Origin of the sequence: Ruminococcus flavefaciens 007c (genome assembly GCF_000571935.1) — a bacterium.
Classification (GTDB): Bacteria; Bacillota; Clostridia; order Oscillospirales; family Ruminococcaceae; genus Ruminococcus; species Ruminococcus flavefaciens_F.
The window spans coordinates 173014-230684 of record NZ_ATAX01000008.1 but is presented as its reverse complement, the minus strand read 5'-3'; the positions used below and the strand labels follow the sequence as shown (position 1 = coordinate 230684).

At 46.5% G+C, this 57671-nt stretch carries 39 protein-coding genes and 2 pseudogenes (1 of these 41 running past the window's edge); 30 read left to right on the top strand and 11 right to left on the bottom strand.

Annotated features, from left to right (window positions below; all coding sequences use genetic code 11):
* Window positions 1-35: 35 nt before the first annotated feature.
* Entirely contained in the window at window positions 36-2021 is a 1986-nt protein-coding gene (gene metG, locus RF007C_RS02745; protein ID WP_037297023.1) for a methionine--tRNA ligase, read from the bottom strand.
* A gap of 271 nt (window positions 2022-2292) precedes the next feature.
* Here metG and RF007C_RS02740 point away from each other — a divergent pair, with 271 nt between their 5' ends.
* Window positions 2293-3513 (top strand): leucine-rich repeat protein, encoded by a 1221-nt coding sequence (locus RF007C_RS02740; RefSeq protein WP_037297022.1) that lies wholly within the window; start codon window positions 2293-2295, stop codon window positions 3511-3513.
* A 79-nt stretch (window positions 3514-3592) separates the two neighbouring features.
* Here the strand turns inward: RF007C_RS02740 and RF007C_RS02735 are convergent, their stop codons facing one another.
* Window positions 3593-5116, bottom strand: coding sequence for a zinc ribbon domain-containing protein (locus RF007C_RS02735; RefSeq protein WP_037297020.1), 1524 nt, complete (start codon window positions 5114-5116; stop codon window positions 3593-3595).
* Between the two features lie 241 nt (window positions 5117-5357).
* Complete coding sequence (locus RF007C_RS02730) at window positions 5358-6266, bottom strand: patatin-like phospholipase family protein (RefSeq protein WP_037297018.1); 909 nt, start codon at window positions 6264-6266, stop codon at window positions 5358-5360.
* 170 nt (window positions 6267-6436) lie between these two features.
* Here RF007C_RS02730 and RF007C_RS02725 point away from each other — a divergent pair, with 170 nt between their 5' ends.
* From RF007C_RS02725 to RF007C_RS16245, 14 genes are all read left to right on the top strand, one after another.
* Window positions 6437-7099, top strand: coding sequence for a response regulator transcription factor (locus RF007C_RS02725; RefSeq protein ID WP_037297015.1), 663 nt, complete (start codon window positions 6437-6439; stop codon window positions 7097-7099).
* Window positions 7096-8115 (top strand): sensor histidine kinase, encoded by a 1020-nt coding sequence (locus RF007C_RS02720; RefSeq protein ID WP_037297012.1) that lies wholly within the window; start codon window positions 7096-7098, stop codon window positions 8113-8115. The genes RF007C_RS02725 and RF007C_RS02720 overlap by 4 nt, the downstream gene beginning before the upstream one ends.
* 184 nt (window positions 8116-8299) lie before the next feature.
* Window positions 8300-8521 carry a hypothetical protein gene (locus RF007C_RS02715; RefSeq protein WP_152537134.1) on the top strand — a complete coding sequence of 74 codons (222 nt, stop codon included), beginning with the start codon at window positions 8300-8302 and terminating at the stop codon, window positions 8519-8521.
* A 12-nt stretch (window positions 8522-8533) separates the two neighbouring features.
* Window positions 8534-9298 carry an ABC transporter ATP-binding protein gene (locus RF007C_RS02710; protein ID WP_019679174.1) on the top strand — a complete coding sequence of 255 codons (765 nt, stop codon included), beginning with the start codon at window positions 8534-8536 and terminating at the stop codon, window positions 9296-9298.
* Window positions 9288-11342 (top strand): FtsX-like permease family protein, encoded by a 2055-nt coding sequence (locus RF007C_RS02705; RefSeq protein ID WP_037297007.1) that lies wholly within the window; start codon window positions 9288-9290, stop codon window positions 11340-11342. The genes RF007C_RS02710 and RF007C_RS02705 overlap by 11 nt, the downstream gene beginning before the upstream one ends.
* A gap of 141 nt (window positions 11343-11483) precedes the next feature.
* Window positions 11484-12707: a hypothetical protein gene (locus RF007C_RS02700; RefSeq protein ID WP_037297004.1), complete on the top strand. Its 1224-nt coding sequence runs from the start codon at window positions 11484-11486 to the stop codon at window positions 12705-12707.
* 241 nt (window positions 12708-12948) lie between these two features.
* Window positions 12949-14637, top strand: a complete 1689-nt coding sequence (locus RF007C_RS02695; RefSeq protein ID WP_037297001.1) for a SulP family inorganic anion transporter — start codon at window positions 12949-12951, stop codon at window positions 14635-14637.
* Between the two features lie 507 nt (window positions 14638-15144).
* Complete coding sequence (locus RF007C_RS02690; protein WP_037296999.1) at window positions 15145-18000, top strand: carbohydrate-binding protein; 2856 nt, start codon at window positions 15145-15147, stop codon at window positions 17998-18000.
* Between the two features lie 397 nt (window positions 18001-18397).
* Window positions 18398-20644, top strand: a complete 2247-nt coding sequence (locus RF007C_RS02685) for a glycoside hydrolase family 11 protein (protein ID WP_037296996.1) — start codon at window positions 18398-18400, stop codon at window positions 20642-20644.
* 252 nt (window positions 20645-20896) lie between these two features.
* Window positions 20897-23245 (top strand): ferrous iron transport protein B, encoded by a 2349-nt coding sequence (feoB, locus tag RF007C_RS02680; protein WP_037296993.1) that lies wholly within the window; start codon window positions 20897-20899, stop codon window positions 23243-23245.
* The gene (locus tag RF007C_RS17175; RefSeq protein WP_152537133.1) at window positions 23245-23376 is read left to right on the top strand and encodes a FeoB-associated Cys-rich membrane protein; all 132 of its coding nucleotides are present in this window, start codon (window positions 23245-23247) and stop codon (window positions 23374-23376) included. The genes feoB and RF007C_RS17175 overlap by 1 nt, the downstream gene beginning before the upstream one ends.
* 99 nt (window positions 23377-23475) lie before the next feature.
* Entirely contained in the window at window positions 23476-25197 is a 1722-nt protein-coding gene (locus RF007C_RS02675) for a leucine-rich repeat protein (protein WP_037296989.1), read from the top strand.
* Window positions 25198-25336: 139 nt separating this feature from the next.
* Window positions 25337-28213, top strand: a complete 2877-nt coding sequence (locus RF007C_RS02670; protein WP_037296986.1) for a leucine-rich repeat protein — start codon at window positions 25337-25339, stop codon at window positions 28211-28213.
* A 188-nt stretch (window positions 28214-28401) separates the two neighbouring features.
* On the top strand, window positions 28402-30351 hold the full coding sequence (locus RF007C_RS16245; protein WP_051456485.1) for a serpin family protein: 1950 nt from the start codon (window positions 28402-28404) through the stop codon (window positions 30349-30351).
* Between the two features lie 58 nt (window positions 30352-30409).
* Here RF007C_RS16245 and RF007C_RS02660 read toward each other — a convergent pair whose 3' ends face one another.
* Window positions 30410-31963, bottom strand: a complete 1554-nt coding sequence (locus RF007C_RS02660; RefSeq protein ID WP_037296983.1) for an ABC-F family ATP-binding cassette domain-containing protein — start codon at window positions 31961-31963, stop codon at window positions 30410-30412.
* Window positions 31964-32288: 325 nt separating this feature from the next.
* On the opposite strand from RF007C_RS02660, the gene RF007C_RS02655 reads away from it, so the two are divergent.
* Window positions 32289-34922 (top strand): CotH kinase family protein, encoded by a 2634-nt coding sequence (locus tag RF007C_RS02655; RefSeq protein WP_037296979.1) that lies wholly within the window; start codon window positions 32289-32291, stop codon window positions 34920-34922.
* Window positions 34923-34984: 62 nt separating this feature from the next.
* Here RF007C_RS02655 and RF007C_RS02650 read toward each other — a convergent pair whose 3' ends face one another.
* Window positions 34985-36091, bottom strand: a complete 1107-nt coding sequence (locus tag RF007C_RS02650; RefSeq protein WP_037296977.1) for a hypothetical protein — start codon at window positions 36089-36091, stop codon at window positions 34985-34987.
* Between the two features lie 398 nt (window positions 36092-36489).
* Here RF007C_RS02650 and RF007C_RS02645 point away from each other — a divergent pair, with 398 nt between their 5' ends.
* Genes RF007C_RS02645 through RF007C_RS02635 form a run of 3 tightly spaced genes read left to right on the top strand, consistent with a single transcriptional unit; the run spans window position 36490 to window position 38342 of the window.
* The gene (locus tag RF007C_RS02645; RefSeq protein WP_019679188.1) at window positions 36490-36861 is read left to right on the top strand and encodes a GntR family transcriptional regulator; all 372 of its coding nucleotides are present in this window, start codon (window positions 36490-36492) and stop codon (window positions 36859-36861) included.
* A 13-nt stretch (window positions 36862-36874) separates the two neighbouring features.
* Window positions 36875-37705 (top strand): ABC transporter ATP-binding protein, encoded by an 831-nt coding sequence (locus RF007C_RS02640; RefSeq protein ID WP_037296974.1) that lies wholly within the window; start codon window positions 36875-36877, stop codon window positions 37703-37705.
* A 1-nt stretch (window position 37706) separates the two neighbouring features.
* On the top strand, window positions 37707-38342 hold the full coding sequence (locus tag RF007C_RS02635; protein WP_037296972.1) for an ABC-2 transporter permease: 636 nt from the start codon (window positions 37707-37709) through the stop codon (window positions 38340-38342).
* A gap of 674 nt (window positions 38343-39016) precedes the next feature.
* Here the strand turns inward: RF007C_RS02635 and bglS are convergent.
* Together bglS and RF007C_RS17940 are read right to left on the bottom strand one after the other, a co-directional pair.
* Window positions 39017-39667 (bottom strand): annotated as a pseudogene (gene bglS, locus RF007C_RS17945) (beta-glucanase); the annotation flags it as partial.
* Window positions 39668-40468: 801 nt separating this feature from the next.
* Window positions 40469-41740 (bottom strand): annotated as a pseudogene (locus RF007C_RS17940) (glycoside hydrolase family 9 protein); the annotation flags it as partial.
* Window positions 41741-42322: 582 nt separating this feature from the next.
* Between RF007C_RS17940 and RF007C_RS02625 the strand changes: the two are divergent.
* Window positions 42323-43051, top strand: coding sequence for an N-acetylmuramoyl-L-alanine amidase (locus RF007C_RS02625; protein ID WP_037296969.1), 729 nt, complete (start codon window positions 42323-42325; stop codon window positions 43049-43051).
* A 178-nt stretch (window positions 43052-43229) separates the two neighbouring features.
* On the opposite strand, the gene RF007C_RS02620 is transcribed toward RF007C_RS02625, so the two are convergent.
* Complete coding sequence (locus RF007C_RS02620; RefSeq protein ID WP_019679192.1) at window positions 43230-43490, bottom strand: TIGR03905 family TSCPD domain-containing protein; 261 nt, start codon at window positions 43488-43490, stop codon at window positions 43230-43232.
* A 213-nt stretch (window positions 43491-43703) separates the two neighbouring features.
* Between RF007C_RS02620 and RF007C_RS02615 the strand changes: the two genes are divergently transcribed.
* Window positions 43704-44654, top strand: coding sequence for a glycoside hydrolase family 25 protein (locus RF007C_RS02615; protein WP_037296967.1), 951 nt, complete (start codon window positions 43704-43706; stop codon window positions 44652-44654).
* Window positions 44655-44709: 55 nt separating this feature from the next.
* On the opposite strand, the gene RF007C_RS02610 is transcribed toward RF007C_RS02615, so the two are convergent.
* A complete protein-coding gene (locus tag RF007C_RS02610) occupies window positions 44710-44955 on the bottom strand; it encodes an IreB family regulatory phosphoprotein (protein ID WP_019679194.1) in 246 nt (81 codons plus the stop codon).
* A 202-nt stretch (window positions 44956-45157) separates the two neighbouring features.
* The gene (locus tag RF007C_RS02605; RefSeq protein ID WP_037296965.1) at window positions 45158-45697 is read right to left on the bottom strand and encodes a 4'-phosphopantetheinyl transferase family protein; all 540 of its coding nucleotides are present in this window, start codon (window positions 45695-45697) and stop codon (window positions 45158-45160) included.
* Window positions 45698-45844: 147 nt separating this feature from the next.
* On the opposite strand from RF007C_RS02605, the gene RF007C_RS02600 reads away from it, so the two are divergent.
* From RF007C_RS02600 to RF007C_RS02555, 9 genes are all read left to right on the top strand, one after another.
* Window positions 45845-46354, top strand: a complete 510-nt coding sequence (locus RF007C_RS02600) for a hypothetical protein (protein WP_019679196.1) — start codon at window positions 45845-45847, stop codon at window positions 46352-46354.
* A gap of 406 nt (window positions 46355-46760) precedes the next feature.
* Window positions 46761-47714 carry a PstS family phosphate ABC transporter substrate-binding protein gene (locus tag RF007C_RS02590; protein ID WP_019679198.1) on the top strand — a complete coding sequence of 318 codons (954 nt, stop codon included), beginning with the start codon at window positions 46761-46763 and terminating at the stop codon, window positions 47712-47714.
* A 201-nt stretch (window positions 47715-47915) separates the two neighbouring features.
* Complete coding sequence (secA, locus tag RF007C_RS02585) at window positions 47916-50678, top strand: preprotein translocase subunit SecA (protein WP_037296963.1); 2763 nt, start codon at window positions 47916-47918, stop codon at window positions 50676-50678.
* Window positions 50679-50780: 102 nt separating this feature from the next.
* Entirely contained in the window at window positions 50781-51767 is a 987-nt protein-coding gene (locus tag RF007C_RS02580) for a hypothetical protein (protein WP_037296961.1), read from the top strand.
* Window positions 51768-51862: 95 nt separating this feature from the next.
* Complete coding sequence (locus tag RF007C_RS02575) at window positions 51863-53116, top strand: XAC2610-related protein (protein ID WP_037296959.1); 1254 nt, start codon at window positions 51863-51865, stop codon at window positions 53114-53116.
* Between the two features lie 19 nt (window positions 53117-53135).
* The gene (locus RF007C_RS02570) at window positions 53136-54338 is read left to right on the top strand and encodes a hypothetical protein (protein WP_037296957.1); all 1203 of its coding nucleotides are present in this window, start codon (window positions 53136-53138) and stop codon (window positions 54336-54338) included.
* Between the two features lie 16 nt (window positions 54339-54354).
* Window positions 54355-55122 carry a class I SAM-dependent DNA methyltransferase gene (locus RF007C_RS02565; RefSeq protein ID WP_037296955.1) on the top strand — a complete coding sequence of 256 codons (768 nt, stop codon included), beginning with the start codon at window positions 54355-54357 and terminating at the stop codon, window positions 55120-55122.
* A 13-nt stretch (window positions 55123-55135) separates the two neighbouring features.
* Entirely contained in the window at window positions 55136-56008 is an 873-nt protein-coding gene (hslO, locus tag RF007C_RS02560) for an Hsp33 family molecular chaperone HslO (RefSeq protein ID WP_019679204.1), read from the top strand.
* Between the two features lie 9 nt (window positions 56009-56017).
* Window positions 56018-56665: an HAD family hydrolase gene (locus RF007C_RS02555; protein WP_037296954.1), complete on the top strand. Its 648-nt coding sequence runs from the start codon at window positions 56018-56020 to the stop codon at window positions 56663-56665.
* 143 nt (window positions 56666-56808) lie between these two features.
* Here RF007C_RS02555 and RF007C_RS02550 read toward each other — a convergent pair whose 3' ends face one another.
* A protein-coding gene (locus tag RF007C_RS02550) for a dockerin type I repeat-containing protein (RefSeq protein ID WP_037296951.1) crosses the window boundary here: on the bottom strand, window positions 56809-57671 show its 3' portion. It continues 403 nt past the right edge of the window; only the last 863 of its 1266 coding nucleotides appear in the window; its start codon lies off the right edge, out of view — the gene reads right to left on this strand; the stop codon is at window positions 56809-56811.

Genomic DNA, 57671 nt, shown 5'->3' with positions numbered 1-57671 from the left:
ACGGTCGGTCCTGCGGAGATATTTTTTATACGTTCTTATCTTATCTTTGAGCCTACGGGGATACTGTCATCAACAAATATCACCTTTACTCCGTCGGGAGTATCTGCTGCGCATATCATTCCGTTGCTGTCAACGCCTCTGAGCTTTACGGGCTTGAGGTTGGCTATGAGCTGGAGCTTCTTTCCTATGAGATCCTCGGGCTCGTAATACTGAGCGATACCCGATACTACCTGACGTCCGCCCATGCCGTCATCAAGCTGCAGGCACAGGAGCTTGTCGGACTTCTTTACCTTTTCACAGGCGATGACCTTTGCTACTCTGATCTCCACCTTGGCGAAATCGTCAATGATTATCTCGGGAGCAAGTGTTATCGGCTCGGCAGTTGCCTCGCCCTTTTCTTCTGAGGAGAGCTTTGCCTTTGCTTCTGCCATATTCTTTGTGAGGATGGCGTTGAGCTCATCTATCTCCTTATCAACGTCTATTCTCGGGAAGAGTATCTCGCCCTTGTGTACTGTCACGTTTTCGGGAAGCACTCCGAACTTGTCCAGCTTGTCATACTCAACGTCAGCTGCGGAAGCGCCTATCTGCTCCCATACCTTAGGGAGAATAGTAGGCATGAAGGGTGCAAGGAGAGCTGAGGTGATACGTATAGCTTCAAGGAGGTTATAGAGCACGGAAGCAAGTCTGGGCTTCATAGCTTCGTCCTTGCCCAGCTTCCATGGCTCTGTTTCGTCGATATACTTATTTGCGCGTGAAACGCCTTCAAATATGGTCTCGAGAGCCTGCTTTATCTTTGTCTCGTCCACAAAGCCGTCAACTGCGGGGCGGAGTCCGAGTATAACAGACTTAAATTCCTCGTCTATGTCTGCGCTCTCACGCTCTGAGGGGAGAGTGCCGCCGAAGTACTTGTCAGCCATTGCAACGGTACGTGAAACGAGGTTTCCGAAGCCGTTGGCCAGGTCGGAGTTTATACGGTTGATCATTATCTCGTTGGAGAAGAGGCTGTCTGCGCCCAGAGCCATCTCGCGGAGGATATGGTATCTTATGGAGTCGCAGCCGTAGCGCTCGCCAAGTATGAAGGGATCAACTACATTTCCCAGAGACTTGGACATCTTTACGTTCTCGCCGCCCTTGCTCTGCATAGTTATATAACCGTGTACCGCAAGATGCTTGGGCAGGGGAAGATCCAGAGCCATGAGCATTGCCGGCCATATGATAGCGTGGAAACGCATGATGTCCTTTGCTACCATGTGAACGTCTGCGGGCCAGTACTTCTCAAAGTCGCTGTGTGCGGAGTTCTCGTAGCCCAGTGCGGTGATATAGTTGGAAAGAGCATCTATCCATACATATACGACGTGCTTTTCGTCGAAGGTAACGGGAACGCCCCAGGTGAAAGATGTTCTGGATACACAGAGGTCTTCAAGGCCGGGCTTGATGAAGTTGTTTACCAGCTCTACTGCTCTTGTCTTGGGACGGAGATAGTCTGTCTCGAGAAGAAGCTTTTCGATACGCTCTGCAAAGGGAGACATCTTGAAGAAGTAAGCCTCCTCCTTTGCGAACTTGACAGGTCTGTGACATTCGGGACAGCAGCCGTTCTCGTCAAGCTGTGAATCGGTCCAGAAGCTCTCGCAGGGAGTGCAGTACTTTCCCGAATATTCGCCCTTGTAGATGTAGCCCTTGTCGTAGAGTGCCTTGAATATCTTCTGAACGGCTTCAACGTGGTAGTCGTCTGTGGTACGGATATATCTGTCGTAGGAGATATTCATGTATTTCCATAAATTCTTGAATTTATCAACGATAACGTCAACGTACTCCTTGGGAGTAACGCCCTGCTCGGCAGCCTTTTGCTCTATTTTAAGACCGTGCTCGTCGGTACCTGTGAGGAACATTACGTCATAGCCCTGCATTCGCTTGTAACGGGCAATGGAATCGCAGGCAACTGTGGTATAGCAGTGACCTATGTGGGGATCGCCCGAAGGATAGTAAATCGGCGTTGTGATGTAAAAGGGTTTCTTTGACATAAAAATCGCTCCAATCTGAGTGTAAAAATTCCTGTTTCCGAATGAAAGAAATAGGTAACTATTATTATAACACTTTTTTTCGGATTTGTCGAGTGGCAAAGCCGATTTTTTATATAAAATATGTTAAAACAAAAAAATATATGATCCGCTGCAACGTTTTTTCATTGGCTGCGTATGTGTCAGTGAAGGCGGAAAGCCTTGAAATGATAAACTGTTTGGTAAAAATCTGAAAACAGGAGGATGTTGAATCAAAGAAAATGGAGGAAATATAATGAAGAAAATGAGGGTATTTACCGCGATACTTGCAGCAGCAGTTTCGGCAGGCACCTGCGCGGGAGCTGTTCATGTCAGCGGCACTGCGGCAGATACGGGATCTACGGAATCTTTTTTTGCCGATCCCGAGCAGCTCACAGAGGGTGACTTTACCTATGTGCGACACGACAGGTTCTGGTATGTTCTGAAGTACAACGGCACTGAAAAGAATGTGGTAATCCCCGAAAGAGTCAACGGTGAAAGTGTCCGCGGAGCAGAAAGTTGCGCCTTTGAAGGCAATGAGTTCATCGAATCCGTTACCTTTCCGAAGGAGTTCGACTGTGTCAGCGGATTCAGAGACTGTGTAAATCTCAGGGAGCTGAACTTTCCGAAATATGACGTTCCTGATCGTATGATAATCCGCAATGATGCTTTTCAGGGCTGTACCTCTCTTGAGAGAGTAGATCTGCCCTACGGCACCTACAATGTGGAAGACTATGCTTTCATGGACTGTACTGCTCTGAAGGAAGTAAACTTCCCCGAGCACAGCGTCAAATTCAGCAAGCTTTCCTTCAAGGGTACGGAATGGCTGAAGTCCCTTGAGAGTAACGGAGGCCCCTTTGTATCTTACAAGGATACGCTGCTGTATTCCAACTACTTTTCACAGTGGATAATGGTGCTTCCAAATGATGTCAGCTCTGTGGGCAATGCCGCTTTCAGGGCACAGAGCCGTATACACGATGTGCTTGTTCCAGGGAACATAAAGCGCATAGGTCTTGAAGCCTTCAACAGCTGCTCCGATCTGGAAAGGGTGGTCATAGTAAATCCGAAATGCGAGATTTACGGAGGCTCTATAACCAACGGTAGTCCTGAGGTAGACGAAAACAATGACAGGGTGATTTACAGCTTTGTCTATACAGGTACAATATGCGGCTACAAGGGCTCCACAGCCGAGAAGCTGGCAGAGAACACGGGCTGCAATTTCGAGGTGCTCAATCCCCTGGGAGACTCCAACGGCGACGGCAGGATAGATTCCGTCGATGCCTCACAGATCATGGATCTGTACTCCAGGATCTCTACAATGAGCGCAATTGCAGACGCTAAGGATATTGCGGAGCAGGACGTAAACGGCGACGGCAGGATAGATTCCGTCGACGCTTCCACAGTACTTTCCTATTATACTTATCTCGCTGCAAACGGAGAAATGTCCCTTAAGGAATTCATTGCGGCAGAGAAATAATGCACGGCAGAAAAATAACAGAAAAGCCTGAAAGCGGTATTTACAGCTTTCAGGCTTTGTTATTCATATCGGGCTTACATTACTGTATAGCCTGTGCAGCTGCCGCAGCAGCCTTTTTTTCCTTCTTCTTCAGTCTCTTCTTGGTCTTTCTGAAAATAAATCCGAAAATGAGCTCGACGCCTCCGATCATAAGGAGGAGGAGAGAAAGGGGAAGAAGCAGGTGCTCTGTAAGATAGAAGCATACATTATTTGTGAATGTGAATGCCACCGCAGAGCCTACGATGAGTACCAGTCCCGCAAGGAATACTATAAATCCCACAACGGTGAAGGTGGTACCGAAAAATCCCGTAACGTATCTTGCACGTTTTTTCAGGACAGCTGCTGTCCATACAAGGAAGAGCAGGAAAAATGCAGCAAGTACTCCTATGGTTATGTATGAGAAAGCGTAGCTGAGCTTGTCCATATCAAAGCCTGCTTTTCTGCTCCACTCCTTAACGCTCATGGTGTCCGAGAAATTGTCCTTGTCCAGGTTCTTCTGCATGAGGTCGTAGTCGTTATCCGTGAACTCATAATCAAAGTTCTTTGCAGCTGCTTCCTTATTGCCCTTGATGAAGTCGTTTACGAAGTCCTCGGAGCTTACGGAGGGATCCTTGCCCTCGCCGTCTATGATATAATCCAGGTACTTCTCGGCTGCTCCGCCTGCATATTCGCGGAAATCCGTGTCAAGGAGGTAGTTCTTGAAGCTTGCCTCATCGGCTGTGCCTCTGGTGGCTGTTCTGAAGCCCATGGAGTCATAGAGAGTCTTTGACATCTCCTTGCCGTCGAACTCGGCAGTAAGGGTTGCGTCTGCATTGAGCTTTTCAAACCTTTTTCTGATAATGCTGCCGTTTGCTCCGATCTTGACTGCGAGTATCAGACTGAACAGAAGCAGGAACAGCATGGTAAATATTGTTACCAGTGAAGCTCCGAAGATGCGTCCGCCGCCTACCTTTGCACGTGCCTTGGGCTTGCTTTCGTTCTGAACGGGCATAGGTGCAGGGGCTGCGGGCTCCTGCTGAGGAGGCACCATAGTCTGCTGAGTCTGTACAGGCGGTTTCTGATAGGGAACAGCTCCCGTATCGGGCTGAGGAGCCTCGTTTGAAGGGAACTGGTTTGCGTGTGCATTATATGAGCTGAACGGCTCGTTCTGAACGGGTATCTTCATGGTGCTGCTGTTGTCGTTGAAGCTGTCCGGAGCGCCGTTCACGGGGACCTCTGGCACCTGTTCCTCATTAAGCGGCTCATAAGGCTTGTCAAAGCTTGTTTCCGCAGGGGGGATAGGGGAAGGTTCGGGTATGACAACAGGTTCAGGGATAGTGATAGTATCCTCAGCGCCGCTGCTGAGTATCTCTGCAGGCTCGTCGCCGAGCATATCAGCCTGTTCCTGAGTAAGGCTCAGTGCCTCTTCGTTATCGGCAATGACCTCTTCAAGGTGAGGCAGTATGGAAGTGGGCTCGTCGTCAACAAATATGTCAGCCGTCTCAGTATGCTCCAGCGGAGCTCCGCATTCGGTGCAGAACAGAGCGTCATCTGTCATTTCGCTTCCGCATTTATTGCATTTCATAGTATCCCTCCTGTATTTGATTATTCTGGGAGTAATTTCTGTACTGATCAATGTCTGCTCCCTGAACGCAGTTCAGGGCAATAACCGCTGTTAAGCGGTTGTTGAGTACACACTAATTATAAGTCATACAGTAAAATATGTCAAGTAAATAATTTATTACATTAGATTACATAACGGTGATATATGCTGATATAACGCGAAGGCGTGGAGATCAGCGCAGACGGTGCTCTGCAAGAATTTGTTATTTCAGGTACTGACGGAGCTTCCCGAGGCTTCTTTTGGCATCTTTGTATCCCATATGGTAGAGATGTCCCAGCTTTTCCATATCGCCCTCAAGACGGCTGATGTCTATGGCTTCGGAAGGGGTTATAAGGAATATCCTTCCCTCCGCAGCAAGCTTCTCCAGCTCGTCGCACTGTCTGTTATAATCGGCGTTGCTGTTTATAAGAGAAGCGGCAAATCCGGGATAATTGCGGTAGACTATATTCTCCGCACGGAGCTGTCTGCTGCTGACCTTCTTGCGGAAGCCTTCATAGCGTGTCTTGACTACGATTATCTTTTCAAAGCCCTTGTCAATGGCGAACTGATAGGGGATCTTGCAGCTGCATCCGCCGTCAAGGCAGGGTACTCCGTTTATCATGACGGGCTTTGATACAAAGGGCATGGAAGCCGAGGCGCGGACTGCACGGAGAGGCGGTATACCCGAATTCTTTTCAATATACATGGTTTTTCCCGTAGTGAGATCTGTAACGACTATGTAGAACTGCCTTGAGCTGTCCATGAACCTGTTTTTGTCAAGAGGCGGCACGTTTTTCATGTCGCCGAATACAAAATCAAAGCCTATTATGCCCTTGTTCTTCCGCAGAGCCTTTGCGCCCACATATCGGCTGTCGTGGCGGTAGCGGAGGTTTATCTTTGCCGAGCGGCCTATCTGTCCCGAAACGTAGTTCACTCCGTTGAGAGCGCCTGCGGAAACTCCCACAGTGCAGCGCATATTTATACCTGCTTCCATGAGAGCGTCAAGAACTCCCGAGGTGTATACTCCTCGGAAGGCACCTCCCTCCAGTACCATGCAGCCTTCTGTGACAATGTCCGAAGCCCTTCCCGAGGGGAGACTTCTTATTCCCGAATATACCTGTATTTTTTTCATTATTAGCTCCTGTTGTACAATGATGTATTAATTTCAATAATGACCATAGGTCATTATATATATTATATAGTATACCGCATGAAAAATCAAGCAGATGTTGTATTATCCGACCTTTTATGTTATAATCATAGGTGCATTTACGTGCGGACATATCTTTCAAGAGGTGAATTATGAGTAAAATATATATAGTGGAGGACGACAGATCTATCCGTGATGAGCTTGCGGAGCTCCTGCACAATTCGGGATATGAAGCGGATTGCCTTACGGATTTTTCGGACTCAAAGGCAAAAATACTCGCAGCAAAGCCCGATCTTATCCTTATGGATATAAATATCCCCGACCTTAACGGAGAACAGCTGCTGAAGGAGATCCGCAAGGAGACCGATACCCCCGTTATCATGGTCACCAGCCGCACCTCCGAGACAGATGAGGTGCTGTCAATGAGCTACGGAGCTGACGACTATATCACAAAGCCTTACAATCCCACAATACTCCTGCTGAGAATATCGGCTGTGCTGAAGCGTTCGGCGGTGACAGCATCTGTGCAGACCTATAACGGCCTGCAGGTGAACGACGCTAAGGGAAGTCTTTCCGACGGCAGCCGCGAAATGGTTCTCACGAAGAATGAGATGATAATATTCCGTTTCATGCTTGACAGAAAGGGTTCCATTGTTACCCGTGACGAGCTTATGACGGCGCTGTGGGACAATGACGAATTCGTCAACGACAATGCCCTGACGGTGAATATAAGCCGCCTGCGTTCAAAGCTTGCGGAGCTGGGCTGTGAGGACGCGATCGAGACCAGAAAAAAACAGGGGTATATACTGAAATGAAGATCACAGATTATTTAAAGGACAGACTGTGGTTCTTCCTTATCGCAGCACTTTCCCTTGGACTTATGCTGCTTTTCCTGTTTGCTTACAGAGTGAGCGGTCAGCTTATAATATTCATGAACAGCATATTCCTGCTGTTCATAATTATTGAGGAGACAGTGGGATTTTTAAGGAAGAGGGAGTTCTACACCGAACTGAAGCATAATCTTGAAGGCCTTGACAAGAAGTACCTCATCCACGAAATGATCGAAAGACCGGATTTCTACGACGGACAGGTAACCTATGACGCTCTCTGCGATGCAAATAAGTCCATGTGCGAGAATGTGGCTGAGTACAAACGCAGCTCTGCCGATTTCCGCGATTTCATAGAGCTGTGGGTGCATGAGGTAAAGCTTCCGGTGGCGAGTTTGCAGCTCATGGCGCATAACCACAGCGACGAGCTGGGAGAGAAATTCAATGAGCAGCTGAAACGTATCGACGGATACACCGATCAGGTGCTTTACTATGCCCGCTCCGAGAATGCGGAGAAGGACTATATAATAAAGGAGACCTCACTGAAGCGTGCCGTGAGCAATGTTGCGCTGAAGAACCGCGAGTCGCTCCAGCTCTGCGGAGCCTGCATCGAGACGGAGGGGCTTGACATCACAGTTCTGACTGACGGAAAGTGGCTGGAATTCATACTCGGCCAGTTCATGGCGAACAGTATAAAATATATCTCCGCAGACCGCGAACCAGTCATAAAGATCTCCGCAGAGGAGCTTCCCGACAGGATACTGCTGCATTTTCGTGATAACGGTATAGGTATCCCCGAGAGTGATCTGGCAAGAGTGTTCGACAAGAGCTTTACAGGTGAAAACGGGCGTTCCTATGCCAAGTCAACCGGAATGGGACTATATATAGTAAAGAGCCTCTGCGACAGGCTGGGACACATTGTGACCGCTGCTTCGGAGCAGGGAAGCTTTACGGAATTCACTTTAGCCTTTGCAAAGAACGAATACTATAAGCTGGATAGATAATACTTTTTAAGGGCGGATAATATCCGCCCGTATTTCAGTGCAGGCAATGATAATGTGACGTACATTACAAAATTGTAATGTTGCGTAATGTTCAAAGCACGACCTGTAATACAGACAGGTGTATAATAAGATCATGGAAACGGGAAAGAATCCCGGAAAAATCTTCCCGAAAGGAAATGATCTTATGAAAAAGCTTACTTCAAAAATCGTCAGGATACTTTTTATTGTCAGCAGCATCTGCATATTCCCCGTCAGCGGTGTTATGCTGTACGAGATATTCAGCGGAGTTTCAGGCGCACATCAGCGCAATAATACGGTAGATGTTGTTTTCTGGAGCACCCTGGCAGTATATTACCTTTGTGCATGGTATATGAGCAGTAAAAAGAAAGCAAAAATTGCAGAATAAGGAGATACAGATATGTCATTACTTAAATTACAGAATGTTGAGAAATATTACGGAAACAAATCCAGTCTTACCAAGGCTGTTGACGACATCTCCTTCTCAGTGGAAAAGGGAGAGTTCACCGCTATCATGGGCGCTTCCGGAAGCGGCAAGACCACTCTGCTGAACTGTATCTCCACCATCGACCGCGTAACAGCAGGTCATATCTTCCTCGAGGATACGGATATAACTACTCTCAAGGGCAAGGAGCTGAATAAGTTCCGCAGAGATAAGCTGGGCTTTATCTTCCAGGACTTCAACCTCATGGATACCCTTACCGCGTATGAGAATATCGCTCTGGCATTGTCCATACAGAAGCACTCAGCAAGAGACATTGATAAGTCTGTAAAGACAGTTGCAGAACAGCTGGGCATAACAGATGTGCTCAATAAGTACCCTTACCAGATGTCAGGCGGTCAGAAGCAGAGAGTAGCTTCCGCAAGAGCTATAATAACAGCTCCAAGGTTGATACTGGCCGACGAGCCCACAGGAGCTCTGGATTCCAAGTCCGCAAAGCTCCTTCTCGAGCGTCTGAGCTACCTCAATCACGAGCATGATGCCACAATAATGATGGTAACTCATGATTCGTTCACTGCAAGCTACGCAACAAGAGTCCTTTTCATCAAGGACGGCAAGCTTTTCAATGAGATAAACCGCGGAGGCGACAGCCGCAAGCAGTTCTTTGACAAGATAATAGATGTGGTTACACTTCTCGGAGGTGACGTCAGCGATGCTCTTTAAAATATCACTCAGCAATATCCGCAAGAGCGTAAAGGACTATGCTGTATACTTCTTTACCCTCATCATCGGTGTTGCAATATTCTATGTATTCAATGCCATCGAGACACAGACGGCATTCCTCAATGTTTCCGAGGATCAGCGAGAGATAATCAAGTTCCTTACCACTGCGATCTCGGCAGTAAGTGTGTTTGTGGCGATAGTTCTTGGTCTCCTTATCGTATATGCCAGCCGTTTCCTTATGAAACGGCGAAACAAGGAGTTTGCCCTTTATATGATGCTGGGCATGAGCAAGTGGAAGATCTCCGCTATACTGGTTTGCGAAACGGTTATCATCGGTATAAGCTCCCTTTTTGTTGGACTTCTTATCGGTATCGGACTTTCACAGGTAATGAGTGCAGTTGTTGCAAACCTCTTTAAAGCTGATATGAATGATTACAAATTTACAGTGTCTGCATCGGCTATACTTAAGACCATCATCTACTTCAGCATCATGTACGTTGTTGTCATCCTCAGAAGCGGCGTTGTCATCGGAAAATGCAGGCTCATCACTCTTATGCAGTCGGGCAGACGCTCCGAGAAGATCACCATGAAGAATCCCTGGCTCTGCGTTATAGTATTCCTTATCTCCGTAGCAGTTCTCGGTTACGCGTACTATACTGTGGGTTGGAACCAGATGGATCTTGGCACGAAAAAGCTCCTTATCGCAATAATCATGGGAGCTGTTTCAACCTTCTTCATATTCTGGTCTGCTGCCGGAATGCTCCTGAGAGTCATCATGTCAGTCAAGGGCTTATATCACCGCGGCCTCAACAGCTTCACCTTCCGTCAGCTCAGCAGCAAGGTCAATACCACAGTTGCTTCAATGACGGTTATCTGCCTTATGCTTTTCCTGACCATATGTACTCTTTCTTCGGCTTTTGCTATCAGGAATTCAATGAACAAACAGGTGGAGGACTTCTTCCCCGTGGATTTCTACGGCGAGGCAGAAAGACAGGACAGTGACGATCAGCCCATGTATACGGACATAGACGACTATTACCGTGAGCAGGGCCTCAGCCTTGAAGATGATTTAAAGGAATATCACAAGTTCCATATCTATACTGATCCCGAATTCACTTTATTTACCTTCATCGGCGATAAAATGGACCAGCTTAAGGAGGACTATGCATCCATCGGTCACATGGAGGACTACCGCAATGAGATTATAAAGCTCAGCGATTACAATTCCCTTATGAAACTTTACGGTTATAAGACCCTGGAACTGAATGACGATGAGTATGCCATATGCGCGACATTCTCGGGCTTTGTGTCGATATATGATATGCTTCTTGAGTCTAAGCCTGCAATAAATGTATTCGGCAATGAGCTGATGCCTCATTCCGAGAAGACCATTTACAGCTTTGTACGTCCCTCGATGCAGCCCATGAACGGAGGAGTATTCATCATTCCCGACAGTGTTGCTGATGAGAGCGGCGCTGGCACAAATATAGTTGTGGGCAATTATAACGGCTCAGACAAGGAGATCATCGCAGCAACAGAGACCAGGGTGCGCGATGGCTGGAAAAAGGTCATTGGTGACCATGTAAATGATGGCACTGATTCAGGCACGAGAACTTACATGGAAACAAAGATAGAGGCTGCCAACGATGCAATAGGCCTTGGTGCACTGGTAACATTCCTCGGACTTTATATCGGCTTTATATTCCTTGTTTCCTGCGGTGCTATCCTTGCCTTGAAGGAACTCTCGGAGAGTTCGGACAGTGCTCCGAGATACACTATGCTCCGCAAACTGGGAGTTGAGGAAAAGGAGATCACAAAGTCTGTTTTCCTTCAGACAGGAATATTTTTCCTGCTTCCGCTGCTCCTTGCCTGCCTCCATTCATACTTCGGCTTGAAGATGGGCAGATTCATGCTTGAAATGATAGTCAGCGGAAGTCTGGTGAAGCCCATATTCTTTACCGCAGGAGTTGTGGTACTGATATACGGCGGCTACTTCCTCCTTACATTCCTCGGAAGTAAAGCGATAACAAGAGAACAGAAGTAACTTTTTCATGATATAGTTGATGCGGCTCTCCGTCAGGGGAGCCGTTTCTTATTTAATCCTTATCATTTCCTTAAATCTCTCATTTTCAATTGACAACTTTACGAAGAATGTGATAAAATTGAATAAAAAGGGGGCGGAAGTATGAAAAAAAGCCAGAAACCAACAGATAATATCCCCGAAAAGATACACAAGCGGCTGCATATCATATATTTTATCCTGAAATGTGTGCTGGCTGCAACAATTTTTCTTATGTTCTGGGGTGCTGCGGTAATAGCTTTTGAAAAGATAATGGGCTATGATATACCCAAATCGGGTACAGAGGAGTCTCCGTTCCTGTTCCACCAGTACTGCGGCACGTTCTTCGTGGAGTTCGACCGTGCAAATTCCTTTGCCTCAAATGCTGATTATTCGGCATATTTAGAGAAAATGAACGCTCCTGAGGTTAAAACCGCGGCTGAAAAGGTAAAGGGATATCTGGAATTTATACCTTCTGCTGTTTTGATCGCAGCTTTGATACTGGCTCTGAGAAGCGGCGATAAAAAGCGTATTTTCTGCGGCAGGGCGTGGCGATATTTCCTCGTGGGCGGTATTTTGTATGCTTTCGGAAATATCTATATATATCTTAATACCAATATCATAAAAGGTATCTCAAGATTTGACGGCATGACAAGTGTTTTCACCCAGCGGCGGCAGTATTTCCAGATATACGATATTCTTGGACTGCCGTTTATTATGATAAGCGGAGCATTTGTGCTCCTTATGTACGAAAAACAGCTCCAGAACAAGGATACAGCCGGCGTTTCAAAGACACTTAAAGCGATCTCGGCGGTAATTATCGCAGGCTCGGCAGGCTTTGTACTGTGGAGGCTGGGCGTTCGCACCTATGAGCTTATCCGCGTGATGTCGGGAGACGAATACAGCGTATGGCTGCCTTTTACGATTATGGAAAGTCCCGAAAAATATATGTGCAGGCTGCCCTTTGAGGACGCGGTCTCACCTGCGGCTTACCGCAATGTAGTTCTTTTCCGCTACCTGAGAGATCTTCCTGTATTTGCAATGTCAGCTGCGGCGTTATGGGCGTTCGTAAGAGTGCTCCTCAACAATGCAAAGGGCGAGCTGAATACTCCACGCAACAGAAAGCTTTTAAGAAATGCAATGCTGCTGCTCATAGTAGCTTCGCTGATACTGAATATCTCGGGACTCTATGAGACAGGTCTTTTTGACAGGAGCTTCAACGGCATATTTGGCAATACCACTTATACTATGGCTTACCGAGCAAAAACTGATCCTGCCCTCTTTGCACTGCTGCTGTGGTTCTTCGGTACGTACTTACAGGCTATTCCCGAAAAAGAGCAGAATGACTGAATGATGATATAATACGAACGCGAGCAGCCGTAAAGGGATATTTACCCTTTGCGGCTGCTTGTTTTGCATCATAACAGGCTAAAATTGCTGTATGATTTCTCCATAGCTGACAGGAATATATATAAACCGACAAAAATTTCCTGTCTGTGAAAAATCTCTTGAAAACCGCTATTTTTAGTAGTATAATAGAAACGTTGCGTTTGCTTTTTAGAGATTTTTAAGAGAAAAAGAGGTTAGTGAAATGGCTGAAAAAACAGTGAAACCAACAGAGGAAAAGCTCAAACCGAAGCTTTTCTCTGTAATGAAGACCTATTCGAAGGAGCAGTTCGTCAAGGACGTTATAGCGGGAATCATCGTTGCTATCATAGCACTTCCCCTGTCTATTGCCCTTGCTCTTGCTTCGGGAGTCGGCCCTGAACAGGGACTTTACACCGCTATCATAGCCGGATTTATCGTGTCCTTCATGGGCGGAAGCCGCGTACAGATTGCAGGCCCTACAGCTGCTTTTGCAACTACCGTTGCAGGCATAGTTGCTGCTGAGGGTATGGACGGACTTGCCATATCCGCTATAATGGCAGGAATCATACTCATCGTCATGGGCTTCTGCCGCTTCGGAGTACTTATCAAGTATATCCCCGGTACTATAACCACGGGATTTACCTTCGGTATTGCCGTGACTATCCTGCTGGGACAGGTCAAGGACTTTCTGGGGCTTACTTTCAAAAACAAGCCCATTGAGACTATCGACAAGGTGAAGGAGATTGTGAACTGCATAGACACCATAAACTGGATGGCTCTCCTTATCGGTGTCGTATCGCTGGCAATACTCATCTTCTGGCCCAAAAAACTGGAAAAGATACCTGCCTCGCTCATTGCCGTCATAGTATGTTCTGCAATAGTCAAGTTAAGCGGTATCAAGGTCAATACTATCGGAGACCTCTATCATATATCAAATGCACTTCCAAAGCCTGCAATGCCTGAGGTGACCTTCGCAAGAGTAAGAGCACTTGTGCCCAATGCCTTCACAATAGCTGTGCTGGCAGCAGTTGAATCGCTGCTCTCCTGCGTTGTTGCAGACGGTATGGTAGGTTCAAAACACCGTTCCAATATGGAACTGGTGGCTCAGGGCGCTGCAAATATCGGCTCTGCATTCTTCGGCGGCATCCCCGCTACTGGAGCTATCGCACGTACCGCAGCTAACGTAAAGAACGGCGGACGTACTCCTATATCGGGAATGGTACACTCTGTAGTACTGGTAATAATACTTGTGGTGCTCATGCCCTATGCTTCGCTTATCCCTATGCCTACTATCGCGGCTATACTCTTCGTTGTTGCTTATAATATGAGCGGTTGGAGAAATATCAGAAATACAGTAAAGACTGCTCCAAAGAGCGATATTGCCGTACTTTTCGTGACACTCATCCTCACTGTGGTATTCGATCTGGTAGTTGCTATCGGTGTTGGTATGGTAATGGCTGCTCTCCTCTTCATGAAGCGCATGGCAGATGTTACAGAGGCTCATGCCTGGGTAGATGTGGACGATGAGGACACCGATCCCGATAATATCCTTCTCAAGAAGATCCCTCAGAATACAAGAGTTTTCGAGATAAACGGCCCTATGTTCTTCGCTGCTTCGGATAAGTACAAATACGTTCTGAGCGACAAGAACATCGACGTTCTCTGCATAAGAATGAGAAACGTGCCTGCTATAGACTCTACGGGAGTAGAGGCTCTTATGCGTATAGTAAAGCGCTGCGACAGACATAATGTCAGTGTGGTATTCTCACACGTTAACGAGCAGCCTATGAAGGCTATGACCAAGGCTGGCTTTGTTGAGAAGGTCGGCAGGGAGAATTTCTGCGACCATATCGACACGGCTCTGCTCAGGGCAGAAGCTATCGAAAATGAAATTGCTGCAAAAAGAGCATGAGATAAGGCGGATAATATCCGCCTTATCTTCATTTTATCCACTTAATCTGCAAATAATGAGTTGATATTGACCATTTGGACGTGTTATAATCATATCAGAGAATGGTCCTCTGAGTTCTATTCTCGTGAGAGCATTTCATGATGCTTTCTCCTGGAAGCCTGCGAGGCTTAAATAAATCATCCTCATTGTCCGATGCCGAAGTTTCAGTGTTCTTTGGTATCGGAATTTTTTTATTTTCCGTACCTGCATAAAGTATAAAATTAATTAATTGCAGTTAATTAAATGATAAAATCGTGCAGCGATCGCGGCAAAGTTGTTATTTTACTAAAAATGTCATTATTATTGTATTATACAGAGGCTTTACAATGCTATAATTAACACAAATAAAGATAAAATGGTGATTATATACAAAGCAAGCGTATGAAACGGGGGCATTAAAATTTAATTATTAAATCTCATGCTTAAAGAAAAATAAAATGAGATCTAATATAGAAGGAGGAATTTAATATGATCATCAGACGAAGAGGAACAGCTGCTCTCGTCGGCGCTGTTTCGGCATTTTCAGTCCTGAATACCTGCGGCTTCGCAGGGACTGTAAATGCCGAAGGCAGCGTTCAGGCAGTATTCTATGTTTCTCCCGGCGGCAGCGACAGCGGTGACGGCTCCGAAGCCTCGCCCTTTGCTACCCTGGAAAAGGCCCGCGACGAGATAAGGAAGATCAACGGCAGCATGACAGGCGATATTATTGTCTATCTGCGCGGCGGTGATTACCGTATCACCGAGCCTGTGGAGTTCGATACCAGAGACTCGGGCTCGGAGGGCTTTACCATAAGGTATGAGGCCTATAAGGGAGAAACTCCTGTACTTAACGGAGCACAGAAGGTCACAGGCTGGAAAAAGTTCAGCGACAAGCTCTGGGCTGCCCCGCTCGACAGAAATGTAAAGCTGCGCAACCTTTATGTCAACGACCGCCGTGCAAATATGGGCAGCGTGCAGGTGCAGGCAAAGGGCGGCTACGGGGATTATTACATAACAGCAGGTCAGGCGGACTGGGCATGGGATTCGGGAAAAAAGAGCGACGGTATAGTTTACGATGCGGGTTCGATGCCGCGTATCACATCGAATTTTGACGACCTTGAGGTCGTTAACGGCACCACATGGAATGAGAATATCGTGTGCTCCCGTGATATAAAGTACGACGGGAACAGCATGATACTCTTTATGCAGCAGCCTTACGGCGCTATTGCACAGACACCCGGCTGGGGAGCAGGCTTCACAACAAACGGCACTCATACCATATATAATGCCTTCTCGTTTGTGGACAGCGAGGGTGAGTTCTTCTTTGACAAGACCGAGAAGATGCTGTATTACTATCCCAGAATGGGAGAGGATATGACCTCGGCGGACGTTGAAGCTCCTGTGGCTGATAGTCTTATAAAGATAGCAGGAAGTTCAACCTCTGACCGCGTAAAGAATATAAGCTTCAGCGGTATAACCTTTGCCAATACCGACTATCAGCTCACAGAGGTGGACGGCTCTCACGGAAAGACTACCTGTCAGGCCGCCCAGAGCTATACCGCTTTTGCGGATTCAAACTGGCATTCCAAGAAGTATGAGATGGTCGACACCCTTCCCGCTGCTGTGCATATCACAAGCAGTGACAATATAAAACTAACGGGCAATACCGTAAAGCATACAGGCGCTGACGGTATCTCCATGACCAATGACGTTATCAATTCAGAGGTGAGCGGCAACTTCATCACTGATATTACTTCCAGCGGTATCACCGTCGGACATCCCCAGCATATCTACATAGGCGACGGTGACGGCAGCAACCGTGAGAAGTTCCCCAGAGGCGTTGAGGGGATATGCAAAAACGACCTCATAACACATAACCTTCTCTACGATATAAGCGTTGTTCACGGCTTCGGAGGCTGTGCGGCCATTACGGCTTATTTCGTGGATTCTGTGAAAATACTCAGCAATACCATCGAAAAGACTGCATACAACGGCATACATCTGGGCTGGGGCTGGTGCAACTTCAAGGACAGCACTACCTGCCGCGATAATCAGATATGCTATAACAGGGTGATAAACTCCCTGAACCGTCTCCACGACAGCGGCGGTATCTATACTATCGGTCAGATGCCCGGGACTGTTATCAACCAGAACTATATTCAGGGTATACCCGCAGGCGGTCCCGGCTGGCCTACCTACGGCCTGCACAATGACGAGGGAACCACCTATATCGAGGAGAATGACAATGTCCTCGAGATAAGTCCCGATGTCACATATACCATAAACTGTGAGGAATACGGCGACAAGCACCACCTCACTATCAAGCGAACCTATGCCACAGTCAACAAAATGGGCAAGAACCCGCCATACAGCGATATCGATGCCCCTATCGTCGTTTCCGACAATGTATGGCCCTTCGCCCAGTACAAGATCTGTCTTGACTCGGGTATCTCTGACGACTACCGGGCAATGATGCCTTTATGGCTGAAATCTGCGGCGGATCAGGCTTTCCCTGCAAGCTGTGCAACTGCCTGCGGCAGCAAGCTCCCCATAAGAAAGGTAGACGGCACGGTGTGGATAGCTCCCGACGGTACGGATACGTTCAGGACGGGAGCCGATATGACCAAAGCAAAGGGCAGCGCAGGTACTATAAAAACTCCCGCAGAGGAAGGCGAGTACAGGATATATGTCCTTGATGAAAACGGCAAGGTGCTCAGCAAGTCGGGACATATCCTCAGACTCAGCGGAACGGGAAGCTCAGAGGGCGGCGACGTCATCGAGGCGGAGAGCTGCTACTACAAGTCGGGCATAGACACCGAGAGCTGCTCGGAGGGCGGCAGCGATGTTGCCTATATCGAAAACGGCGACTATATCGGCTTCAAGGGCATTGATCTGACCAATGTCAGCGGAATAGATTTCCGTATCGGTTCAAACGGCGCTGCTGCGGCTCTTGAAGTCAGACTTGACAGCCCCGACGGAAATCTCATAGGTAAAATGGATGTCAAGAGCACAGGCGGCTGGCAGAAATGGAACACACAGAGCTGCACCATTGAATCCACCGAGGGTAATCATGATATCTATTTCGTATTCACCGGAGGAGATGGCTATCTCTGCAACATGAAATGGTGGAGACCCGTAAAGCCTGCCGAGGAGTATATCCTCGGTGACCTCAACGGCGATGAGACAGTTGACATATACGATATGATAAAGATGCGCAGAGCTGCTGTGGAGGGCGATGCAGAGCGCTTCGGTGCAGCTGATATCAACGGCGATGACAGAATCGACGAGGAAGATCTTAAACTGCTGAAGCAGTACCTTTCAGGGGAATTAAAGTCATTTGAATAACATAAACAAAAGGATATCGAAGATGTGGACCGTCCGTGCAGGACGGTCCGTTTTTTAGTTGCGGAATACCGCAATAAACAGCTGAAAAGCAATATCTGTAAAGCACTGAAAAATGTGTGATTGTTGCATTTTAATATTAAAAAATATTAAAACCGTGATCGGTGCTGCCCTATAGTTGCGCCCTCGGCGATATAAACAACGACAAGAAGATAGATATTGCCCTGTCAGATGAGGAAAATAATGCAAAGCAGGCGATTGCCTTGAAAATAATCGTAAATATTTCGGATTTTTTGTAAAAAAGCAATAAAAGACTTGATTTTTTTCTCTTAAAGATATATAATCCTCGTACCAGACAGTTTATCAAAAATTATAAATGACATAAAAGGAGGAGAATATTTTGAATCAGAAGATCAGGCACTTTATTGCGGCAATTACAGCCTGCACTGTTACAGCAGCTGCTCTTGCAGCTTTTCCTGTACAGGCTGTGGGAGATGAAAATGTACCTGCTGCTGCGGTCACCACCGCCGATGACGATAGCTTCATCGAACATCTGGAGGGAACAGGCGGCGGAGATGAATACGCTGTTTTTAAACCCGATGATGCAGGCAGTATATCATTTGATATTAACAAGCTCAACAAGAACTTCAGCTGCTCCTGGAGTGGGATCAAGCTTGTGGATTTCTGCGCCGGAAAATCAGACCACATTTTAATGACAGATAAGAAGCTGTACCTTATGGATTACAGGGCAGAGATAAAATGCAAGGACTCATTTTGTTTCGGTGCGACTTTCAACGGCTATGAAAGAGGTGCAAAAGAGCTCACAGAGGTACGTGTACTGGAAGCCTATTCCGATGTGACCGGTATCTCAGAGGATAATAAGGTCTTTGATATCAACGTTAACGGAGCGGTTTACAATGTATACAGGTCACGGGAGGTCTATGACGAAATAACTGTGAATGTTATAATTGCAGCCCGTGCCGAAAACCTTAGATCTGATCGTCCTGTAAGCGGAAGAATAGACATCAGAGGCGTTATGGACGGACTTCAGAAAAACGGCGTTGATTTCATCAGCTTAATGTCGCCGCGTTATCTGCTTCGTGCAGAGGAAGGTGAGGGCTCCGCGGAGCTTTTCAGCAACAACATCATAACGGTTGACTATCCCAAGGAGATGGATGTGCCGAATGACTACAATAGTACGATCATTGAGAAAAAGGTATACCGCGACGGTCTTACCTATGCCTTCTGGCAGGACGACTCCTGTTCCAACGGCAGTATGAAGGTGGAAAGAAACGGTGATGCCAAGTGCACCATTGACAACGATAAAGATAATGCGTCCTGCCTGTTCACAAAGGGATTCTTTGGCGAGGTAGGTATACCATTGAAGGATATCACGAAGCTGAAAGCTGATTACCACACTGTCTTCGGAAGCAAGAGCAGCTACATCGGTGGTATTTACGGTTGGATGACAGATCCGTATATTGAGTTCTATATCATTGAGGTAAGCAACGGGAAAGAGGATTTTCTGAATAATGCGGAGTTTGTCGACACCGCAGAGATCGACAACATAACATTCGATATTTACAAGAGGAAGCTTCCAGTCGTCGGCGGTCTGACACAGTATTTCAGCGTCAGCAGAGTGGAATTTGAACATGACTATGGCTATGGCGTTTACAGTAATGTGGATCTGCTGAAGCATATTGAAGCCTGGGAAAAGGCCGGCCTCAAGCCAGGAAAAAATGTGCGTGATGTCAGTGCTTTTGTGGAGACAAAAGGCAAGGGCAAGGGAGATTTCAGCATAACGGATGTCAATATCAGCATGGAGCGCTCCGGCGACAGCTTCACCGTGCTCGGAGCTGATACTCCTTCCGTGACGATAGACGGCTATAAGTATTACAGGGCAGGAGACGACGGAGTGCTTACGGTCGAAAAAGACGGTATTTACCATGCCAAGTGCTTCAACGACAGAAATGAGGACCTGTTTTCCTTCGGAAAGGGCCGTGAAATCGACTCTGATGAGGTCTCATCCGATAAGAACATCACTGTTGTCCTGGATTACAACGCAGATGTAAGCACTGACGGTACGTACCGCATAAATGCGGAGGGTGTTCTGAAAGGCGAAAACGATGAGCCGTATATAAAGTATTTCATCTGTGACGCTTCAAATGACCCATTTGTTCCTCTTGATGCGGAGAAGCTCGGGAGAGCAGATATAGACGGTGAGGAGTACGATCTTTATGTAAGGCATACACGTTTTTCATTTCGCTACGGCGGCAGGTGCATAGACGAGTATTACAGCGTTAAGAAGGCGCTGACAGGAAATCATATCAATGTCAGCGGAAGTATTGATCTTGCAAAGCATATTAAAGCCTGGCGTGCGGCAGGACTTGTGGCAGGCGACATTGTAGATGCGTATATCAATACTGACATCTGCGGTGCAGGTGATGGAAATGTATACTTTAACCGTGCTGAAGTTAAAGTCAGAATGGACGAATCATCGGAGGAATTTGACGAAAATGATGTTGAGCTTCTGAAAAAATTCCTTCTCGGTGAGAAATGTGATGTGGAAGGCAAGGATTTCGACATCAACGGCGACGGCGTATGGGACAGCTTTGATCTCATCGCACTGAGAAGAATAGTAAAATAAGTTTATACTTGCTAATAACTGTATGACAAAGCGGCGTTTGCGTTGATCGCAAGCGCCGCTTTTTCGCCGTATAGCTGTTGATTGACTATATATGATATAAAGTTATACCACGGTAACAATATTGTTCTGATTATTTTTGTTCAAAAGGTAGAAGTTATTCCTTTTGCTGCCGATGTTGTTGCAACTGACCTGTTTATGTGATAGAATTAACTTGAAAATGAGATAAGTATATTCAGAATAAAGGTGAAAGAAATGTCAACTTTAAAAGAAGCTAAGATAGGTCAGACCGTTAAGGTAGTAAGTCTTGGCGGAAACGGAGCCCTTCGTCAGCACTTCCTTGATATGGGCATTATCCCGGGGACGGAGATAACCTTGGTGAAATACGCGCCTATGGGTGATCCTGTGGAGCTTAGGCTCCACGGCTATGAGCTCACCCTGCGCCTTGCGGACGCCGAGCAGATAGAGACAGAGCCTGTTGCAGAAAAGGAGAGCCTTTCCGCAAAAAAGCCCGAGAAAAAGAAAATAGCTCACCCCGGACTGGGCGAGGGAGGCAAATTCCATGTCAAGGGCGACGGTACTCCGCTGCCTGAAGGCACTACCATGAAATTTGCTCTTGTCGGCAACCAGAACTGTGGGAAAACAACGCTTTTCAACAGGCTGACTGGTTCAAAGCAGCACGTGGGAAACTTTCCCGGAGTTACCGTGGACAGGAAGGACGGTGCCATAAAGGGACATGATGATACCGTTATCACGGATCTTCCTGGTATATACTCCATGTCCCCGTATACCAGCGAGGAGATAGTATCGAGGAATTTCGTGCTGGATGAAAAGCCCCATGCTATAATCAATATCGTTGATGTTACAAATATAGAGCGCAATCTTTATCTTACGATGCAGCTCATAGAAATGAATGTCCCCATGGTAGTTGCTCTGAATATGATGGATGAGCTTTCTGCCAACGGCGGAGGCATAGACGTAAACCGTATGGAGCATCTGCTCGGAGTGCCTGTCGTACCAATCTCTGCTGCGAAAAATGAGGGTATCGAGGAGCTCATAGAACACGCCCTCCATGTGGCAAAGTATCAGGAATGTCCCGTAGAGACTGATTTCTGCGGCAAATCACGAAACGGCGGAGCAGTTCACCGCTGCATACACGGTATATGCCACCTTATTGAGGATCACGCCGAGAAATCGGGACTTCCCATACGTTTTGCAGCCTGCAAGGTCATAGAAAACGATCATCTCATTATTTCCCAGCTTGATCTGGATAAAAACGAGGAGGAAATGATAGACCATATCGTAATGCAGCTGGAAAAGGAAAGGGGACTGGACAGGAGCGCGGCTATTGCGGATATGCGTTTTTCCTTTATACAGAGGCTCTGCGATGAGGCTGTCACCAAGCCTCACGAGAGTAAGGAGCATATAAGAAGCCGCAGGATAGACAGTGTTCTCACCGGAAAATACACTGCGATACCTGCCTTTATATGTATCATGGGACTGGTGTTCTGGCTGACCTTCAATGTTATCGGTGCATGGATGCAGGGGCTCATGGAGAGCGGTATCGGTAAGCTTACCGGGATAACGGACAGGGCTCTTGTAAATGCTCATGTGAACGATACCATACACAGCCTTATCATAGACGGTATCTTTGCGGGAGTGGGAAGCGTTCTCAGCTTCCTGCCGATAATCGTCACCCTGTTCTTCTTCCTTTCCATGCTTGAGGACAGCGGATATATCGCCCGCGTTGCCTTCTTTATGGATAAGCTCTTGCGTAAGATAGGTCTTTCGGGAAGAAGTATAGTTCCCATGCTCATAGGCTTCGGATGCTCCGTGCCTGCGGTAATGGCCACAAGGACTCTTCCCAGTGAGAGAGACAGAAAAATGACCATACTCCTTACTCCGTTCATGAGCTGTACCGCAAAGCTTCCCATATACGCCTTCTTTGTGAATGCTTTCTTTCCGAAAAGAGGCGGACTGATAATGATAGGACTTTATCTCCTCGGCATAGTCATGGGTATTCTTGCTGCCTGTCTTTACAAGGGCGTCCTTTTCAGAGGAGAAGCAGTGCCTTTTGTTATGGAGCTTCCCAATTATCGTCTTCCCGGCGCCAGAAATGTGGGACAGCTGCTCTGGGAAAAGGCAAAGGACTTCCTTCAGAGAGCTTTTACAGTAATACTCATTGCTACCATATGCGTATGGTTTTTGCAGAATTTCGACCTTAAACTCAATATTGTGGAAAATGCCGAGGACAGTATACTTGCCAAGGCGGCGGGGCTGGCGGCTCCTCTTATGAAGCCCGCAGGACTGGGGGACTGGCGGATAGTGGTTTCTCTGGTAAGCGGCTTCATGGCCAAGGAAAGCGTAGTTTCCACACTTGAGATTCTTTACGGCGGCGGAGTCAAGGCTTCCATGACATCACTGACAGCAGCTTCTCTGCTGGTATTCTCTCTGCTGTATACTCCCTGCGTGGCGGCAGTTGCCTCCATAAAAAGAGAGCTCGGAAAAAAATGGGCTTTGGCGGTAGTGTTATGGCAGTGCGGCATTGCATGGGCTGCTGCCGTTGCAGTAAGGCTTATAGGCATGATGATAGGAGCAGCATGATGAATATTATCGATATCGTACTTATTGCGGTCATTGCTGCTGCATTTACCGCAGCTGTGACTGTATGTATACGCAATAAAATAAAGGGAAAGGGCTGCTGCGGCTGCTCTTACAGAAACGGGAGATCCTGAGGGACTCCCGTTTTTGCTTGCAATTATCTAAAAAATGTGCTATAATAAGTATAAAATATTAATAAAGCTCCCGGTATAGGGAATAAATGGAGGTTTATCATGAAAATCAGAAAATACATTGCATCTTTTCTTGCCGTTTCTTTGCTGGCAGGAGCTTTACAGCCCGTCGGAGTATCCGATACAGTTATCGCAGCAGCTGCCGATGACGGTGCTGCCGTAACCTTTACTCAGGGTGAGAACGACATATTCAAGTACAATATCTATGCAGATCATATCGAGCTTGACGGTATAAAGAGCGGTTCCGAGCCTGTTGTTATCCCTGCCGAGATAGAGGGACTTCCCGTAACGGACTGGAATTACAATACAAAGCTCAGTCTTTCTTCTTCCAGAAAATTCTCCATTGCAGATGACAATAAGAACTTCGCTGTTATCAACGACTGCCTGATATGCACCCATTCCATGACGGATATAGGCTATATCGGAGAATACAGACTGGACGAGGACACTCTGACTATACCCGACGGTGTAAAGATAATCGCCAATTCAGCCCATGCACGTGACGGCTGGCTGAAGCATATCAATATCCCCGAATCTGTTGAGGTGATCGCTATCAGTGCATTTCAGGGAAGCCTGATAGAGGAGCTGTATATCCCGAAAAATGTCCGTGAGATAGGCTCCTGCGCACTGAATGCTCCGTATTGTACAAGTCTGGATGTTGCAGAGGATAACCCTTGGTTTGATATGGTAAACGGCGCTGTAATGAACGAGGAGCATACAAAGCTCGTACACGTGGCCTGCTATACCGAAAGCGATAACTATGTTATCCCTGAGGGGGTAACAAGTATAGACAGAGACGCCTTTATCAACTGCAAGAAGATAACGGCTATAACTGTTCCGTCAACATATACTGACGATTACAGGTTCATCGAATGGCTCTATTACCTCAGGGATATATATGTAAGCAAGGATAATCCGGAGTATACCGACGTTGACGGCGTAATGTTCTCAAAGGATCTGAAGACTTTGCTGAAATATCCCGAGAGGAAAAATGAGGACGGTGCATATGTGGTCCCTGATGGTACGGAAAAGATAGGTCCGCTGGCATTTTATTTCAACCACCTTAATGATCTTACCTTTCCTGCTACACTGAAGGATATGGAGCTGTATTCCCTTTACACGGTATATCATTACAGCGGAACTATGACCTTCCTCAATCCCAAAACACCTCTTTCACGATGCCTTACATATTTTACTACGGGCTACAATCACGATACGGGAGAGACTATCTATTATGTTACTGTAAGAGGATATAAGGGATCTACTGCAGAGAGATTTGCAGAAAGCAGCAAAGCTAAATTCGAGGTTATCGACGATCAGCCGCCTGTGACAACTTCCACTACGACCACATCAAAGACAACAACCACCACATCGACTACTTCCAAGTCTACAACTTCCACTACAACTACATCGAAGACAACCACCACTACATCGACTACTTCCAAGCCTACAACTTCCACTACAACTACATCAAAGACAACAACCACCACATCGACTACTTCCAAGTCTACAACTTCCACTACAACTACATCAAAGACAACCACCACATCGACTACTTCAACGGTGACTGCCGCGGTCAAAGGCGACTCAAACGGTGACGGTGAGGTAAATACAGCTGACATCGTATGCATGAGCGGCTTCCTTCTCGGAAAGAAAACAGGCAGCGTGAGCATAGAGAATTCCGATCTTAACGGCGATAATATCATTGATGTTTTCGATCTCTGTGTCCTCAGAAGAATGGTCATAACAATGCTTTCAAAGTAAAGTCAAAAAGTCCTGCGTATGCGGGACTTTTTCTATTGAAATTACAGACATTATGTGATAAAATATAATTACAGACAGACCGTATGGCATGAAATTGCTCTGCGGTCATTCAGAATGGGTTTTATAGGAGGATTTAAAAATGAAAAAAATGATCTCTTTTCTCGCTGCTTTTTCTATGATACTGACGTCTGCGGCTGCATCAGCTCCCGCGTCTGTCATGGCTGTAAGCAGCAGTGCTGCTGTTTCTTCCGGTACAAAAGTTGGAGCATACGCACAGGTCGATAATATGTCGTTTACAATACAGAACGGCAAGGCTGAGCTTACAAGCTTCAGCGGTGTGAACGATGAGGAAGTTACTATTCCCGATACCGTTAAGGACTGCCCTGTGACAAGTATAGAGAGTTCGGCTTTTCTTGGCTGCAAGAAGCTCAGAAAGATCGTCCTCGGCAAGTATATGGCAGAGTGTGAGGGCTTCTCAATGGATTGCGAAAATCTGGAGGAGATCGTTGTTCCCGAGGATAATGAGTCACTTGTCATGGAGGACGGAATACTCTATACAAATGACATGAAAAAGGTCATAGCCTGCCCTGCAAAGACAGAAAAGGAAGATATAGTCATCCCTGATGAAGTAGAGTCCGTTGGTATGGCTGCTTTTACTCATTGTGCCTCAATAAAGAGTGTGACTATCCCCGACAGCGTAAAGGAGATATGGTCATACGCCTTCATGTTCTGTGAAGGCCTGAAAAGCGCAAAGCTTCCCAAGGATCTGGAATATGTCCGCGCAAATACGTTCACGGGGTGTTCTTCACTGGAAAAGGCCGAGCTTCCCGAAGGTCTGAAGTACATAGAACTGGGAGCATTCAGCTACTGTCCCGTTCTGAAGGATATAAATATTCCTTCTGCTGTTGAGGCGATCGGAGTTGAAGCCTTTTATCAGTCGGGCTGTACTGTCAGTGAAGACGGTATCCTCTATGTTGGTGACTGGGCTGTGGACGTTGATCTTAATGTTGAGGCAAAGAACTCCCCGAACAAGGGCAAGCGTTTTTATTCGGATATTAAAGATGCCAATATCAGAGTCGGTACCGTGGGAACTGCATGGGGACTGCTCAGGGATACGCCTGACCTCAGGAGCGTCGTTGTGCCGGACACTGTAAAGTATATAGGCGAAGGTATGGTGACAGGTATTGGTATATACGTTGAAAGAGTTGATTTCTGGTGCCATACTATTCCTGAAAGATCCCTTATATGCAGCGGCATAAAAGAAGTATATATACATGATCCCGACTGTGTGATCGAGGATTCCGCCTCTTCTTTCCCAGCATACTGGAGAAACATCGAAGAAGAGATGACTGTGGGACGTCTGAAGGACATTTTTGAAGAAAATGTTTCAAGCTCCGGTTCAGCGGCAAGCAGTGTACATAAGGCGATCAACACCGAGCTCATAGAGATTGACGAGGATTCTGAAGATCCCGAAAAGGAGCTTTTGGAAAGGCTGGGACAGAACGCAGATGAGTACTATGCGAAACAAAAGGTCTATAATGCTCCCATAAAGCAGGACGGCGTAGCAAGATACGATACGGTTATCCATGGATTCAGAGGCTCAGCGGCAGAGGATTATGCAATTAAGTACAGGAGATGCTTCTCGGCTTTTGTGCCTGCTTCAGCTGCTGTAGGCCCCGAGATCTTTGAGGGAAACGGCATCCAGTACAGGATATACGGCGGCGCGGCCGCAGAGGCTGTTCTTACGGACGGCGGAAAGCTCAAGTCTGATATTACTATCCCCGAGGAGATAAAGGGCGTTCCCGTAACGGGCTTCCGTGACTATACAGATGCGGATACATTTGCAAAGTTTACGGTACATCTGCCTAAAACGGTAAAGACTGTTGAAGACAGTTACTCCGCCAGCGAGAATAATATCATGTATTTCGATGTCAGCGAGGATAATCCCTATATCTGTTCTGTGGACGGCATCGTATACAGCAAGGATATGAAAAAGCTTGTGAAGATACCGTGCTTTTATAACTCCGGGGAGATCGTTATCCCCGATAGTGTAAGGATCATTGACAGATATGCAGGCTGGGCTCTTAAAAATGTCGAGAAGATCGTTATCCCAGAGGGAACAGAGATAATAAAGGACTCTGCCTTTGCCTGCTCACAGAAGCTTGCAAGCGTTAAGCTTCCGGAAACTCTGGATACTATCGGAAACGGCGTTTTCGGTATGTGCAGTCTCCTTACTGATATTTCCATACCCGACAGTGTTGAGCAGATCGGCAATAACGCATTCGATATGGTGCCTGCCGCAGAGCATGAAAAAGGCGGCATCTACATCGGAAAATGGCTGGTTCAGACGGAGGCAAGCGGCGAAAGGCTTGTTATCAGAGAAGATACCGAGGGTATCGCAACGGTAGATCTCTATTCAGACACGGTTTTCCCGAAGAGCGTTAAGAAGGTCGGCTGGGAGATGGCAAATGGAAAATATAACAAAATGGAAAGAGCTGACGTGTACTCCTCCGTCATTGACTTCGATGAATTCAAGAACGCTAAATTCATGAAGGATATTTACATCTATGACCGCAACTGTCAGATATGTTCAGGCGAGAATACCATACCTGCAAAATATGTGTCAGTGCTTTCCAGAGATCCGGCTGATGTACAGGCATATCGTGCATCAGTGACCATTACGGAACTGACAAGGACGGTTTCAGAGCGTTACGGATACTATGACGAGGACGAACTTGATGATGTTGTTATCCACGGATATGCAGGCTCTACTGCCGAGGCATATGCCAAGATGTACGGCAGGAAGTTTGAGGTCATAGACGCTGATTCCGCATACAAGAACGGCGATATCAACGGAGACGCTGTATTGAATGTAGGCGATCTGGTCATCCTTAACAGGTATCTCCACGGAACATATCAGTTCACGGAGAAGCAGTTCAAGTCGGCCGATCTCAACGGCGACGGAAGTGTTGATGTATTCGATGTTATCATTTACCGCAGGAAGCTTGTTGAATAAGGCTTTTCAGAGTATATGAGACCATAAATACTGTAAAAAGGCTGTATGACCGAGTCATACAGCCTTTTTTGCGGCCACGCCGGGAGTTTTTTTATCGTAAATTGATAGTTTTTATTGACAAACGTGAAATAAAGAACTATACTTATAATATAAAGTTCGTATAACTGCAACATGAGAGGAGTGTTATCATGCTTAACAAAAAAATACTGAAACGTGCCGCGGCAGGCATTATGAGCGCTGCGCTGGTCTGGAGCTATGCAGGCTGTATAAAGCCGTTTACCTCATCGCTTACCGCCGCAGGAGAAAAGACGGATGAATACAACCATGTCAGCTTCAATGCGGAAACAGGAATGTATGAATATGAGTTCAAAGATGCATACATTTACAATGTGAACGCTTATAAGACCATTTATTTGACATGTGTTTACATCGATCTTATACCTTACGAAGGAAACAGCTGGTTCAGTTACGATAATATGAAGACGATAGAAATCGAGCTGGAGAATTCAGCCGGAGATCCGGAGTATGAGCAATACAGAGAGCAGACCTATGAGCTGGCGAAAAAGATAAAGAATGAATCAAGGATAGACATTAAATTTGCAGCTCCCGAATTGTATGAAGATATGATGGAATACAGAGGATACTACGGAAGCAGCAGTGATAATACTTATAATGTCAGCAGGATACTGTCGGTAAAGGATCCCTTTGAGCATATCTACGGCGATATAAATGACGACGGTGTTATCGACTCATTCGATGTGGTAACGTATAAGCAATATATCGCAGGAACTCTTTCGTATAAGCTCAGCGAATCTGAGTTCCTCAATGCGGATATAGATCTTGATACCGAGATAACAGCCGATGATCTCCGCCAGGTAGTGGATTTTACTCTGGGCAAAGCCAAGGAATTCAACGGCACCTCAAATATAGGAAGTATACGACTTGACAACACCGTGGATGTGCTGGCTTCGGAAGGCGTTGAGACAGATAAGGCCTTTGCCTCGGCAGAGATGGATTTCGGCGTTGAGGTAATGAAAAAATGCTTTGATCCCGAAAAGCCGGGAGAGGAAAATCTGCTCATATCTCCTCTTTCCATATCGGCAGCTCTGTCAATGACTGCCAACGGCGCAGACGGCGAGACACGCAAGGAAATGGAAAAGGTCCTTGGCGGCAGTTTGACTATAGATGATCTGAACGAGTATATGGCCTATTATATCAGCAATCTTCCCGATAATGAAAAGGAAAAGGTCTATCTTTCCGATTCCATATGGTTTAGGGACGATCCCACATTCAAGGTATATGACGAGTTCCTCGAAAAGAATAAGAAGTTCTACAATTCCGAGATATACAAGAGTTCCTTCGATGACAGCATAGTCAAGGACGTTAACAGCTGGGTAAACAAGAACACAAGAGGTATGATACCTACACTTATAACCAAAGCCAACGTTCCTGATAATGCTATGATGATGCTTATCAATACCCTCTATTTTGAGGCGGATTGGTCAAGGCCCTATCTCATTACCAGGGAAGGCGAATTTACTGATCTTAAAGGTGAAAAGCATCCTATCAGTAAAATGAACAGTCAGGAGTATCAGTACTTTGATCTTGGCAACGCCGATGCCTTCAAGAAGCCTTATAAGGGTGGAGAATACAGCTTTGTCGGCATACTTCCCCATGAGGATATTTCCATTCAGGATTATATTGCAGGCCTTGACGGAAAGACTCTTGAAGAGGGACTCAGGGAGTATGAGGATCCTGACACCGTGGATCTGTATGTAATGATCCCGAAGTTCAAGTATAATTACAGCAAGTCGCTGAAGGAGATACTTCCTGCCATGGGCATGGAAAAGGCCTTCTCGATAGCTGAAGCTGACTTCTCGAAGATAAACGATCTTTCGGTTCCCGGAGCACTTCCGCTCTATATAGATGATGTTTTACACAAGACAAAGATCGAGGTGACCGAAAAGGGCACAAAGGCAGCAGCTGCAACGGCTGTTGTCATGGGTGCGGGAGCAGCGGCTCCTATCGAAAAGAAGGAGGTATACATTGAGCTTGAAAGACCTTTCGTATATATGATCGTTGACAGGAACAATGTACCTCTGTTCATTGGCGCAGCCACACAGATCGAAGATAAATAAGCAGGGAATATAAAAAACAGCCCGGAAGCAGTGATGAAAATGCTTCCGGGCGTTTGCGTTATATTATTTTTGTGGACCATTCTTCTATATTCCAGATATTATCGGCAATATCCATGTAGAACTCAGGTTCATGGCTGACGATGAGGACGGTTCCCTTGTAGTCCTTAATGGCCTTTTTAAGGGACTCCTTCGCGTCAACATCGAGGTGGTTGGTAGGCTCGTCAAGCACCAGCAGATTGACCTCCTTCAGCATTATCCTGCATATTCTCACCTTTGCGTTCTCGCCGCCCGAGAGCACTCTCATCTGGGAGGTGATATGCTCCGTGGTGAGACCGCACTGAGCAAGGGCAGCACGTACCTCAGCATTGGTCATGGAGGGATATTCCTCCCATATCACATCAAGGGCAGTCTTTGAGGTGCTTTCCTCCTCCTGCTCGAAATAGCCGTATTCCACGAACTGGTCGTGCTCAACATAGCCCGATATGGGCGGTATTATCTTCAGGAGCGTCTTCAGCAGAGTGGATTTTCCTATGCCGTTTACTCCGCGTATGGCTATTTTCTGACCGTTTTCCACCTTGACTGAGATGGGCTTTGTGAGGGGCTCGTCATAGCCCAGAACTACATTCTTGCAGTCTATGACGACACGTCCGGGAGTACGTGCCTTTCTGAATGAGAAGGTGGGCTTTGGCTTTTCGCGCATAAGAGTTATCTTGTCCATTTTGTCCAGCTTCTTCTGGCGGGACTTTGCCATGTTCGTAGTAGCTACTCTTGCCTTGTTGCGTGCTATGAAGTCCTCCAGGTCGGCTATCTCCTTCTGCTGCTTTTCGTAAGCCTGTTCCAGCTGCTTCTTTTTCAGCTCATACATTCTTGTGAAGTTGTCGTAATCACCGGTATATCTGGTCATAACGGCATTTTCAACGTGGTATACCACGTTTATGACACTGTTCATAAAGGGCACGTCATGGGACACCAGTATGAAAGCATTTTCGTAGTTCTGAAGGAAATTTGTCAGCCACCTGATATGGTTCTCGTCAAGGAAGTTGGTAGGCTCGTCCAGTATGAGTATCATGGGATTTTCAAGGAGTACCTTTGCAAGGAGCACCTTTGCACGCTGTCCGCCCGAAAGCTCTGCAACGTCTCTGTCAAGGCCTATCTCGTTGAGTCCGAGACCGTTGGCGTATTCGGATATCTTGGCATCGATGGTGTAATATCCGCTGTAATCGAGAATGCTCTGTATTTCGCCGACTTCCTCCATGAGAGAGTTCATCTCATCCTCTGAGCAGTCCGACATCTTCTCATAAAGGGTAAGCATCTCGGCTTCGAGCTCGGAGAGATGGTCGAAGGCCTCGCGCAGCACATCACGTATGGTCTTTCCCTTGGAAAGAGTGCTGTACTGATCGAGATAGCCTGTGGTTATGTGTCTGCACCATTCTATTTTACCCTCATCGGGCTGAAGCTTGCCCGTGATGATATTCAGGAAGGTGGATTTCCCTTCGCCGTTGGCTCCCACTAGTCCCACGTGCTCGCCCTTCAGAAGGCGGAAGGAAGCGTCGTTAAGTATCTGTCTCGCACCAAAGCCGTGCGTAACGTGTTCAACATTGAGTATGCTCATTTTTTATCCTCCGGTTTTTACTGTCGTGCTTTATATTATACCATAAACACAGGAGCGGTGTAAAGTACGAATAATAAAAAAGCTCTCCGCGGGAACGAAGGAGTGTTTTTTCGGGAAAGCTCATGTTTTTCAGGGCAGATTTGCTGAAATTCAAAAATATTATCTGCGGGGAGACATCGGGTAATCAACGCATCAGCGTTATTTTACAGCTCTGACAGAAATATGACGAAAAATCCGGTAATGAAGTTACTAAAAAAAATGTTGAAATCTTGCGAATAATGCGCTATAATAAGATTTGTTATTAAAAACAGAGAGAGGGGTTTTTATGAACTTGATCAAAAAAGCGGCCGGTATTACAGCAGCAATACTTACAGTGACTTCACTGCACTGCGGTGCGCCCTTTGCTGTGGCTGAAGAGGGGACGGACGGACTTTATATAAGCGAAGTCTGCACCCAGAACAAAAACAGCTTCAAAGACAGCCTCGGCAGTTCTCCCGACTGGATAGAGCTTTATAACGGCGGCAGCCATGATATCGATCTGACAGGCTTCGGCCTTTCGGACAAGGCTGATAAGCCTTTGAAGTACGTGTTCCCGTCAGATACTGTTATAAAGAAAGGCGAATATCTTGTGATAGTTGCCGATAAGAACGCCGAAGGACAGACAGAGCTCAACACAGGCTTCGGTCTCAGCAAATCCGGTGAGACTCTTATCCTTTCAACGCCTGAGGGAGAAGAGCTTCAGAAGCTTGAGATACCCGCCCTTGAGGAGGACGAGACGTTCGGCCTCACATCGGACGGCAGTTTTGCGGTAATGATGCCCACGCCTGCTTTCGATAATCACATTGCGCCTGCCGAGCCTGTATTCTCGCTGGAATCGGGCTTTTACAGCGTTGACGACGTAAAGGAGCTCACAATAACCTCGGAGGATACGGTATACTACACTCTTGACGGTTCCGATCCCACGACCTCAGATACTGCCGAGATCTACAGCGGGGCTATACCGATGTATGACAGAAGTTCAGACGAAAATGTTTACAGCAAGTATCAGTACGGAGAGGACAGCCCGTACTCTGTTACACTCAGCCCGAAGTATGAAGCAAACCCTGAAAAATTTGACAAGGCGACGATCGTCAGGGCAGCGGCAAGATCGGAAGACGGTACGTTCAGCCAAGTTTCCTCAAAGACATATTTTGTAATGGACGCCGAAAAGCTTTCATACTATTCAAGGATACCCGTGGTATCCCTGGTTACGGATCCCGACAACCTGTTCGGCAAGGAGAAGGGAATATATGTTGCAGGTCAGCAGTATGTTGACTGGAAGAACACTCCTGATGAGGAGGAAAATGCAGTATCCTCGCAGGAGATCGCCAATTTCCTGGGAACGGGAAAGGATTGGGAGCGCGAGGCTGATATTATGTTCTTTGAAGGCGGAAACCTTGGCTTCAATCAGAAAATGGGCATACGTATAAGAGGAGCTTCCTCCAGATACAGCAAGGCAAAGAACTTCAATCTGTATGCAAGGAGCGAATACGGCAGCTCAAAGCTGGACTATAAGCTCATATACGACAATTATTCCGCTTTTGACGGCAGTTCCATAAAACGTTACGACTCATTCGGCCTCAGAGCTGTTTCATGGGTGGACAGACTGAGAGAGCGCGTGGTGAATTCCTCGCTGCGCGATCTGCCTGCACTTGCCACCTATAACAGCGACAGATGTATGCTGTTCATTGACGGTGAGCTCTGGGGAATGTATGAGATAACAGAAAAAGCTTCGGATTACTACATACAGTCAAATTACGGCGTCCCTTCCGAAAATGTTACACTGATCAAAAACGGTGAGCTTGAGGAAGGTCCCGATGATGAACCTCTGAATCTTCAGAGACTGGGTGACTTCTGCCGTGATAATGACCTTTCTGTTCCCGAAAACTATGAATATGTCACTTCCAGGGTGGACATCGAAAGTATTATTGACTGCTACTGTACAGGTCTGTATGTAGGCACATGGGACTGGCCCAACTACAATTACTTCATGTGGAGATACAACGGCGAGGCGATTGAAGGAAATCCGTACAGTGACGGCAAATGGAGATTCGGTGCATTTGATTTTGACTACTCTCTGGGACTTACATATCAGGACTTCGGCGGAGTTGAGTCATATCAGCACGACAGCTTCAGAAAAATGGACGGCGTTAAGGACTCGATACCGACGATCATATTTGCCAAGCTTCTGGATAACCCCGAATTCAAGCAGGAGTTTGCGGATAAATTCTATTCATACGCCTATTCCGTATTCGAGTCGTCAAAGATGGTTGAAGAGCTTGATGACGAGGAAAACAGGTACATGGACTATATGACCATGTCTGCATGGCGCTGGAACGACGGAAAGCCTGTTTCAGACATTGATACCTTCATGGCGGAGCAGAGAAAGTATTATCACGATGAAATGGAATCCATGCGCACATACTTCAAAGAACGTGCAAAGTATGCTGTGGAGAATATGCAGAATTATCTCGGCATATCAAAGGAAGCTGCCACTGTTACCGTAACAGAGCAGGGAAGCGGAGCCCTTGTTGTTGACTCGGAGGATGCTGATTTTTCCGGCAATGTATGGACGGGTTCATTTGAGAACGGCAAGAAAGTAACTATCACAGCCAAGCCTGATAAGTGGTATACATTTGAAGGCTGGTCGGGAGATGTCAATTCCGATTCGGCGACTATAACCGTTACAGCCGATAAAGCAGTATCGCTAGTATGCAACTTCAAAATGGCAGAGTATCAGCTGGGAGATTTCAATATGGACGGAACGGTGAACGTAGCCGATCTGGTCCTGATGAGCAAATATCTCCGCGGCGGAGAAGAAATAAGCAGGATGCAGTTCATACTTGCTGATATGAATGAAGATCAGTCTGCTGATATATTCGATCTTGTCTGCCTGCGCAGAGCGATATTGAACGATTAATAATAATCCGCCCGAAGATTTATCTTCGGGCGGTTATTTTTATGCCATGAAAAAGGCGATCATTATTCAGAGCTCTGATCTATTAACAGCTTTATGACATTCCACTCATCTATATAGCATAATTTTATTCTTTCCGGGTGTATGTCTTCTTTGATGAAATTTCTGACTATTTTACCTTCGTTAAAGCCATTGACAGCGTCGTTGTATGCGTCTTTGCTATCGAATTTAAGCTCCAGCTGGTCTGCGTTGATGTTCTTTTTTATGAGCTTTGCGATGGCATCGGCATCAAATCCGCTCAGGTAAGAGCCCCGGACTACATAATAGTATTTGCTGAAATCATCGCATTTCGGGGCAAATCTGTTATTGCCCCTGCTGATGTCATGATCTTCGGAGAAATGCTCGGCATCGCACATAAAGTAAAGATGTGTGTAATTATAGGGTACATCCGTCTCAAAGATCGGATCGTCCCGTAAGAGATCCAGCCAGTAATACTTGCCGTCAAGCCTGATATAATTCCAGTAATAGCCTTCATTTGAAAATATCCCGCACTCATAGCCCATTCTGTCCATAATGTACTTGAAAGCCTGGGCATAGCCGTTGCTCTGCGTTTTGCCTCTTACAAGGCAGCCGTATATGGTATCGGTGAATTTATCCGAGTCTCCGTTCTGGTACCAGGTGTTCTTTACTATTTCGTCGTGTACGAACAGTATCTTTTCCCAGTCGGAAGAACCGTCGGGGATACTGTTTATTATCCTGTCGGCTTCCTCGGATACCTTTGCGCACATTTCACCTACGCTTCCGTCATTCATGGTAAAATCGCGGCAGTGATAATTTATGCCTATAACGTCATGTTCGGGACTTGAGCTTACGGCGTGGACAGCAGCCCAGAAAAGCTCGGGATGTTCTGATATTACCATATTTGACATACTGAACGCATTATCGGTGCTTGCATAGCCGTAAAGCCTTATCTCGCCGCTGTAGCTGCCGTCGGTGAGATGCTTGTATATCGCCTGATACATTGCTTCCTCGTCGCTTACATATTCGGCTTTCGTATGTGCATATTCTATTTTGTTTTCACTTGTGGGGGTATAGTTGTAATCGTCATACTCACAGCTGCATAATAAGAAAGTGAATGTAAGTATGAGGAAGAGCCTTTTTATTATTTTCATTTTCTCTCTCCTTGGTTTTAAGACATAAACCGCATGAAATAGCCTGATTTGTCATATATATTCTGCCATATAACAGCTGTTTTGTCAAGAAAAAATTGTTATTTGCACAGCGTCAGGCGGCAGGATTATGTGAACGTCAATACTGAAAAACCATTTCGAGGCATTGAGCCACGATTTTTTATTATGAATAAAGCTGATATAACAGTTCTTATGTATAATTATCTTCCGAAAAGTACAGTTTGTTGTAAAAAGTGTACATATCGACGGCGGTGCGATATGCTGCAATTGTATATGTATACGAATCGCTGCACGCGATATTGACAAATCTGTGCTAACTGTGTATACTGTGTATATACAGTAAAGACGAGATGAACAGATCTGTTTTACGAGGTGATGTCTTGAATATTTTTATCGATAACAAAAACGGTTCTCCTATATACGACCAGATCTATAATCAGATCAAAAGCAGTATCATAAACGGAGAGCTGAAAGAAAACGACGCTCTTCCGTCAATACGCAATCTTGCTAAAGACCTGAGGATAAGCGTTATAACTACCAAACGTGCATACGATGAGCTTGAACGGGAGGGGTTCATATACACCCTTCCGGCTAAAGGCTGTTTTGTTGCTCCAAAAAATACAGAGCTCCTGCGTGAGGAAAATCTGAAAAGGATCGAAGAGCTTCTGACAGAAGTTCAGCGGCGGGCTGCTGCCTGCAATCTTTCCGCAGACGATATAATCGAAATGTACAAATACCTTGACCAGAACTAAAGGAGATAATTTTATGAATGCATTGAATATCAATAACCTGACAAAAAAATACAGCGGTTTTACCCTTGAGAATATATCCTTTTCACTTCCGCAGGGCTGCATACTCGGCCTTATTGGTGAAAACGGAGCAGGAAAAAGCACAACTATCCGTTCTATCCTGGGTTCGATAAAATATGACGGTGATATAGAGATCCTCGGACAGCACATCTCCGCAGAGCTTAAAGAACGCATCGGAGTTGTTCTTGATGAAGTGGGATTCCCCGACAAACTCAATGCAAATGATATAAACAGGATAATGAAGAATATGTTCAGCAACTGGGACGAAAATCGCTTCAATGAATATCTTGGGAAGTTTGGACTTCCGAAAAACAAGGCTTTTGCCGATTTCTCAAAGGGAATGAAAATGAAGCTGGGAATAGCAGTTGCACTTTCACACAATGCCGAGCTGCTTATACTCGATGAACCCACAAGCGGACTTGATCCACTTGCAAGAGATGAGATAATCGACATTCTGAACGATTTTACCCGTGACGAGACACACTCTATCCTGATATCCTCGCATATTGTAAGCGATCTTGAAAAGCTCTGCGATTACATTGCTTTCCTCCACAAGGGCAGGCTTATGCTCTGTGAGGAAAAAGATACTCTGCTGGAGCAGTACGTATTTATAAATATTACCGAAGAACAGCTTGCTGAACTGGACGAAAACGCCGTCAAGGGCAAGCGCTCAAACAAATGGAGCACAGAGGCTATCGTGGACAGAAATATGATACCTCAGACCTTCATAACAAAACCCGTTTCGATAGAGGATCTGTTCGTATTTATGGCTAAGGAGGAAGACTAAAATGATCAAAGGTCTTATTGCAAAGGAAATTCTTGTATTGGTAAAGAACAACAAAATCCAGTTTTTATGTCTGCTCATGTTTATGGTGCTGGGAGTATTTATGGGTAGTCCCGCATATATCATGTTCATACCTTTCCTTTTTCCCATGATCTTAAAGCAGGGGCTGACAGTTGATGAAAACAGCAAGTGGGACAAGTATTCGGCTTGCTTCCCCGTTGACAGAAAGACGATCGTTTCTTCAAAGTACATCGTTATGCTTTTCGGCTCGTTATTGGCATCAGTAATGGCGTTGGTATCATTTATCCTTATAAATCTCGTAAACAAGGATAAAGCCATGAGCGTAAATGATATTCTGGTATATCTTGCTGCATCGACTTCCGTTTCCCTTATTATTCCATCACTTATGTATCCCTTTGATTTCAAATACGGTACAGCTAAGGGCAGACTTATATATTTTATTATAACAGGTATTGCTGTTGCGGGATTGTCTTCAGCATTTGTGGGAGCAGATGTGATCTCCGTTATATCCAGATTTACACAGCCTTTGATAATTGCTTCCGTATTCACGGCAGCTATGGTCGTATTCATCGTTTCCTGGCTCATTTCCGCAAGGATCTATGAAGCAAGAGAAATATGACCGTGAAGAGAGCACGGCATCAGCAGGTTTTGAAAATACAGATGTTGACGGACTTCCTCTGAGATCAGTATTCAAAAAGAAAAAGCAGTATGAGAATATCATACTGCTTTTTTCATATCTAACGACTTATCAGGAAATATATCCGATCAGTTTCAGCCGTTCCACCAGTTATTGTTGTTATTCCAGCTGTTCCAGTTGTTGTTTTGGTTCTGGTTATTATTCCAGTTGTTCCAGTCATTGTTCTGGTTCTGATTGTTATTCCAGTTGTTCCAGTCATTGTTCTGGTTCTGGTTGTTATTCCAGTTGTTCCAGTCATTGTTCTGGTTCTGGTTGTTATTCCAGTTATTCCAGTCATTGTTCTGGTTCTGGTTGTTATTCCAGTTATTCCAGTCGTTGTTCTGGTTCTGGTTGTTATTCCAGTTGTTCCAGTCGTTGTTCTGGTTCTGGTTGTTGTTCCACTGGTTCCAGTCGTTGTTCTGGTTCTGGTTGTTGTTCCACTGGTTCCAGTCGTTGTTCTGGTTCTGGTTGTTATTCCAGTTGTTCCAGTCGTTGTTCTGGTTCTGGTTGTTGTTCCACTGGTTCCAGTCGTTGTTCTGGTTCTGGTTGTTATTCCAGTTGTTCCAGTCATTGTTCTGGTTATTGTTCCACTGGTTCTGGTCGTTGTTCTGCTGGTTGTTGTTGTCGGAATTGCCACCCTGCTTGTAAGATGCCCACTGGTAACGTGCTGTGAGGGGAGTTCTTCCATCGTAATGACCAAGCCATTCATCAACACCTGTACCGGGCCATACATTCATCATGATCTTACCGGGAGTCTGAAGGATGTTGTCATAAGCAGTGTATACTGCCTTGCCGTCAACATACCATGTTATGTGGTCGCGCTGCCAGTCAAAGCCGTAGGTGTGGTAGCTCTGTGAAGCGTCAAAGCCGAGGTCATACATCTTCTCGTGATTGCCCTGTCCGTTTGTATAGTAGTTGAACTGGACCTTTGTAGTATCCTTGCCAAGGAACTCGATATCGATCTCGTCCCAGGGATTGTTATCTGACGGACCGGTATATGTAAAGAATGATGAGTTTACACCTGTGTTCTTTATAGCCTGCATTGAGGTCTCATAGTAGCCGAATCCGTAGAAATCATTGGTTCTGTACTCAGCACCTGCATAGTGATACTTGCCTGTGTTGTCTCTGTCGATAGTAAGTTCAAGAGCTCCGTTTCTGAAAGCTGTCTGTGACTTATACCAGCCGCAGTCGAAGGGATCACCGTTTGTCCAGCCGTCCGAAGCTATGAAATAACGTGATGAACCTGTTCTGAAATCATCGAACATTGTAGCAGATGAATTTGCGGAATTGTTGTTCTGCTGATTGTTGTTCTGATCCTGCTGATTCCAGTTGTTGTTATTGTCCCAGCCGTTCCATGCGTTCTGCTGGTTGTTGTTCTGGTTATTCCAGTCGTTGTTCTGGTTCTGGTTATTCCACTGGTTGTTCTGATCCCACTGGTTCCAGTTGTTGTTATTGTCCCAGCCGTTCCATGCGTTCTGCTGGTTGTTGTTCTGGTTATTCCAGTCGTTGTTCTGATTCTGGTTATTCCAGTCGTTATTCTGATTCTGGTTATTCCAGTCGTTGTTCTGGTTCTGGTTATTCCAGTCATTGTTCTGGTTCTGGTTATTCCACTGGTTATTCTGATCCCACTGGTTCCAGTTGTTGTTATTGTCCCAGCCGTTCCATGTATTCTGCTGGTTGTTGTTCTGGTTGTTCCAGTCGTTATTCTGGTTCTGATTATTCCAGTTGTTCCAGTCATTATTCTGCTGCTGGTTATTCCACTGGTTGTTCTGATCCCACTGGTTCCAGTTGTTGTTATTGTCCCAGCCGTTCCATGTATTCTGCTGGTTGTTGTTCTGGTTGTTCCAGTCGTTATTCTGGTTCTGATTATTCCAGTTGCTCCAGTCATTATTCTGCTGCTGGTTATTGTTCTGCTGATTGTTGTTCTGGTTATTCCAGTCGCTGTTCTGCTGCTGATTATTGTTTGTGCTGCCGCTGCCGCCACCGTATACCTTTGTTACGCCCTCGATACTTGACTCGGTGGAGCCTGTCTTGTAAGTGCTGTAGAGGCCTGCAGCTGCGCCAACGAAGCCTGCGTTATAGTCGCAAGCGACTTCGTTGCTTACATAGTCCGAACGAACGTCTCTGTATGTACCGTTAGCGTCTGTAGGACCTCCGCAGAGAGCACCTACAAGAGTATACTTGTTCTGTACGCCGTCATTTGACTCAGCAGCACTGTTTGTGCCTGAAGCTGCTCTGTGGTGAGGATTCTTTGAAGCATTAGGCTTGAAGCCGCATACGAGACAGTATGACTGACCGTTAGCGAATGCCTTATCGCCTGTGAGGTACTGCATCTGGCCTTTTGCCCAGCTTGCATCGCCCTTACCGTGCTTTGCGGCAATGAGTGAACACATCTGAGCTGTAGCATTGTGTCTTGCCGAGCCCCACTTGTCATAGAACTTGTATCCGTCGCCTGAGAGATTGCCAAGCTCAGGTGCGTGTGACCAGTCGCCTGTGATAGTACCGAGCATAACGCCTGCACCGAGTGAAACATTCTCCCAGTTCATTACCCAGTAACCGAGAGGGCCGTTCTTGAGGTCGTTGAGGTAACTCTCGTCCTTAGTAGCAAGGTAGAGCCAGCCGGCTGCCCATGCAAGTTCGTCCTTTGAGCCGCTTTCGCCGCTTCCGTAGAATTCACAGGAATAAGTTGCAGGATTCTGCTTTGAGAAATCATAGAGAGCCTTGGCATATTTAAGGTCCTCTGTGTTGCCGAAGTTTACATAGTTAGCTGCAAGAGCTGCTGCGTATTCGGCAGTTATGTTTGCGGCACCTCCTGTTGACCAGAGCATACGTCCTCTGTCGCCCTGTGTCTCAGGCGCACCCCAGTAGGAGTGGTCTGCGCCGCCTTCGCCTTTTTCGATAAGAACCTTCTGAACGGTATTGCCGTTCAGAACAGTAGCGTCACGGAAGAACTTTGCGAACTTGTCTGTTATGACCTTGAGGTGAGCGGTCTGACCTGTTGCGTCGAAAGCATCCTTGAACTCATAGTAGGCCCAGCCGAGGGTAGATGCTGTGTAGCCCTGAGGCTGACCGAACATAACGTGGTCGCCGGCATCGTGGAAACCTCCGGGAACCTCGTCGTTTGTGTGGCAGTTGCCTCTCCATGAGAGAGCACAGTCGGAATTGTTGCCGCACATATTGGCATCATAGAAATAGAGGGAATATTGAAGGAGTTTTGCGTAGTTGTCGCCATCGGCTGCATTTGCTGAGAGAGAGGGAGTTGCTGATGCAAGAGGTAAAATTGCTGAAGCAGCAACAGCGCTGCTTATGATGGCAGATTTGAGCCTTTTAAGTTGAATCATGTTATCACTCTTCTTTCAAAAAATTTGCCTATAACATGCTAATTATACATGGTTTCATCTGAAAAGTAGTAACAAAACGGTAACTAAACGGTTACAATCTGGTATTTTGTATATAATTTTGTTATAATGCACAAAATTTTCTTATTTTGATCACGCATAATCACAAAAACTATTGTGCATAAAATATAAATAAATTACCTTGCATAGCTTTGTCGGAATAATTAACTTGCATCGACCTTCAAAACGCAATACATCGGCAGTTATTGCCCTTACACAAAACTGCCGTATCTACTGCCGCTTTAGCTTTTTACACCCGTTTATGAAGATTTTGTTATGGTCAGCAGCTGTTCTGAGACCGGTTTTTCATCGGAATGAACAGCAATTCTCTTCCTCATGATTTTATTATCATTGTATTATTATTACCATTTTTATCAAACGTGTTATTGTAATATCTTTAAAAAATATAATACGTTATTTTGTGAGAAATTTGCCTCCCGAAGCAGCTGAGTTTTCGCATAAACTATTATTTTTCCTAATATAATTCAGTGACCATATTACGCAAAGGCGGAAGGAGAGTATTGAATGAATAAAACTCACAGAAAGATAGTAAGCGGAGCGCTTGTCTGCGGCTGTGCGCTGTTTACGCTGTACGGAGCCTCACGTATAGCCGAAAGAGCCGAGAACGGAGCGCTTCCGACAGCACTTACGGGTATGGAGGAGACTCCGGTTATAGTCCTTGATGCAGGTCACGGAGGTATCGACGGAGGCTGCACCTCCGCAGAGGGGGTTCCGGAAAAGGGCATAAATCTCGACATAATGCTGAGGCTCAGGGATCTGCTTGAGGTAAACGGCTATGATGTAAAGGTGACAAGGGACACAGACAGATCTATCCATGATGAGGGGACAGAGGGGATAGCGGCGCAGAAAAGCTCGGATCTGGACAATCGTCTGGAGCTTTTCAATAAATATGACAATGCTGTCTGCATTTCCATACATCAGAATCAGTTTACCGATCCCAGATACAGGGGAGCGCAGATGTTCTATTCGGGCAGCAACAGCACAAGCGAAGCTCTTGCAAGGGCGCTTCAGGAGCGGTTCAGGGCTCTTTTGCAGCCGGAAAATGAAAGGGAGATAAAGCTCTGCGGAAAGGAGCTTTTTCTCTGTTATTACAGTGATAATCCCACGGTCATGGCTGAATGCGGTTTTCTTTCCAATCCCGATGAAGCAGCTCTGCTCAATACGGAGGATTACCGCGGAAAGGTGGCGTTCACTCTGTTCAGCGGCATAAGCGATTTTGTTAACCGTAAATAATAAGCGGTGTGCAAATTTCTGTAAGAAAAACGAAAAGATCCTGCCTTTTCGTTTCTCTTTTTTCGCAGAATGAGAGGAGCGATACGGCAGGATATGTATATGGAATATTTTATGCGGCATAAGTATCCGCTGTGCTTCATAAAAATAAAAAGGCGCACTTTAAGTGCGCCCGCAGATGTTATGCGTTTTTCTGTGCATCGTAAGCCTCGCGCACTGCCAGACAGAGCTGGTCGGCGCAGGATGTCTGCTTCATGCCGCATGTGTTGCCCTTGAGCTTTGTTTCTATCTCCTCCACGGTCCAGCCGTCAAGCACCTTTGACAGCGCCTTGAGATTTCCGTTGCAGCCTCCCACAAAAGATATATCAGTGATGACATTTCCTTCGATGTTGAAGCTTATCTCCTGTGCACAGACCTTTTTTGTCTTGTAAGTATAATTCATATTAAAGCATCCTCCGTTTTAGACGTTTTTTGAATGTATCTAAATTCTACAACATTATTCCGTGATTATCAAGGTGTTTTTTCTGAAAATTCTGTGAAACCCCGTAAAGTGACAAAAGTGTTATTATATATCGGGAAAATATTATTTACAAACTGCGAATAGTGTGGTATTATATACTTACAGATAAAAAACAGATCCAAAATGGAGGAAACAATGGCAGACAACAGAAAACGTGTAAAATTCAAAAGTATCGCTATCCTTGAAGCGGTAATAATACTTTTCCTTATTATAGGACTTGTATTCGTTGCTTTTATCAAGGGCAGAAAGGACGCTGTTCCCGCTAATGCACAGTCCGACAAGCCTCAGGTGCGCAGAAGAGCGGTCATCGAAAAGGAAGAGTCCTTCTATCAGCTGGACGGCAAGAAGCTTCTTATGAACGACAGCACCTACGGAGAGATATTCGTCCCCGTGTACGGAGATGTTCCTGCAAGTACTATAGACCTCAGCAAGCTCATCATGCGCAACGGTTACGCCTTCTATGAGGAAGACGGCAAGGTAGTGTCCACGACAGGTATCGACATATCCGAGTTCCAGGGTGAGATAGACTGGGAACAGGTCAAGCAGGCAGATATAGATTTTGCCTTCATACGTGTGGGCTACCGTACCTACGGCGACGGTATCGTGACCTATGATTCTGCTTTTCAGCGCAATTTAGAAGGAGCACAGAAGGCAGGCATAAAGGTAGGTGCTTATTTCTATTCTCAGGCTACCAACGCCGATGAGGCCGTGGAGGAGGCAGACGCAGTTATCGATGCGCTTGCTCCTTACAATATTACATACCCTGTGGTATATGACTGGGAGATAGTTCACACCGACAGCGCTCGTACCGATGATGTCAGCGTTGAAGCTCTGGCAGACTGCTGCGTGGCTTTCTGCGAGAGAGTCAAGGATTCGGGATATACACCCATGGTCTACCAGAATACGGGAACGGCTATGCACAAGCTCGACCTGCCCAGAATAAAGGATTACGACTTCTGGCTGGCTGAGTACGCGGATAAGCCTTCGTATTATTATGATTTCAAGATCTGGCAGTATTCAAATACAGGCCATATCCCGGGCATAGAGGGCGATGTAGACCTTAATATCTGCTTCAGGCCTTATTAAATGGTGAGCTTTCATACATAAAAAAACAAGGACGGTCAATGACCGTCCTTTCTTATTATGCATTGAGATAATTTCTTACAAGCACCTGCAAAAGCTCGTCACGGTCTATGTGACGGATAAGGCTTCTTGCGTTGTTATGCGTTGTTATGAATGTAGGATCCTCGGAAAGGATGTAGCCTACGATCTGATTTACGGGGTTGTATCCCTTTTCGGTGAGAGCGTCATAAATTATCGTGAGATTTTTTTTCAGCTCTGCTTCTCGGTCCTCATTGACAGAGAACGTCATTGTTTTATCGAACATAATATCAGCCTCCCGCTGTTGTGGAATACTTCTGGTGGAAGAAGCTTGTATAATATATTATAACCTAAAATGGGCGGCAAAGCAAGGGGGAGCGATGAATTTTCCCGATTTGACCGAATTTTGTCCCGGATTTTGTTTATTTTGCATAGGGAAAGCAGTGTAAAAATTACATTTTCCACATAAGTACTTTATTATGTGCTGCTTACGTGACGGAGGACATTTTTTCACATATGGCCACTGCGTATTTCCCGCCGTCTATTATGATCTGCCTGAAGCGGCAGTCGGTCTGTGAGGAGATTATGCAGTCTCCCTCAAAGCTGAATTCCAATGTGTTCAGGGGATAGGATATGCCTGTGCCTATGGCCTTGATGTAGGACTCCTTCAGCGTCCACAGTCGGAAGAAAAGCAGATCGCGCTCCTCCGGGGGAGCTTCCTCTATCATTATCCTCTCGCTCTCTGAGAAGGCTCTCTTCACTACAGCGGGACGGTATTCTCTTACTTCTTCGCAGTCTATGCCGCATTCATGTTCCGAGACTATACAGGCGGCTATGCCATTTGAATGGGAGAGATTGAAATGAATATCGGGACGTTCCGCAAGGAAGGGCTTGCCCATCCTGCCTCTGGCAAGAGGAGTATCTTCATCATAGTTAACGCATCTGAGCTTCAGGCATTCTCTGAGTATACCGTGAGCGAGTCTGTGAAGCTCCTTTTTTTCGAGCTTCGTCAAAGAGATCATAAGCATTTTCATCACCTCTTTAAGTATATCATATTTCCGCTCGGATTACAAGAAGTGACAAATGTCACTTGACGAGTGACAAATGACATCTTGATATAGAGATCGTGTGATGATATAATGATGGCGAAAGAAAACATGATTGGAGATGACAAAATGCTTTTTGAATTTTTTATCCAGGTTGTACTTCTTATCGCGCTGGCAGGAGGGGTGGCAATAGTTGCCAATAGCTCGCGCGGTGCTGCTTCAACGGCGAGTCTTGCCGTAAAGATGAAAAAATATAAAGATGACGGCAGAAGATGTACAGGCAAAAGTCCGGAGCGCTGGCATTATTCCGACGGCGGAACGGGGCTTTCTCTGAGGTACACCGTGGATGGCGAAGATCTGAGAGGCGTTCTTGACAGGAGCTTTGGCATATCGGAAAGAGAGCTCGATCAGATAATCATGTCCGGTGAGGAGGTGGCAATAATTGTATCACCCGATGATCCGGGGGAATTCTGTCTTGCAAAGGAATTCTATTCCACAGAGGGCAGCGAAAGGCTTCGCGGTCAGCTGCACAGAATGTTTAAAAGACATAAGGACATGGTTTTCTGTGTAAAGGGTACTGTATTTGTTACAGCAATGTTCGGCTCGATGATCATACTGAAGTACTTCCTGGCAGGGTGATCAGGGACAGAAAGGGCGATTTTATGGAATATTTGGATATGATATGTGGATTATTGGTTTTTATAGGGATACCTGTCACGATACTGGTGATGTTCATAGTATCACTGGTGTTATTCGTGAAAACGCCCCGTGAGGATCCGAAGCACAAGAAAAGACTGAGGATGTTTATTATATTTTCCGTGCTTCTGGCTCTTCTTTTAGCGTCCGTTATATGGCTTATCACCATGCTTTCTATAGGCATTGCGCATATGTGAGGTGACGTATATGAGTGACAAAACTTTCGGACGTATTATTGCGATCATCATGATTATAGGGATTATTTTTACAATAGGGCTCGTATGCTATACGGCCCATCTCCGTGAAAGCTGCTCCATTGTCTCGTATGTGGCGAACGGGAGGTGAGTTCATGGGTACTGCTAAGAAATTAGGCGCGATAGCACTCCTGATAGGAGCATTTGCGGCCTTTGATCTGTCTGTTTACGGACTTTTCACAAAGCGCTGCATAGATACCTCCAGCGAGGAGATGAAGAAGTACTCCGTGGAGATTCACAGGTATATGCCATTTGACGAGAACTCAGAGGCAGTAAAGGTGGATACGGACACCGAATTCAGGGAGGATCTGCCCGTACTGGACGGAGCTGCGGCTCTTTATCCGATTTTTTCGGGCATAGTCAATTCCGTATACCCCGCGGACAGCGTCCGCTTTGAAAACGGCGAGTTCACCGCCGACAGCGCTCTGCATTACACAAATACACGCGGAGCTTACAAGGCTGTTGCTGACGGCGACGCGGATATCATATTCTGCGCCGGGCCAAACGACGAACAGCTGGCCTATGCCGAGGAAAAGGGCGCCGAATTGGAAATGGTGCCCATTGGCAGAGAAGCCTTCGTATTCATAGTCAACAGCGGAAATCCTGTAGACGGTCTTACATCCGAGCAGGTAAGGGATATATTCGCGGGGGATATAAAGATGTGGTCAGAGGTGGGAGGCGAACACCTTCCCATAGAGGCACTCTCACGTAACAAGGGCAGCGGAAGCCAGACAACCATGGACAGATTCATGGGCGGACGTGAGCAGAAGTATAATTATCTGGGAGGTTTCGGCAGATCGATCGGCTATTCCTTCAGGTATTATGTCGATAATATGGTCGGCAACGGCGGAGCGAAAAAACTGGCTCTGGACGGGGTTTACCCCGACAAGGAGCATATCGCTGACGGTACCTATCCTCTGGCAAGCACCTTCTATGCGGTCTACCGCAAGGACAATGAGAATGAACAGATTCCTGCACTTATAGACTGGATACTCTCCGACGAGGGACAGTCTGTGGTGGAAAAGGCAGGTTATGTGCCTGTGAGCTGAATATGCTCAAATTTCATTATTAAATTATCAAAAACACTGAAAAAATGACATAATTCACGAAATAGCGGACTTGGTCCGCTATTTCTTGTTACAGGTATTGACAAACCATGAGGATTGATGTACAATATATTATGTGTATTTATACATCGTATCAGACTTACACTATAATAATGTAAAATAATGTAAAGGCGGAAAACTATAATGGGTTTATTCAAAAACATTTTCGGCGCCAACGCTTACTCTAACCGAGAGCTCAAGCGTATAGAGCCTATTAAAAATAAAGTACTGGAGCTGGACGAAGAATATCAGGAGCTTTCAGACGCAGAGCTGAAGGCAAAAACTGCCGAGTTCAAGGAGAGACTTGAGGATGGTGAGACACTGGACGATATCCTCCCCGAGGCTCTTGCCACCGTAAGAGAGGCAGCCTGGCGTGTACTCGAGAAAAAGCCTTATCCCGTACAGATAATCGGTGCTATCGTTCTTCATCAGGGACGTATCGCCGAGATGAAGACCGGTGAAGGTAAAACTCTCGTTGCCTGCGTAGCTTCATACCTCAACGCTCTTTCAGGTCTGGGTGTTCACGTTGTTACCGTTAACGACTACCTCGCAAAGACACAGGCTGAGGAAATGGGCAAGGTGCTCCGCTGGCTGGGACTTACAGTAGGATGTATCCTCCACGGCCTCAACAACGACCAGCGCCGCGCAGCTTATAACTGCGATGTTACTTACGCTACCAACAACGAACTGGGCTTCGATTACCTCCGTGATAACATGGTAACACATAAGGAAGAGCGCGTTCAGCGTGCTCCCAACTTCGCTATCGTCGATGAGGTTGACTCGATCCTTATTGATGAGGCACGTACTCCTCTTATCATTTCGGGACGCGGAGACAAGTCAACAGACCTCTACGCTATAGTTGACCGCTTTGCAAAGACTCTTACACCTACCACTGTCGTTGAAATGGACGACAAGCAGGATCAGGACGCTCTCAATGAGAATGCGGACTATATCATAGACGAAAAGGCTAAAACAGCTACTATCACCCAGCGCGGTGTTAAGAAGGCAGAGCAGGCATTCAGAGTCGAGAACCTTATGGATTCCGAGAATATGACTCTCCTTCACCATATCAACCAGGCTATCAAGGCTAACGGTGTTATGAAGAATGATATCGACTACGTTGTCAAGGACGGCGAGATCATTATCGTTGATGAGTTCACCGGACGTCTTATGATGGGACGCCGTTTCAACGACGGTCTCCATCAGGCTATCGAGGCTAAGGAAGGAGTTAAGATCAAGAGCGAGTCAAAGACCCTTGCCACCATCACTTTCCAGAACTTCTTCCGACTTTACACAAAGCTCTCCGGTATGACAGGTACTGCTATGACCGAAGAGGACGAGTTCAAGGAGATCTACAAGCTAGACGTTATTGCCGTTCCTACAAACAAACCCGTTATCCGTATAGATCACAACGATCAGGTATACACCACAGAAAAGGGCAAGTATGCCGCTATCATAGAGAAGATCATTGAGTGCCACCAGAAGGGACAGCCTATCCTGGTAGGTACAGTATCAATCGAGAAGTCTGAGCTTCTCTCCGCCATGCTCAAGAGAAAGGGCATCAAGCATGAGGTCCTCAATGCAAAGCAGCACGCTAAGGAAGCTGAGATCGTTGCTCAGGCAGGTAAGTATGGCGCCGTTACCATCGCTACCAACATGGCAGGACGTGGTACCGATATCATGCTGGGCGGTAACGCAGAGTTCCTTGCAAGAGCCGAGCTGAGAAAACGCGAGATCCCCGAGGAGATCATCACAGAGGCTATCGGCTTCGCTGATACCGAAGATGAGGAGATACTGGCAGCAAGAAAGCTCTACCGCGAGCTTTACGATAAGTACAATACAGAGGTCAAGGAAAAGGCCGTTGCAGTAAAGGAAGCAGGCGGACTTTATATCCTCGGTACAGAGCGTCATGAATCACGCCGTATCGATAACCAGCTCCGCGGACGTTCGGGCCGTCAGGGCGACGAGGGCGAGAGCTGCTTCTTCCTCTCGGTAGAGGATAACCTCATGCGTATATTCGCAGGCGACCGCCTCGAGAACCTTATGAAGACCCTCAATGTTGACGAGAGTACTCCTATCGAGAGCAAGATGCTCACAAGGATCATCGAGTCCTCACAGAAGAAGGTCGAGGGACAGAACTTCAGCATAAGAAAGAACGTCCTCAACTACGACGACGTTATGAATACCCAGCGTGAGATCATCTATAAGCAGAGATCTCAGGTTCTCGACGGAGAGGATCTCCACGAGAGCATACTCAAGATGATGGAAGACCTTATCACTTCCACAGTAGATACCTACCTTGTTGACAACGAGGTCAAGGACGACTGGAATATGGTCGGCCTCAGAGAGCACTTCATGGGCTGGCTCATCGGTCCCGAGGATCTTGTGTTCGAGGACGACGATTACGAGGACGTTTCCAAGGAGGACATCGTCAATACTCTCAGCACCAAGGCAGGAGAGATCTACGAGGCCAAGGAAGCAGAATACGGCTCAGAGGTTATGCGTGAGCTCGAGCGTGTTATCCTCCTCAAGGTCGTTGATACCAAGTGGATGTCACATATCGATGATATGGAGGAGCTCAAAAAGGGTATCGGCCTCCGTTCGTACGGTCAGAAGAACCCTGTTATCGAGTACCGTTACGAAGGATTTGAGATGTTCGATGCTATGGTCGAGTCCATACGTGAGGATACTATCCGTATGCTGCTGACAGTAAAGCTCCAGACAAACGAAGCTCCTGAGCGTGAGCAGGTTGCTCAGCCTGATGCTCCCAATGCAGGAGCAGGAGACGGAAGCTTCTCCGACGAACCTGTTCGTTCAAAGAAGATAGGCGATAACGACCCCTGCCCGTGCGGAAGCGGCAAAAAGTACAAGAAGTGCTGCAAGGCAAAGGATATGGCTAATAAGTAATATGCACAGGGGCGTACTTTCGTCCCTTTACGCATTGCCGCAGGGGGCGGCGTGCGGAAAGCTTCTTTAAAGAGAAAAAGAAAGGTTTTATGAGGTGACAATATGAAAAAGTGTATTTTTCCCGTTATTCTTCTGGCACTTCTTTCAGGCTGCGGAAAGGTAAGCGATTCAAACGGCGGAAGCCGTATAAGCATCGTTTCGGGTACTGTTGAGGGGACCACCCGTGAAGTTACTACCTCCGAAACTGAAGCTAATACTGAAGAGGATACCACCAAGGGACGCACTACTACTACAAAGCACGCAGGCGAGAAGGTATCGGGAACAACTGCCACAACTACAAAAAAGAATTCAATACAGCCCGCTACAAGAGCTTCCCACGGAGGCAGCGGCGGAGTTCACGGAACTACAAGAGCAGTTCCCACAGCTCCCAGGACTACAACAACAACAGCACAGCCTTCAACACAGTCGCCGACATACGATCCCAAGGACTTCAATTCAGTGTCATTCGGATTTGACAGCAGTGCGCCCAATAAGATAGAGGTTTCACGTCCTTACACCGACGGCAAGACACGTTCTTATCAGGTGCTGAGTGTTGATACTTCAAAAATAAAGGCTGCTTTGGAAGCAGATCAGACAAAGACCATAAACGATTTCGTCGTAAGGGGCGATTTCGATTTTGACGGCTATACCGACCTCTTCATTGTTGAGGATCAGGACGATCTGAACAAGACGGGCAAGTATTACCGCTATGATCCCGACAACGGCACATTCAGCCAGTGGAACGAGCTCAATAATCTTACCTTCAATAATCTTCCTATCCTTGCAGAGACAGAAGATCTTTCAAGAAATGAGATAGTTATCTGCCACAAGAATGAGGACAGGATAGAGTACGAGAAGAAGACCTACAAGTGGAACGAATATAAGGCACTTGTACTCAGAGAGCACGTTCATCAGTACAAGGACAGCGAGGAGAGGATCCTCATCGAGACTATTACGTATGATGAGGGCGGTGCCGAGATCTCAAGGGAAACAAGAGACAGTCAGGGCAATCTTATAGGCGGCGAGACTGAACAGCCTCAGGCTGAATAAAATTAAGACGGCTGATTCTGTATGAGCAGATATATCTGGGGCTGTGCCGGAAACGGTACAGCCCCTTGTCACAGCAGGGAAGGAAAAGACGCAATATGAATATTAAGCATTTCATCATACCAATTATCAGCGCTGCACTGCTCTCAGGCTGCTCGGAAGGCGCAAAGATCTCAGTATCCTCCGCTGCGGAGACAACTGCCGCCGGGGAGACTGCAACTGAGACGGATACCGCAAAACCCATAGTCACTATAGCTTCACCGAAGCGGAAAAAGGACGAGACAGTTCACTTTACTGCAGGAGTTCGGGGCAGCAGAGTCACGGTGCTCTGCGGAGGAAGTGCCGTCAGCGTGATCGAGGCTGATGTACAGCTGTCGGGGGCAGAGGACGTTGTTATCAGGGATTTCAACTTTGACAGCTATGACGACCTGTTTATATATGATGATGTATTTACGGGAGCTTACTGGCTCTGCGTGCCCGATACCATGGAGTTCACACGGTCTGACGCAATGGCCCTTGCAGACGGAAAGGCAGTGCTAATGGATACGGACAGCTCGTCCCGAACTCTCACCATGAAGCGGAATGTCGGTTACGGCAGCTGTGAGACTGTATACAGGTGGCAGGACGATGTGCTTGTGCCTGTGAGCCGCATTGATGAATACACAAAAGGCTACGGCGACGACGCGGAAAGGCTGGCGGACGTCTGCGAGTTCGACGAAAAAGGCCGCAGGATCATTACCGAGAGAAGGCATATCAATCCCAGAACAGGTGCCTGCTTCAGGACAGAGACCGATGTGCTGTACCTCTGCACCACTGACAGCTCCGTGGACTATATGAAGGGACGGGAGCTTATACAGTCCATTGATGTGACGGGGCTGCCACAGCTCTATGACAGGATAAAGCAGAACGGAAAAGTCAGATATCTTCCGTATAGCAACACAAACTACAGTGACGGTGCCGAGATTCTCCTGATCGAAGAAGACTATGACTTTGACGGCTGTAATGACCTGCGGATACAGACGGATTCTGTGCTTGCAGGGGGCAGTGATGAATACGTCTATTACCGCTATGACGACGAAAAAGACAGGTATACGGAGTGGCAGGAGCTCAATGCCTTTGGCTGTCAGATCAGCGCTAATCCTGAGACACAGACTATCCAGTATTATGATAGGTATTCACTTGACGAGGACCACAACTGCTATATCTTTATATGGGATAAGGGCAAGCTTCGTCTGAAAGAGCGGGAATTTTATCACGGTGTCGGCAATGACTGCGATATATACGAATATGACGAGGACGGAAACGAGCATTATGTTCTTACAGGTCAATACATAAAGGATGATTTCAGATAAACATAAGAAAGAGTTTGCTATGAGATCGGAAAAGGTATTATTATTGCTTGCGGGCGGACTGATGCTTGCAGGCTGCGAGGAAAAGGCGCATAACGATGAAAAGGATATTTCAGGGACTGCTGCGGAAAGTACGACTGCTGTTACTGCTGCTACTAATACTGAGGTCGCTTCGACAACTGTTACTGAGCCTGCAGCTAAAAATGCTGAGCCCGTTAAGTTTGACTATGAGATTAAAGACGGCGGTGTGAAGCTGTATAACAGTGAATACGGCGAGTTCAGGATAGATGTTGATATACCGCTGAATATAACAGTTGATGACTATAATTTTGACGGATACGATGATGTCTATTGCTGTTATGAAGGGTGCTGGCTTTTTGACCGCGAAAAATTGAAATTTGTCAAGTCGGATAAGTTTCCGAAGCCCAGCGGTAATTTCCTGAAACTTGAGATAGCTGATAAAAATGAAAAGACCCTCAGGTGTGAAGAGCTTGGAGTAGAAAAGGAAACAACGGTATATCAGTGGCAGAGAGACGAACTCGTTCCCGTAAGTATGGAGCAGGAGAGACGTTCAGACCACACCAGGTGCAGTTATATCTTTGACAGCGACGGTAAAATGATAATGACAAAACGCGAGACCCTGGACTCGGCAATGAATGAGATCATAAGTACAGAGGAAAAACCTGATTATTTCAGATATACCGATAATTCTATCGAGCATATGTCCGGAAGCGATATCGTTCAAATAATCGATATTGATTTGACTCCCGAAGAGGTACGGAGCGGATCCAAGAGATACTATGATAAAACGGACTATAACTTTGACGGACACAGTGACCTCAAATGTGAAATAATGTGTAAGGAATACATACGACATCTGTACTTCATTTATGATCCTTACAGCGGTATGTATATCAGGAACGATTTACTTTGTAATCTGGACGCTAATGAGATCTATGTACAGGATAAAGGAGAATTTGCAGGAACACTGACCTGTAGGAAAAGCGGCAGTAATGATAGAAAAATATACCGTGTTAAATGGGAAGACGGCAGATTCAAGCTTTTCAGAAAAGAATTAACATTCAAATTTGTACGTGAAGACGGTTCGCTATGTTGTGCTGATGAGGTCTATGAGTACGATGATGAGGGAAATGAAGTGCTTATCCAGCACGAAGAAAGAGATACGACGTCGGAAACTTTCGGAGAATGGTGGCTAAGGGATTGAGAAAGGAATATGAAATATGAGCGGATACAGTGCGTTTGCGCGTTACTATGACGAGCTTACGGCAAATATAGATTACAGGAAGCGCGGAGAGTACTTTCATAGTATAATACAGCGCTTCAAGAACACAAAGGAGAATATCCTCCTTGATCTTGCCTGCGGTACGGGAAGTATATCCGAGGTAATGGCAGTCCTGGGCTACGATGTTATCGGAGTTGACAATTCCGACGAGATGCTTGGAATAGCTCTGGACAAGAAGTTCGACAGCGGGCTTAATATACAGTATCTCTGTCAGGATATGCGAAAGCTGGATATGTTCGGCACCGTGGATATAACCATCTGTGCCCTTGACAGTATCAACCACCTTGCAGGACTTGATGACGTCAGGAAGGTCTTTGAAAATGTGGCCTTCTTTTCCGAACAGGACGGGCTTTTCATCTTCGATGTGAATACTCCCTACAAGCACCGTGAGATACTGGCGGACAATACCTTCACCTATGAGACCGACAATGTGTACTGCGTATGGGAGAATACTTTCGATGCCGATACTCTTGAGGTGAAAATGCAGCTGGAGTTCTTCGAGCGGGAGGAAAACGGCCTTTATTCACGGAGCTCCGACAGCTTTTCGGAAAAGGCATACAGCGAGAATGATATAGAGAGGCTTCTCAGTGAGTGCGGATTTGAGGTGCTGGGCAAATACGGAGACGATACTTTCGCTCCCCCAGAGGAACATTCTCAGCGCATAGTCTATGCCGCAAGATGTATCAGAAGCGGTCAGAAATATTGAAAGGATAAGTAATATGGGAAATTTATACAGAGCCATATCAGCGGACGGTTCCGTATTCGCTGAGGTCCTTGACGCAAAGGACATAGTTTCGGAGATAGAACGCATACATAAGACATCGGCTGTAGTTACGGCAGGTCTTGGCAGACTTACCATAGCTGCTTCACTTATGGGCTATATGCTCAAGGGGGAGGATGACAGCGTTACACTCAGAGTTGACGGCGGCGGTCCTGCGGGACAGCTGGTCGCTGTGGCAGACAGCCGCGGAAACGTCAAGAGCTGCGTGAACAATCCCGTTGTGGAGATACCTCTCAACGCTCAGGGCAAGCTGGATGTAGGCGGAGCTGTGGGCAGTGACGGTACTTTGTCCGTTGTAAAGGATATGGGACTGAAGGAGCCTTATGTGGGCGTTATACCGCTTGTTTCGGGAGAGATAGCCGAGGATATCGCAAGCTATTATGCTACCAGCGAGCAGATACCTACGGTATGCAGTCTGGGAGTCCTTGTAAATCCCGATCTTTCCGTAAAGTCCGCAGGCGGCTTCCTTGTGCAGCTCCTTCCTTTTGCGGACGAGAAGTGCATTGACGTCATAGAAAAGAATATTGCGGGGATACGTCCCGTGTCCGCTATGCTGGACGAGGGTATAACTCCCGAGGAGATAGCAGGTATGCTTCTGGATGGCCTTGAGCCCAATGTTCTGGATACGGCTGAGCCCGTATACAAATGCGATTGCAGCCGCGAGCGCACCGAAAGGGTTCTTATCAGTATCGGCAAGGACGAGCTGAAGGCAATTGCCGACGAGGGCAGGGATACGGCTGTCAGCTGCCATTTCTGCGGCAAGGAATATGTATTTACGCCCGATGAGATCAGAAAGCTCATGGGTGAATGAGGTGGAAAAATGAAAACGGCTGTTTTTGATCTTGACGGAACTATTGCCGATACCATATATGACCTCGGTGATGCTGTGAATTATGGTCTGGAAAAGCTGGGCTGTCCTGTTCACGACTATGAGACTTACAAGAAAATGGTGGGGAACGGCGCAAAAACGCTCTGCGACAGAGCGCTGCCGGAGGATAAAAAGGATAAGGAGCAGAAGCTCCGGGGGCTGTTCAGAGAGTATTACGGCAGCCATTACCTTGATAAAACGAAGCTTTATGACGGTATAAAGGAGACTATGGAGAAGCTCCGCGATAACGGAGTTGTTCTTGCAGTCGCCACTAATAAGCCGGAGGACGTGGCCAGGGAGATAATATGGGAGCTCCTTCCAGATATTGATTTCGTAAAGGTGCTGGGCGGAGTGGATTACCGGCCAGTAAAGCCGGACAGCGCCGTGCTTGTTGAGATATTTGCGGCTCTTCCCGACGTTGAGAACCATGTGTATATGATAGGCGACAGCAATGTTGATGTTCAGACTGCGAAAAACGCAGGTATAGATTGTATCGGCTGCGTATGGGGCTTCCGCGGAAGGCAGGAGCTTGAATCCGAAGGTGCCGAGTTCATTGCGGAAAAGCCTTCGGATATAGCGGATATTATTTTAGCCAAGTGAGGTAATAACTGATTTCCGAGCTATGTATGCTCCATCGGCAATTGAAGTTCGGAAGCTTTGCATTTTTGCTTATAAAAAAATTTGCCCCGAAGCAATATGACTTGCTTCGGGGCATAGTTTTTATTTTTCAGCGGGATATCTCATTAAGTATCAAGGCTTTCTACCTTGTGTATGAGGTATTCCTGTATGCGCAGTGCGTCGTTGGATGTGAGCCCCTTTGTGGAGCGGTCAACATCGCCGTTTATCCTGCCGGAGAACGTCAGATGATGCGGATCACTGCCGTTTTCACCGTATTTGTCCGGATTTGCCAGAGCCTGCATTATGAGTATCGCGTCTGCAAGATCAACCTTGCCGTCACAGTTTGCGTCGCCGTAGAGTATATTCCCCTCGGTATTTGTTACGGTAGTTGAGGTAACGGTCGCAGCAGATGTTGAGGTAGTTGTTGTGGTGGTTGTCGTTGTAGTAGTTGTTGTTGAGGTGGTAGTGGTGGTCTTATCCTCTATGGGAGCCATACTCGGTTCGGTATCGCCCCACCAGTCCCAGCGGTCGGCGGTACGGTATTTATTGATCTTATCGCCGTTTGCCGAAGTCCAGGTGAATACGTTGTCGTAGAGATGTCCTTCATAGTAATAGAACTGCGCCATGGTGCATATCTCATCGGCATAGGAGGTATAGGCGCCCTCGTCAGCCATATCGCACCAGCCTGTGTTGAAGCCCTTGAGGCTGTTCCTTACGACCTGATAGCCGTGCATTTTATGCTGATTGATACATATTTCCGCAAAGTGGAGTATCTTTCTGATACCCATATGGTTTGATATGATACAGTCATAGAAGTTCTGCTCGGTAAAGGAATACTGGAACATCTCGGGGACGTTGTCTTCGGGCATGAATGATGGATCACAGTCCGCAAAAGCCGTAACGGCAGTCTGAAGGGTACCATAGGCATGAGCTGAGTTTACGCCCCAGCCATCCTGATATGCGGTCTCGTGATCCGAGCCGATCTTTC

What these genes read in the sequence shown, in the direction of transcription:
- metG (WP_037297023.1), bottom strand. Translation starts at nt 2,021, where the DNA reads ATGTCAAAGAAACCCTTTTACATCACAACGCCGATTTACTATCCTTCG.
- RF007C_RS02740 (WP_037297022.1), top strand. Translation starts at nt 2,293, where the DNA reads ATGAAGAAAATGAGGGTATTTACCGCGATACTTGCAGCAGCAGTTTCG.
- RF007C_RS02735 (WP_037297020.1), bottom strand. Translation starts at nt 5,116, where the DNA reads ATGAAATGCAATAAATGCGGAAGCGAAATGACAGATGACGCTCTGTTC.
- RF007C_RS02730 (WP_037297018.1), bottom strand. Translation starts at nt 6,266, where the DNA reads ATGAAAAAAATACAGGTATATTCGGGAATAAGAAGTCTCCCCTCGGGA.
- RF007C_RS02725 (WP_037297015.1), top strand. Translation starts at nt 6,437, where the DNA reads ATGAGTAAAATATATATAGTGGAGGACGACAGATCTATCCGTGATGAG.
- RF007C_RS02720 (WP_037297012.1), top strand. Translation starts at nt 7,096, where the DNA reads ATGAAGATCACAGATTATTTAAAGGACAGACTGTGGTTCTTCCTTATC.
- RF007C_RS02715 (WP_152537134.1), top strand. Translation starts at nt 8,300, where the DNA reads ATGAAAAAGCTTACTTCAAAAATCGTCAGGATACTTTTTATTGTCAGC.
- RF007C_RS02710 (WP_019679174.1), top strand. Translation starts at nt 8,534, where the DNA reads ATGTCATTACTTAAATTACAGAATGTTGAGAAATATTACGGAAACAAA.
- RF007C_RS02705 (WP_037297007.1), top strand. Translation starts at nt 9,288, where the DNA reads ATGCTCTTTAAAATATCACTCAGCAATATCCGCAAGAGCGTAAAGGAC.
- RF007C_RS02700 (WP_037297004.1), top strand. Translation starts at nt 11,484, where the DNA reads ATGAAAAAAAGCCAGAAACCAACAGATAATATCCCCGAAAAGATACAC.
- RF007C_RS02695 (WP_037297001.1), top strand. Translation starts at nt 12,949, where the DNA reads ATGGCTGAAAAAACAGTGAAACCAACAGAGGAAAAGCTCAAACCGAAG.
- RF007C_RS02690 (WP_037296999.1), top strand. Translation starts at nt 15,145, where the DNA reads ATGATCATCAGACGAAGAGGAACAGCTGCTCTCGTCGGCGCTGTTTCG.
- feoB (WP_037296993.1), top strand. Translation starts at nt 20,897, where the DNA reads ATGTCAACTTTAAAAGAAGCTAAGATAGGTCAGACCGTTAAGGTAGTA.
- RF007C_RS17175 (WP_152537133.1), top strand. Translation starts at nt 23,245, where the DNA reads ATGAATATTATCGATATCGTACTTATTGCGGTCATTGCTGCTGCATTT.
- RF007C_RS02675 (WP_037296989.1), top strand. Translation starts at nt 23,476, where the DNA reads ATGAAAATCAGAAAATACATTGCATCTTTTCTTGCCGTTTCTTTGCTG.
- RF007C_RS02670 (WP_037296986.1), top strand. Translation starts at nt 25,337, where the DNA reads ATGAAAAAAATGATCTCTTTTCTCGCTGCTTTTTCTATGATACTGACG.
- RF007C_RS16245 (WP_051456485.1), top strand. Translation starts at nt 28,402, where the DNA reads ATGCTTAACAAAAAAATACTGAAACGTGCCGCGGCAGGCATTATGAGC.
- RF007C_RS02660 (WP_037296983.1), bottom strand. Translation starts at nt 31,963, where the DNA reads ATGAGCATACTCAATGTTGAACACGTTACGCACGGCTTTGGTGCGAGA.
- RF007C_RS02655 (WP_037296979.1), top strand. Translation starts at nt 32,289, where the DNA reads ATGAACTTGATCAAAAAAGCGGCCGGTATTACAGCAGCAATACTTACA.
- RF007C_RS02650 (WP_037296977.1), bottom strand. Translation starts at nt 36,091, where the DNA reads ATGAAAATAATAAAAAGGCTCTTCCTCATACTTACATTCACTTTCTTA.
- RF007C_RS02640 (WP_037296974.1), top strand. Translation starts at nt 36,875, where the DNA reads ATGAATGCATTGAATATCAATAACCTGACAAAAAAATACAGCGGTTTT.
- RF007C_RS02635 (WP_037296972.1), top strand. Translation starts at nt 37,707, where the DNA reads ATGATCAAAGGTCTTATTGCAAAGGAAATTCTTGTATTGGTAAAGAAC.
- RF007C_RS02625 (WP_037296969.1), top strand. Translation starts at nt 42,323, where the DNA reads ATGAATAAAACTCACAGAAAGATAGTAAGCGGAGCGCTTGTCTGCGGC.
- RF007C_RS02620 (WP_019679192.1), bottom strand. Translation starts at nt 43,490, where the DNA reads ATGAATTATACTTACAAGACAAAAAAGGTCTGTGCACAGGAGATAAGC.
- RF007C_RS02615 (WP_037296967.1), top strand. Translation starts at nt 43,704, where the DNA reads ATGGCAGACAACAGAAAACGTGTAAAATTCAAAAGTATCGCTATCCTT.
- RF007C_RS02610 (WP_019679194.1), bottom strand. Translation starts at nt 44,955, where the DNA reads ATGTTCGATAAAACAATGACGTTCTCTGTCAATGAGGACCGAGAAGCA.
- RF007C_RS02605 (WP_037296965.1), bottom strand. Translation starts at nt 45,697, where the DNA reads ATGCTTATGATCTCTTTGACGAAGCTCGAAAAAAAGGAGCTTCACAGA.
- RF007C_RS02600 (WP_019679196.1), top strand. Translation starts at nt 45,845, where the DNA reads ATGCTTTTTGAATTTTTTATCCAGGTTGTACTTCTTATCGCGCTGGCA.
- RF007C_RS02590 (WP_019679198.1), top strand. Translation starts at nt 46,761, where the DNA reads ATGGGTACTGCTAAGAAATTAGGCGCGATAGCACTCCTGATAGGAGCA.
- secA (WP_037296963.1), top strand. Translation starts at nt 47,916, where the DNA reads ATGGGTTTATTCAAAAACATTTTCGGCGCCAACGCTTACTCTAACCGA.
- RF007C_RS02580 (WP_037296961.1), top strand. Translation starts at nt 50,781, where the DNA reads ATGAAAAAGTGTATTTTTCCCGTTATTCTTCTGGCACTTCTTTCAGGC.
- RF007C_RS02575 (WP_037296959.1), top strand. Translation starts at nt 51,863, where the DNA reads ATGAATATTAAGCATTTCATCATACCAATTATCAGCGCTGCACTGCTC.
- RF007C_RS02570 (WP_037296957.1), top strand. Translation starts at nt 53,136, where the DNA reads ATGAGATCGGAAAAGGTATTATTATTGCTTGCGGGCGGACTGATGCTT.
- RF007C_RS02565 (WP_037296955.1), top strand. Translation starts at nt 54,355, where the DNA reads ATGAGCGGATACAGTGCGTTTGCGCGTTACTATGACGAGCTTACGGCA.
- hslO (WP_019679204.1), top strand. Translation starts at nt 55,136, where the DNA reads ATGGGAAATTTATACAGAGCCATATCAGCGGACGGTTCCGTATTCGCT.
- RF007C_RS02555 (WP_037296954.1), top strand. Translation starts at nt 56,018, where the DNA reads ATGAAAACGGCTGTTTTTGATCTTGACGGAACTATTGCCGATACCATA.